The sequence below is a fragment of the Paenibacillus sp. fava2 genome (genome assembly GCF_058313675.1).
This window is the reverse complement of sequence record NZ_CM177755.1, coordinates 6,360,001-6,417,135: the sequence shown is the minus strand read 5'-3', so window position 1 is coordinate 6,417,135 and position 57,135 is coordinate 6,360,001. Positions and strand designations below refer to the sequence as shown.

The following is a 57,135-nucleotide window of genomic DNA, read 5'->3' as shown; positions in this document are numbered from 1 at the left end:
CGGCTGAGGAGCGGTTCCAGCTGAATGAGGATACGTTATGGTCGGGATTCCCGCGGGATACGAGCAATTATGAGGCACTCCGCTACCTGAAGCAGGCGCGCGGGCTGATCGCGGAAGGAAGCTATGCGGAAGCAGAGAAGCTCATTAACAGCCGGATGCTCGGCGTGAACTGCCAGGCTTATATGCCGCTTGGCGATCTGATCCTGAAACAGCCGGGTACGGAGAACTGCACGGAATACAGCCGGGAGCTGGATCTGGATAGCGGAATTGCTGCAGTATCCTTCCGGACAGCTGTTGGCCTGTTCACCCGTGAGGCATGGATCAGTGCGCCTGATGGTGTGATGGTTATTCAGGCTTCGAGTGAAGCGCGCGGAGGATTGAACCTGGAGCTGAGCCTTTCGAGTCCGCTCCGTCATACGGTGAAGCAGACGGGAGCAGCAACGCTTATTCTGGAAGGCCGCTGTCCGACGCATATTGCCGACAATTATCACCGGGATCATCCGTACGCCATCCAATATGAGGACGGGCTGGGCATCGCCTTCGAGCTGCATCTGCAGGTCATTGCCACAGGCGGCCGGATTGAAGCGGCAGACGGGCGTGTGCTTGTCTCCGGTGCGGATCAGGTGCAGCTTGTGCTTGCTGCCGCAACGGATTATGAGCAGGTGAAGAGCAGGGCGGCACATTTGAGCGGCAGCCGTGCGGCTGCCGGCTGGCTGCCGGCAGAAGGAGCGCAGGCTCAGAGCATTGCTGCACAGATGAAGGGCAGCAGCGGTGCAGGATCCGCTGAGCTGCTTAACCCGGGGGAGAGCTGCGAACGGCGGCTGGCGGCTGCGTGCGGTACGGCGTACGAGGTGCTCAAGCAGCGGCATACCGCCGATCATCAGGCGCTGTTCCGCCGGATGGAGCTTAATCTTGGCTGGAGTGAGGCGGCTGAGCTGCCGACGGATGAGCGGCTGGCTGCGTACAAGAACGGCGGGGAAGACCCGGCGCTGGAGGCGCTGCTCTTCCAGTACGGGCGTTATCTGCTGATCGGCAGCTCACGCCCCGGTTCACAGGCCGCCAATCTGCAGGGGATCTGGAACGAGCATGTTACCCCGCCGTGGAACAGCAACTACACCACGAATATCAATACGCAGATGAATTACTGGCTGGCTGAGGCAGGCAATCTGAGCGAGCTTCACGGGCCGCTGCTTGACCTGATCGGCGAACTGAGCGAGACCGGGGCCAGAACGGCCGCAATTCATTATGGAGCGCGCGGCTGGACGGCCCACCACAATGTGGACCTGTGGCGGAGCTCTGTACCGTCCGGCGGCGATGCCAGCTGGGCGTTCTGGCCGATGGGCGGCGTGTGGCTGAGCCGCCATCTCTGGGAGCATTACGCGTACAACCCTGATCCTGCCTTCTTGCAGGAGACGGCCTATCCGCTAATGAAGGGGGCGGCGCTCTTCGCGCTGGACTGGCTGGTCGAAGGGCCGGATGGCCTGCTCGTGACCAGTCCGTCTACCTCGCCGGAGAACCGTTTTGTTACCGCTGACGGGGAACCGTGCAGCGTATCCATGGGTTCGGCAATGGATATGAGTCTGATCCGGGAGCTGTTCGGGCACTGCCTGGAAGCGGCGCGGATTATGGACACGGATGCGGCATTCCGGCAGCAGCTGGAGCAGACGCTGCCGCGGCTGGCTCCACTTGTTATAGGCGCGGAGGGACGCGTGCAGGAGTGGTTTGAAGATTTCGCCGAAGCAGAGCCGGGGCACCGCCATGTCTCCCATCTGTACGGGCTGTACCCGGGAGAGCTGATTAATGAGCGTGATACCCCGGAGCTGGTTGAAGCAAGCCGGCGGACCCTTGAGAAGCGGATTGCCTCGGGCGGCGGAAATACCGGCTGGAGCTGCGCGTGGCTGATTAACCTGTACGCCCGGCTGCAGGACGGGGAGGCGGCTCACAGCTTTGTGCGGACCCTGCTGTCTCGCTCGGCTTACCCTAATCTGTTCGACGCCCATCCGCCGTTCCAGATTGACGGGAACTTTGGTGCGGCTGCAGGCATTGCCGAGATGCTGCTGCAGAGCCATCTTGGCGAGCTCCGCCTGCTGCCTGCCCTGCCGGAGGCCTGGAAGAGCGGCCGGGTGAAGGGAATCAGGGCCCGTGGCGGCTATGAGCTGGAGCTGGAATGGAGGGACCAGGTGCTGGTATCGGCACGCATCTCCGCTACCCGGGACGGGGAATGCCGGATCGTATATACGCGCGGGCTGAAAATTCAGCTGCCTGACGGCGGCATGGCCAGCGCGGATGAGCCGCTTCAGGTTAAAGCCGGTGAGAGTTACCTTGTGACTGCCGGCGATATTTAACGGGAGTTACCTCTGAAAATAGCTTGTGCGAAAAAAACTGCTTCCTACGCAGCATGATGCTGTACGGGAGCAGTTTTTTTGCCGGAAAGGACAAAGCCGACGGCAAGAGTGGTGGAGCGGCATCCGCGAATAAAATGAATCTGCACCGGTGATTACTCAACATATTCAGCAAGATTCTCCAGACTGGACCGCAAACCCTCATCGTGGTCCTCCTTGCGTATTCCTTCCGGTACGTTCTCACAAACGATACTGACTAAAGTGCCTTCCTGCGCAGCGGCTAAACTCCAGGTCATAATCATTTCTCCGGCAAAAGCCGGATCGTCAGATTGGAACTCGGCCAATTGTACCAGTCGCTCGTCCGGAATACATTCAAGGAACCTGCCCTGGACAACATCGGTATCCTCCGAGCTTTTACCGTGTGCCGCAGAGTCCGGTTCGAGATAGGTTAAGGACATCCGGTAAGCTCCGCCGGCCCGGGCATCGAACTCCAAGATATGGCCCTTCATCCCCTTGGGCGGCAGCCACTCAACCAGAGCTTCCGGGTCTATAAGTGCCTTGTAAATAGGGTGCGGTAAGGCCTTGATGACTCTCGAGGCCGAGTCGGTTCTCTTATTGCCGGGTGTATGTGTCACAGTGTTAAACCTCCTTGTTTCCATTTTTTTATATTTATTATAACAGTGCCAAATTCATCCTGCAGCAGGGCACTATTCCATCGTAGAACCTTATTTCACTGACATTCCAGGCCGATAATAATAGTATATATTTTTAATTTGAGATAATATGGAAATGATGCTGCAGGGTATAGCTTAGCAGGCCAAAGAAATTGAGATCACTGAGATTCCAGTCGTACGATAGATATTTCCGGCATCTACTATATAGAAGAAGTACAAACTATACTCTATAGTTAAGATACAGCGAATTGAAGGTTGCAGGAGGCAAGGGGGAAAACATGCGAAAGAAACAGATGTCGCTGATGAAGGCGTTACTCGGGGGGATGCTGCTGTCTGCGGCTTTGCCGCCGGCGGCTTACTACGGCTGGGGACAGGTCCATGCGGCTGCTGCATCCGCTTCGCTTCAATCAGTAAGCGAGATGACACAGAGGCTGACCGGGGCAATGGGCAACCGCCGGGAGACGATCACCTTTAAGTATACGGGGAAGACAAACAAGCTGAAGGCACAGGTGCAGAGTGCAATTGACCAGGCGATGGCCAGTGATATTTATTTGTATTACATCGTTGACAGCTATGCCTTTTCATATAAACAAAACGGCCAGTCTGCTAATGTGACAGTGCAGGTGAAATACCGGGAGACGCTGCAGCAGACCGCCTATGTAAACAAGCAGGTAAAAGCGGTTCTTCAGAAGATTATCACGCCGGGCATGAACAACCATCAGAAGATCAAGGCCATTCATGACTGGGTGGTGCTGAACCTGAAATATGACAACACCTACACTAAATACACCGCTTATGAAGGGCTGACGACCGGCAGCGCCGTATGCCAGGGCTATTCCCTGCTCACCTATAAGCTGCTGCTCGGCGCAGGAATTCCGAATAAAATTGTCGAGGGTACTGCCAAACCGGCGGGAGGTGCAAGACAATCCCATGCCTGGAATCTGGTTCAGCTGAACGGGCTCTGGTACCATCTGGATACTACATGGGATGATCCGGAGCCGAACATCGAGGGGGAGGTCAGCACGGCCTATTACATGAGAACGGACTCGCAGATGCGCCGTGACCACTCCTGGACCAAATCTTATCCGGCTGCATCAGTCAGCTATGCCCAGACATTGTCTGGCCTGGTCAGCCGCGGCGGAACAGGTGTATCCGTGTATGAGAAGCTGCAGGAGCAGCTGGATTACAGGCTGTATGAGGAAAAAGAGGTTGTGAGTTCTGCTGCAGAGCTGAAGGAGCTGGCGAAATCCGCCATCGCTTCCGGGAAGCAGTCGCTGCTGTTTCGTTACCGGGGAAGCGAGAAGCTGCTTAAAAATGATCTGCAGACATTGTACACGCTTGGGCTGGACCAGCTTGCGTACACCAGCTCTGCTTTTGAGAATACCGGTGATCTCAAGGTCTATGTTACCTGGAAATAACAGCGGATGGGCACCTCCCGTGCGGTTGCTGTCCTGATGCGAAAACAAATTCCCGTACCGTTTATACCCGGTACGGGAATACAAGTGCAGTTGATTTTCCGCAACTGCACGCAGAGGATTGCCCTTTACTTCTTCAGATTCCAGCTGTCGGCACCATACTTCTCCTCAGCAAGCCGGCTGGCCAGTTCAATTTCGAAGTCAGTCAATGTCCCGGGGATAAGCTCCGTACCCAAATTTTCTGCGAAACCTTGATGAAAGGCTTCCTCCAAATCACGAATGGTCACCGGAGGGTCCCCTTTCCGCCGCAGGCACGAATTAATGTCAACCGCTTTGCGCTCGAAAATCTTCTTCATCCGCTGTTTGTCCTCAGGATCAGGAAAGTTCAAAACATTGAACAGAAGATCCGAGTCCAGTTCGAGAAGAATGGAGCCGTGCTGCAGAATGACTCCTTTGGAACGCATTTGAGCGCTTCCCGCGATTTTTCTGCCTTCGACTACAAGCTCGTACTTGGATGGCGCATCGAAGCAAGCTGCCGACATTGGCTTGTTTCCACGCCGGGAATCCTCTACTTGCCAATCTGCCAAGGTTTGTGTCTTGGAAGATTCCAAGCCCGTCATATGTGCATCCAGACCCAGCTTCCGGAAACCGAGCAGCAACCCCATGCTTAGCACACGGTATGCTTCCACTACACTTGCCGGAATACCGGGATAATTCTCCGATACGATGATGCTGTAGGTGAGCTCTTGATCATGAAGCACAGCCCGGCCGCCGGTCGACCGCCGCACAAACCCTAGGCCGTACTCTCGAAGCGCGGTGAAGTCCACTTCCTTGGCCGCATGCTGGAAGCAGCCGATGGACAATGTCGCTGGATTCCATCCATAGAATCGCACCGTTGGGGGCACAAGACCCCGCTCGTGAGCGGTGAGCATCGCTTCGTCGATCGCCATGTTTTCCGCAGGCGTCCGGTTTCCCGTATGTACAAACCTCCACATCGTCATCATATCCCCGCTTCCAGCTTGCCGGTACCGATTTTCGCATCATAATAAAGTGAAGTACCGCCGAGTTTAACTTTGGCTATATCCGTCTTATGCTTGTCTAACCGCATCGCCGATACCCCCTTCGTCGAACTTAAATAACGCCAGCTATCTCTATGACCGGAACCCCTGCTCAGTTCTCAAGCACAGCGGATTCCGTACCCGCAGCAGCCGATTTCGCGCTCTCTGTTTGCTCCCGGGCATGATAGGAGCTGCGGACAAGCGGACCCGCCTCGACATGTGCAAAGCCCAGCGCCAGTCCCTCCCGCTTCAGCTCAGCGAATTCTGACGGTTCATAATAGCGGTCAACCCCGATATGCTTGAATGTAGGCTGCAAGTACTGACCGATCGTCAGAATGTCACAGCCTGCAGCTCTCAAATCCTTCATCGCTTCGATGATCTCTTCCTTCGTCTCACCCAGCCCGACCATCATGCCGGATTTCGTCGTCTGCTCCGGACGCAGCTCTTTCGCAAGGCGCAGCACAGAAAGAGACCGCTGGTATTTCGCCTTCGCCCGCACTTTGTCCGACAGCCGGCTTACGGTTTCCAGATTATGGTTCAAAACATCCGGTTTCGCCGCCAGAACGAGGGCAAGCCGATTCGCTTCCCCGCCTAAATCCGGGATCAGTACCTCGATGTCCGTCAGTGGATTGCTCTCACGCACCGCTGTAATCGTCGCAGCGAACATCGAGGCTCCGTGATCGTTCAGATCATCCCGGGCAACGGATGTAATGACGACATGCTTAAGCCCCATCTCCTTGACCGACTGTGCCACATGCCGCGGCTCCTCGAGATCAAGTTCCGTCGGTAAACCCGAGGTAACGGCGCAGAACCGGCAGGCGCGTGTACAAATATTCCCCAGAATCATGAAAGTCGCTGTCCGCTGACTCCAGCATTCATAAATGTTCGGACATTTTGCCTCTTCACAGACCGTGTGAAGCTTGCGGCCGCGCATCATCGAGTTAATCTCTTTATAACCGTCCCCCGTATTCAGCGATATTTTAAGCCAATCGGGTTTGCGTTCTCTTGCCTTCTGCATTGTCAGCCTCCCATATTCAAATGTAATGAATAATTTCTGCTTGCCATGCTGTGAAATCGGACATAGTACTGATGGAAGCCTATGCTTATTTTTACCATAGTCTACTGCCTGGCACATGAGCAACGCAAGAACTATTCGTAAAAATTTTATGGAAAATATACTGAACGATAAACAAAAAAGGATGCTCCGCGCCACTGAGGCAACGGGGGCATCCTTTTAATGTAGTAAATAGTTCAGCTGCTGAACGAGGACTTAATCCGCATGGGTACTTAGATCGCAGTCCTGGAGCGGAACAAGGCGGCTAGGTCTGAACCAGCGGTAGCCGGCCCAGATCAGCAGGAACAGCGGCAGGCTGACGTAGGAGACCAGCACGCCGTACCAGTCGATGCTTCCGCCGGTGAAGGCGCCCATATTCTGGCCCAGTACCGCGATCATGCAGAGTGCGAAGGCAAAGAGCGGGCCGAACGGGAACCATTTGGCCCGGTACGGCAGCTCATCCAGCGAATGGCCCTGCTTCACGAAAGCACGGCGGAACCGGTAGTGGCAGACGGCAATGCCGAGCCAGTTGATGAAGCCGCACATCCCGGAGGCGTTGAGCAGCCAGTTGTAGACAGCGCCGTCGCCGAAGAAGGAGGCGAGGAAGGCTAGCATGCCGACCGCTGTAGTCACCAAGAGGGCGCCGACAGGCACGCCGCGGCGGTTCAGCTTGCCGAGCGCACGCGGTGCCATCCCGTCCTTGGCCATCGCGTACAGGACGCGGGTGGAGGCGTACATGCCGGAGTTCCCGGCCGACAGGACGGAGCTCAGAATGACGGCATTCATTACAGAGGCGGCGATAGCCAGTCCGGCTTTGTTGAAGACAATGGTGAACGGGCTGACGCCGATGTCATCGATGCCGCCGCGCAGCAGGTCAGGGTTCGTATAAGGAATCACCATGCCGATAACGAGAATGGCAAAGATGTAGAAGATCATAATCCGCCAGAATACCTGGCGGATTGCGATCGGCACGTTACGGCGCGGATTCTCGCTCTCGCCTGCGGCAACACCGACCAGCTCGGTTCCCTGGAAGGAGAAGCCGGCGGCCATAAAGACACCGACGAAGGCGAAGAAGCCGCCGTGGAACGAGCTGCCGCCCAGCTGGAAGTTGCTGAAGCCGATGCGCTCACCACCCATAATACCGAAGATCATGAGCACGCCGACAATCAGGAAGACGATAACGGTAATGATCTTGATAATCGCGAACCAGTATTCCGATTCCCCGTACCCGCGGGAGGAGAGGAAGTTAAGGCCGAACATCACCAGCAGGAACACCAGGCTCCAGAGGGCCGAGGAGCTCTCAGGGAACCAATACTTGATAATGACCGTTGCGGCTGCGAGCTCGGCTGCGATGGTCACCGCCCAGTTGTACCAGAAATTCCAGCCGATGGCGAAGCCGAAGGCCGGGCTGACGAACCGGGTGCCGTAAGTGCTGAAGGAACCGGAGTCAGGCAGGTAGGTGGCCAGCTCACCGAGGCTGGTCATCAGGAAGTACACCATGAGCCCTACCGCAGCATAGGCGAGGAGGGCTCCGCCCGGACCGGAGGAGGCAATGGCGCCGCCGCTGGCCAGGAACAGCCCGGTTCCGATCGATCCGCCGAGGGCGATCATCGTCAGATGCCTGGCTTTGAAGGTTTTGCGCAGTGCCGGCTGCTGGTTGTCTTGTGTTGCTTGCATAAAATGGACACTCCTTCTGAAAGTTCGTGTTTCTGTTCATGAAGGGGAGTGGTATACGAAGCCGCCCTCATCATGAGGGCGGCAAATCCTGTAGGCGCAAAAAAACCGCAGACGGATCTGCGGTTTCCTGAAAATACGGCTCCGCATCATACTCCCTGTTAAGATAGCGCAACACAGTGCAGGATCCTGCAGGCAATAGCGGCATGCAGTACACAGTGACAGTTCCGTGCCTGTTCGGCAACGGCCCCAGTCTGCGCGGCATTAGGAGCGGCGGCGCAGACTTCGGCGGATATTCCTTTCGGCGGCTTCATTGACGGCTCTTAACGTCTCAACGCGCGTACTGATAATATTCGCGACCTCTACCTCATCTTAGGTATGATGAGGCTATCTTTATACAATATGAACACAACAGGAATTAGTATAATGCAATTCATGAGGGTCATGCAATAACAAAATACGGCAGATGCATGTCAGGTACGGCGGCGCTCCGACATTTGCTGCCAGACGGTACCTGCCGCTTCCTCGCCGGAAGCAATCCGCTCCAGCGCCATGCGGGCCTGCAGGCCGACCTCGAATTCCGGGTCGTCGGCCGCAGCTGCCAGGGCATCCTGCGCTTCGGCGGTGCCGACCTCATACAGGAAGCGCGCCGCCCGCCAGCGGACGAGCTTGCTGGCATCCGTGAGCGCCGCCGTCATCACCGGCGTCGCAGCCGGATCGCCGATGTCGGACAGCGTGTCCCCGGCCGTGCGCCGCACGGCCGGAGCACTGTCTGCCATCGCCTCATAGAGCAGCTCCATCGCCTCAGGCGTGCGGATGTCGCCCAGGTACACGACCGCAAGCCTGCGCAGCTGCAGCTTGGGGTCGTGCAGCGCCTTGCGCAGCTCCGGCAGGAGCTCTGCACTCGGCGCCAGGTCCTCCAGCGCGGCGTAGCGCACGCGCCAGTCATCGTCCTGCAGGTCTCGCAGCAGCTCGGCCTGCCCCTTCTTCTGCCGCTGCTCGACGAACTCGCCGGCAGCCCCGTGCGCGATGGCCTGCTGCACGAGGGAGTCGAGGCGTTCCTGCGGATACGCCGCCTCCAGCTCCTGCTCGACCTCGCGGGCAATTTCCGGCGGCTCGCCGTAGCGGACGCCGTAATCGGTGAGCTTGCGCTCCTTGATCAGCACAGCGCTGGCCACATCGGTCACCGCCTGCGTGAAGCGGCTGGAGAGGGCGATGCGCTCCTCATTCGCGCCGGTCTTCACGCGGATCTGGATCGGGATGCCGCGGAACATCTGGACGAACACCTGCGACTCCCCGAAATGGGCGCCGGCGTTCTCATCCTCCAGATTGATCTCTGCGCTGAGGCCGTCTGCGCCGAACCGGCGCTGCACCTCACGGAGAATCGCCGCCCAGTCGGCGCTGCCTTTGCGCTCCAGGGCAGCGAAGTCAGCGGCGTGGTAAATGCTGGTCACGCCGGGAATGGTCAGCATATCGCGCGCCCAGGCAGGGGCGCTGCGCTCGCTCTCGGGTGAATAAGTCCGGCGGATGCCGGGTTCCAGGCTCTCGTCCAGATGAAGCTTCATCGTATTTGGACTTGGAGTTGGTTCAATAAAAGTGATCTTCATACGTTTAGCTCCCCTTTGACCGGTACATACACCGTAGTCTTTACCCGCATTTTACATCATAATACGTCCGGAATACAAAATGCGGGCCAATGGAGACAGCTTAATCTTGCCCTGAAATGGGTAAAATTTGTACTGAATCCTGTTAAGGAGAGATGCCGTTATGGCTAAAATAAGATATCGCAATATTGATAATGTCGGTGTTGACAAAACGCTCAAAGAGCTGCGCCAATGGCGGGAGGAACGCCGGACCAAGCAGAAGGATTATTCCTATAAGGTGCCGAACCACCCGCCGGAGCTGACTTACCTTACCGGGAACCGGCTGGATACGACGATCACCTGGATCGGGCATTCCACCTTTTTCATGCAATATGAGGGGCTTAACATCATTACCGATCCGATCTGGGCCCGCCGCCTAGGCTTTGAGAAACGGATCGGCCAGCCGGGGATTCCGCTGAATGAGGTACCGCCCGTGGATCTGATCCTGATTTCGCATTCCCATTATGATCATCTGCATTTTCCCTCGGTCCGCAAGCTGTATAAGGCGGCCACGAAGATTGTCGTTCCGGCCGGCCTGAAGCGGAAAATGCTCCGCAAGGGCTTTCCGAACTGCTATGAGATGCAGTGGTGGGAGGAGCTTACGCTGGGGCCGGTCAAGCTCACCTTTGTGCCAACCCAACACTGGACCCGGCGCACGCCTTTCGATACCAACAGCTCCCACTGGGGCGGGTATGTACTTCAGCCCGCCGAGCCCGGCAAGCATCCGGAAGGGAAGCAGGACGCGCAGAAGCGCAAGCTTCCGCCTAACCTTTATTTTGCCGGAGACAGCGGCTTCTTCCCGGGCTTCAAGGAGATCGGCAGCCGCTTCAAGCTGCATATCGCCCTGATGCCGATCGGGGCCTATGAGCCGGAGTGGTTTATGAGCTCGCAGCATGTGAATCCGGAGGAGGCGGTGCAGGCTTTTCTGGATGTGGGTGCAGAGCTGATGATTCCGATGCATTTCGGCACCTTCCGGCTGGCCGACGATACGGCGCGCGAGGCACTGGACCGGATGGAGCTGGCCCGCAAGGCCCAGGGAATCAATCCGGAGCGGATACGCACATTGGGATACGGCGAGACGCTGATTGTGCACCCTGAGGAGCGCTATTCGGGGCAATAAGCTGTCCGCTTAGGGATTTAGTGCCAAAACCGCAGGAACAACATGATCTTACGGGCTATTTGCCCTGAATTTATGCTATAATGAGCCGAAACCCAAAGTGAAAAGGATGGTAATGCTTAATGATTAGCACAAGCGGCGTAACACTCCGCTACGGAAAACGCGCACTTTTTGAAGACGTAAACATAAAATTCACACCAGGAAACTGCTACGGCCTGATCGGGGCGAACGGTGCCGGTAAATCTACTTTTCTAAAAATCCTGTCCGGCGAGATTGAAGCCAATATCGGGGATGTACACATTACTCCGGGCGAACGCCTGGCAATCCTGAAGCAGAACCATTTTGAGTACGATGAATACCCGGTTCTGGAGACAGTCATCATGGGTCATACCCGCCTCTATGAGATTATGAAGGAAAAGGATGCACTCTATGCCAAGAGCGACTTCACCGAAGCCGACGGCCTGCGTGCAGGTGAGCTTGAAGGTGAATTTGCCGAGCTGAACGGCTGGGACGCCGAGCCGGATGCAGCAGCTATGCTGATCGGTCTGGGCATTATGCGTGAAATGCACGACAAAAAGATGGCCGAACTCAGCGGCAATGAGAAGGTCCGGGTACTCTTGGCCCAGGCTCTGTTCGGCCGTCCGAACAACCTGCTGCTGGATGAGCCTACCAACCACTTGGATCTTGAATCCATCGGCTGGCTGGAGAACTTCCTCATGGATTATGAAGGTACTGTTATCGTGGTATCCCATGACCGTCACTTCCTGAACAAGGTCTGCACGCATATTGCGGATATCGATTTCGGCAAAATTCAGATGTACGTTGGCAACTATGACTTCTGGTATGAGTCCAGCCAGCTGGCCCAGACCCTGCAGCGTGATGCCAACAAGAAGAAGGAAGACAAGATCAAGGAGCTGCAGGCGTTCATTCAGCGCTTCTCGGCCAATGCTTCCAAATCCAAGCAGGCGACTTCCCGTAAGAAGCAGCTCGAGAAGATTACACTGGATGACATCCGTCCTTCCAACCGTAAATATCCGTTCCTCAACTTTAAGCCGGAGCGTGAAGCCGGTAAGCAGCTGCTTACCGTCACAGGTCTGAGCAAGACTGTTGAAGGCGAGAAGATGCTGGATGAATTCAGTATTGTAGTGAACAAAGGCGACAAGATTGCTTTTGTAGGTCCGCATTCCCAGCCGAAATCATTGCTGTTTGATATCCTGATGGGCGAGAAGGAAGCCGACAGCGGTGAGTTCTCATGGGGTGTAACCACAACCCAGGCTTATTTCCCGAAAGACAACTCCAGCTATTTCGACGGTGTCAATCTGAACCTTGTGGAATGGCTGCGCCAGTACTCCAAGGATCAGGACGAAACCTTCCTGCGCGGGTTCCTGGGCCGGATGCTGTTTGCCGGTGAGGAAGCGCTGAAGAAGGCGAGCGTGCTATCCGGGGGTGAGAAGGTCCGCTGTATGCTGGCCAAAATGATGCTGAACGGCGCGAACGTGCTCGTATTCGATGAGCCTACGAACCACTTGGATCTGGAATCGATCACTGCACTGAATAACGGACTGATTGATTTTGACGGCACGATTCTCTTTACTTCCCATGACCATCAGTTCATCCAGACCATTGCCAACCGGATTATTGAGATTACACCGACGGGCGTTATTGACCGCTCCATGAGCTATGATGAATACCTGGAGAACCCGGAAATTAAGGAACTGCGCCAGCGCATGTATCCTGTTGAAGCATAATAGAATAAATATAATGAACGGTTCATGTTCATAACACAACGGCTGCGTCATCCCTTGAGGATGACGCAGCCGTTTATGTTACCTTATTAAGTTATACCCCAAGGACCTAAAGTCCTAGGAACCGCCGGTGCGGCGGCGCTGATTGTTAGGCTTTTTGTTGTTCTGGCTTTTCAGCGGCTTGGCTGAGCCGGCCTGAAACGACGACCCCGGTTTGTTGCTGTTCTGCTGTTTCTTCTGCTCCAGCTTCTGGCGGATGGCATCGGCCAGATTAATCTTCGGCTTTTCGGTATTTTCGCTCATTATGTTACCCCCTTATGAAGCAAGTCCTATTCCTCATTTTAATTGTTTTTAAATGCCGCCACAAGGGCAAGAATAATTCAAGAAATCAATTGCCGGAGCGGGTCCGGGACAAAAAATGAAACAATAGGGAGTGTCAGCCGGTGGCCGATATTTATGAGGATATACGTAAAGGAGAACGTGGGGCGATGGTCAGTATTGCCGCCTATCTGGTTCTGTCCGCTTTTAAGCTGGTCAGCGGCTATTTATTCGGCTCCAGCGCCCTGCTGGCAGACGGTTTCAACAACCTGACGGATATAGTAGCTTCTGCTGCAGTGCTGATCGGGCTGCGGATTTCCCGTAAGCCGCCCGACTCCGATCATCCGTACGGGCATTTCCGGGCCGAGACTGTTGCCGCCCTGCTGGCATCTTTTATTATGGCGATGGTAGGCATACAGGTTATCGTTGAAGCTGTGCGTTCGCTGTTTGAAGGAGCCCGGGAGGTTCCCGATCTATGGTCGGCAGGTGTGGCTGTGGTGTGTTCAGCGGCGATGATGGGGGTATATATTTATAACAAGAGATTAGCCATGCGGATTAATAACAGCGCCCTGATGGCCGCGGCCAAAGATAATTTCTCGGATGCCATGGTCAGTATCGGGGCGGCGGCAGGGATTATCGGCGCGCAGTTCGGCCTGCCGTGGATTGATTCTGCTGCCGCAGTGGCTGTGGGCCTGCTTATCTTAAAGACAGCCTGGGATATTTTCCGCGATGCCACGTACCGGCTGACTGACGGTTTTGAAGAGGCCAGACTGCTGGATCTGCGCAGTACCATTGCCCGGACTCCGGGAGTGGAAGGGATTAAAGATATCAAAGCCCGCGTCCATGGAAATCATGTGCTGGTCGATGTAGTCGTAGAGGTTGACGCCGCCATCAGCGTGACAGAAGGCCACCTGATCAGCGATTCGATCGAGGAGCGCATGAGCAGCAGACATAACACTATGAATGTGCAGGTTCATGTTGAGCCTAAAAAGGACTCCCGGACTCCTAATTAGCTGTAATTTCCACCAAATCCAAGGAGAAATCAAGACTATAGACCCGGTGCTTACCATAACTTGGCAAGTGTTTTTGTGAAAATAGAAGCATGTTCCAATTCCCGCCTGCCCCTATAATGAGGGCAGAAAGCAACAATCGTAGCGCGCGCCGTTGTTGAATTCTCATCATGCATAAGCGGGGGAACGCTATGATCAGATCACATAAACAGCTAACAGCGTCGTTATTGGTCTCGGCATCAATTGCATTATCGTGGGGAGTGTTCAGCCCTCAGCAGGCATTCGCCGCACAGGCGGCTTCATCTGTTACAGCTTCTGCTTCGCTGACAGGCGTTATTCAATCTTCGGTTCGTCTGCGCACCAGCCCTTCTACAAGCGGCAGTGTGATTAAATATTTGAGCAAAGGCGATCAGGTAGTTATTCTTGAAGAAACCAACAGCTACTGGTACAAAGTCAGAACCGCCTCAGGCGAGGTAGGATACACAAGCTCGGGCGACCAGTACATCAGTGTTGCTTCCGCTCCTGCGGTAACACCTGCAGTACAGACGGCCATTATTCAGGCCACTGTCCGGCTCCGTGAAACCCCTTCGACCAGCGGGGAAGTGCTCGGCTATCTGTATGAAGGCGATCCGGTAGTTATCCTGGAGAAGACCAACAGCTACTGGTACAGAGTACAGACTGTAAGCGGCACTGTCGGCTATACCAGCTCAGCCGATCAGTATATTAAACTGGACGGGGCAGCGCCGGCACCAGCACCAACGTCAACGCCAGCACCAACGCCAGCACCAACGCCAACACCGGCTCCTCCGGCACAGTCAGCTGTCATTGATAGTGTCATTGAGGTAGGCATGAAGTATCTGGGGACCCCATATGAATTCGGCTCCAGCAGAAGCAATACAAGTACCTTTGACTGCTCGGATTTTATCCGGCAGATGTTCAAGGATGCCCTTAATTTAACTTTGCCTGCCGATTCCCGGCAGCAGGGCACCTGGGTGCGGGAGAACAGCACAGCGGTTACCGATATTTCCAGCCTCAAACGGGGCGATCTGATGTTCTTTATGGATTATAAGGGAAGCTCGGCTTCAGCTTATGCCGGAAAGGACAGATTTGGGGAACGGATAACTCATGTAGCTATGTATTTGGGAGACGGAAAAATTCTGCATACGTATTCCGTATCTTCCGGCGGTGTGAGAGTGGACAATCTAAGCGCTTCATGGACGAACCGCTTCCTTTACGGAGGCTCGGTAATCCGCTAATTATAAATAAAGAAATGTATGAGGAAGCGGCAGCAGTACAGTGTTTGTGACGGGTGAACTAGGGCAGTTACGGTGGGCTATCTCTTTGGAGGAAATTCTTCTGAAGAGGTAGCCCTTTTTTTGTGTTATCTTAAAAAAGCAAGACAGCAGCCGTAAGACTTGGAAGTCTCAGGCTGCTGTCTATGCCCGGGTAGGGGCATAAGCCGGATCCCGGCTGTATTATGGAGTAATTACATAGGCTGAAGCAGGAACCTTGATCCATGCTTTGCCGAGCCAGGTGTAAACCTCTCTCCATTCATTGCCCCAGGCATCGGTCGTCACAGCACCGGTTGTATCAATAGTCTGTGCGCTGAGCCAGCCGGCCGGAGTCACGCTGGAAGTGGAGAAATGGAAAGGAGTTGCTTTTGTCAAAATAATCATTGGAGTCGCCGGTTTAATATCTGCCGGAGTAATTACAGTTTCGAATTGTTCACTGTAAGTGCTTGCAGTAACTGTAGTGGACGGATCTGCAGTGCCGGTAACTTCTGCCGCTGAAGCCGATGCTGCCATGGTTGCCATGAGACCTGCTGCTACTGCGAAACTGGCTAATTTTTTCATCTGTGATTCCTCCTAGTGTGGTTTTGGGTTAGCGGTTTTTTCCAAGTTTGTACTGTGCTAATATGCATGTAAACAAAAAGGGGAGGCAGTGAACCAGCCGCCAAAAAAAACTTTAAATTTACATAAAGGAGGGGGAAGGCCTATACTTTCTGCTGTCTGAATAGGATATAGGAACAGCCGAGATAATCCGTACATAAAAGAACCCGGAGCTCCTCGCTTGGAGACTCCGGGCCTGCAGCATTACTATATTTGCAAGTTCATGGCTGAACATTCCGTTTGAATAGGATTACATTGACCTTCCGCGCTGTCCGGTAAAGAGGGAGACAATGAACAGAATCAGGAAGATGAAGAATAAGACTTTGGCTATGCCGACTGCAGCTCCTACAATATTAAAGAATCCGAATACACCGGCGATGAGTGCAATTACCAGCAGAATTACCGACCATTTCAACATGTGAAGTCATCCTTTCTGTCAGGTGGTGTAGTCAATGTTTAAACGGGTTCCCCCGCGCTGAAACATCACGGTCCCTTCTGGTCTTTAAGATTCTTGACAGGTTGTTTCGGGCTAATAACGTCAGGGTAACTATGCAGTAATAAGGCAGTGCAAGCCGACACTTATGACTTGGAAGGGGTTTTGAGAATGATCATTGAACTTAGCGTAGCATTAGTTGCTGTCGCCTTCGCCGTACTCGTTTTCTTTTTAATTAAAACGCTGAAGTCAGCAAAGGAATCCCTCGACAAAGTCAGCCAGACTCTGCAGGAAGTGCAGAAGACTGTAGATGAGCTTACCTATGAGATTAAGACAACCGTCCGGCATGCCAATGACATTACCGCAGATGTGCAGGGCAAGATTCAGAAGATTGATCCGATTGTGGACTCCGTTAAAAATCTTGGTGATGTTATGAATGAACTGACCCTGACCGTTAAGCAGGTGTCCGTTACCGTGATAGAGAAATACCGCAAATCCCGTGAGCTGAAGCAGAAGGCGGGAGCTGTCTCTATAGACGAAAAACCCCTGACGCCGGCAGAAGAGCGCACGGTGAAGTCCTATGACGCCGCATACGACAAAAAAGCTCCGGGTAAAATAGCAATGGCGCTGAAAGGTGTAGATACTGCAGCTGCGATCTGGCAAAAATTCCGGCACTAAACCCAAGGAAACAAAGTCCCATTACACAGCACCGGCGCACATTATGAAAGGCGGGACGTCTTATGAACGTCATCATTCTTTTGTTTAGTCTGCTTTCCTCTTATGTCACTCCCTCTGAGCAGAGGGAGCAGGCGCCAGCCAGCTTTTTCGCAGTGCAGCCCCAGGCCGTCCTTGCATTTGAACACAGTCTGGGAATGAACACTTATATCAGCAGCTTCGAATCATTGGCTGGTGCAGCCTTGTATGCGCCGGAGGAAGAGCTGCTGCTTAGCAAGGGTACGCCGTTGAATATTACGTCTGACCCGTGGCAGGAATGTCTGGAGTACCAGTATGCCGATATGTCAGCCGGTATATGCGGCGGCATCGTTACCTATATTCATGTCTCCCCGGCCCAGGCCGGATTACACGGACTGAAGCTGAATGAGGTAACACTGGACCCGGCGGATAACAATGTGCGTGAGCTGCTGGGAAAACCGGATTTTATCGCTGATGACGGCGACGTGTATATAAGAGGAAATGAGGCGCTCAAGATTTACCGCAATCCGGTGACCGGTGAATGGGAAGGAATTGATTTATTTGATGCCAGTGCTTCATGAGGTGTTTCATAGGCTTCAGATGAGGTTAATAGAAGTACAGTTGTCTTTTCGGGGACAAATTTAACCTTACAATCTAAGCTTAAGGAGCGTGATCTCATGGGTTCAATCGGTGCACAGTCGTATGCCAAGCTTTTGGAGAACGGTATTCAGGCGATAGAAGAAGTGAACCGTCTGCGGGGCAGCGGGTACTCCAGGGATAACATTTATGTTATCAGTCATGATCAGGACCGTGAGAACCGCATAGCTGATGCGGCGAACACAAATGAGGTCGGCTTAGGCGAAGAAGGATTGTTTGGCGCTATTGCCAATCTTTTCCGTTCGCGCGGGGATGCTCTGCGTTCCAAAATTACGTCCCTTGGCTTCAGCCCTGCTGAAGCGGGCTTCTATGAGAAAGAACTGGATGCGGGTAAAGTTCTGGTCATTGCCAAGAAATATCCGCAATAAACTGCTTCTTCCGGCGTGCCGGAACTATAGCACAATAGCGTAACCTCCATTTCCACTATTGATAGTGGAAATGGAGGTTACTTTGTTGAATACGGAAACAATCTCATCCTTATCTGCCAAATTATTGTATTGTGGAAAGAGACTGTTTAATTATCGTATGATAAAAGGATGGAATACAAGGGATGATTACGGAGCTAACATTATTCATGCGAGGTGAAGATGCTTGAAAATATTAATTGTTGACGACAATCCGACCAACGTAATTATAATCCGTGAAATCCTGAAAAAGGAGGATTACCGGAATTTTATAACCGCATCATCTGCAAAAGAAATGCTGAAGATTCTGGGGATCGGCTCCGGAAATGATACCCAGAGGCCGCGCCCGTCGGATGTGGATCTTATTCTGCTTGATATGATGATGCCGGAGATGGACGGAATTGAGGCCTGCCGTGTAGTTCAGCAATATGAACATCTGCGTGATATTCCAATTATCATGGTCACTGCCGTGGGAGATTCGAAGAAGCTGGCCGAAGCCCTCGATGCAGGGGCGGGTGATTATGTTACGAAACCGATAAACAAAGTCGAACTGATGGCCCGCATCCGTCTGGCGCTGCGTCTGAAGCGGGAGAAGGACTGGCATAAGGAGCGGGATCAGCGCATACAGGACGAGCTGAAGCTGGCCGCCTTGGTTCAGAATGCCGTGCTTAGCCTGCCAATCAAGGAAGAGGACTTTGAAGTGCATGCCATTTATCAGCCCTCCTTTGAGCTGGCCGGCGACCTGTATGCCTGGTTTCCGCTGGGAGACGGCAGATATGCCGTGATTTTGCTTGATATGATGGGCCACGGAATCTCCTCGTCGCTGTTCTGTATGTTCCTGGCTTCCGTGCTGAAGGATACGGTGACTACCTATGTGGAACCGGAAAAGGTAATCCAGGAGCTGAACCGCCGTTTCAATCAGCTGTATATTGAGAAGCAGCTGGTCCAGTATTATTTTACGGCCATCTATCTGGTTATTGATAGCCGGATGAAGCGGATCGACTACGTGAACGCCGGGCATCCGCCGGGACTCTTCTTTGAAGGAGGGGCCAAGGAGCCGGTTCTTCTCGAAAGCAACTGCCACCCGGTAGGCTTGTTCGACCGGATTGACATTCAGCCGCAGAGCCTCAGCTTTGAAGAAGAGGGGCATCTGGTGCTGTATACGGACGGGCTGCTCGAAATGGCCGAGGGTGATCAGGAGGATCAGCTGAAATTTATGACCGGACATTTGAACGGAGGACATGAATGGCGTGAGGAAGCGATGCGCGAAGCATTTTTTATAGACGAATCCGATCTGGAGCGCGATGACGATAAATGCCTGGTATGGATTACGCTGGGGAAAGGAACTGAACAGTAATGAAAATTAAAGCCAAGCTGCTGATCGGCTTCAGTGCGATGCTGGCCATAATGCTGGCGTTAACAATGATTGGCTATGATCGGCTTAATTATATGAGCAGCCAGCTGGACAGCTTTCAGGAGAGATATGACAAGGGGCGCGCTTCCTCCGGGCTGCGCGGCGAAGTCAATGATATGGCCCGCATCCTGACTACGGCGATGCTGAATGCGGATGTAGAGACCATAGAGCTCCAGAAGACGGAGCTTGAGAATAAGATGGTCAAAGCGGAGGGGCATCTAAAAACCATTGAAGCCTCCCTTATCACTGCTGATGAAATGGAGATGCTGAGCCGGATAGAGAGTGCATATACCGCCTATCTGAATTATCAGAATAAAGCTGTCGGGATGCTCGAAGCCGGTTATTTCCAGAATGCTAATGCATATCGGAACTCGGAGGGGCAGGATATACAGAATGAAGTGCTTAACAGCCTGAATTCACTTTCAGACTATAATGCCACCCGGATGACGCAAGAGAATGCTTCAGCCCAGGCTGCTTATGAGCGATCCATTCAGATGGTATCCTTGATTATGGCTGTCGGGCTCCTGCTCGGGGTGGGTGTTATTCTGTGGGTGATTCCGAGCATCTCGCGCGGCCTTAACGTTGTCTCCATGATGATTACCAGCTTTGGCAGCGGTAAGATGCGGGCGATCCGCAGGATAAAGGTTAAATCAAAGGATGAGATTGGCGATGTAGCCCGGGTCTTCCAGCAGATGGCTGAGGACATCGAGCAGAAGCAGCAGCTTGAAAAGGCATATACCCAGGCGCAGAGCGATCAGGCCTGGCTGAGCGGCAATATCGCCCGTGTGACGGAGCTGCTGCGCGGTGTCAGTTCACTGGACCAGGTATCACAGACCTTCGTCAGCGAGTTCACTCCCGTGCTTGGTGCACAATACGGGGCTCTTTATCTGAAAGATCTTCATAACCCTAACCGGCTTCTGGCAAGCGCCTTTTATGCCGGTGATGCCGAGGATGGCCTCAAGGAGTATTTTGACCTCGGCCAAGGCCTTGTCGGGCAGTGTGCAATAGATAAGAAGCCTATCAGACTTGAGAGGGCGCCTGATGATTATATTACTGTGTCCTCCGGATTCGGGGATGCGCATCCGGACCATATCTATATTTATCCTGTAATGTTTGAAGATGAGGTGCTCGGTGTACTTGAGTTTGCTTCCTTTACACCATCTACTGTATTGCAGAATGAGCTGCTTCACCAGCTGGCTAATAATCTCGGCATTATTCTTAATAATATTAACCGCAGAATGACGGTTGAAGAGCTGCTGCGGGAGTCCCAGGCATTGACAGAGGAATTGCAATGCCAGTCGGAGGAGCTGCAGACCCAGCAGGAGGAGCTTCGCCGTTCCAATGAGAACCTGGAGGAGCAGACGGATGCGCTCAAACGCTCCGAGGAACTGCTGCAGCGGCAGCAGGGCGAGCTTGAGCATTTCAATACGGAGCTGGTTGCCAAAACCCGCGCTCTTGAGGAGCAGGTCCAGGAGGTCGAGGAGAAAAAGGACGAAATCGAGCATGCCCGCCTCCAGCTGGAGAAGCAGGCTATGCAGCTTGCCGTTACCGGCAAATACAAATCGGAGTTCCTGGCCAATATGTCGCATGAGCTCCGGACTCCGCTGAACAGCTTACTTATCCTCTCCCAGCTGCTTACAGAGAATAAAGAGGGCAATCTTACGGAGAAGCAGGTAGAATTCGCCCAAACGATTTATATGTCCGGTGCCGATCTGCTGAAGATGATTGATGAAATACTCGATCTGTCCAAGGTGGATGCCGGAAAGATGGAGCTGAGCTATGAGGATATTCCGCTTACTGAGCTCAAGACATTCGTAAAACAGAACTTTGCGCCGCAGGCGACCAAGAAGGGTCTGGCGCTGCGCTTGTCCTTTGAAGAGCCGCTGCCGGACAGTCTGTATACAGACAGCCACCGGCTCAAGCAGATTCTGCGCAATCTGCTGTCAAATGCCTTCAAGTTCACAAGCGAAGGCTTTGTGGAATTCGCGGTAAGCCGTGCCGTTCCAGGCACTCTGCCTGCGTTCCTGCCGGAGGAGTTCGAATATGTGGCCATTGCAGTCAAGGACAGCGGCATCGGGATTCCGTCAGACAAGACGGAAATTGTATTCGAGGCGTTCCAGCAGGTGGACGGCACGACCAGCCGGAAATACGGCGGGACAGGCCTGGGGCTGTCGATCAGCCGTGAGCTGGCCCGTCTGATGGGCGGAGCCATCGGGCTGGAATCACGGGAAGGACAAGGCAGCGTATTTACCCTCTATCTGCCTGTAAAAGGCCATTACAGCCTGCTTCCGGGAGCCGTGGAAGCGGCGGCGGCCCACGAAGCAGCCACCCTGGCTGAATATGTGGATGAGCTGCTTCCGGCCGGACCAAGTGAGGCGGTCCCTGCACCGCTCAACCCGGTTGTTGTAGAAGATGACCGTGAGGGGCTTAAGGCGGAAGATAAAGTCATTCTGATTGTTGAGGATGACGAGAGCTTCGCCAAGATTCTGCTCGGCATGGCCCGCGGCCGCGGCTTCAAAGGCCTGGTTGCCCTGCAGGGTGACACCGGCCTGCAGATGGCCAAGTCCTATCTGCCGGACGCTGTTATTCTCGACATCCAGCTGCCTGTTATTGACGGGTGGTCTATCCTGAGAGAGCTTAAGAGTGCCTCGCAGACACGCCACATTCCGGTGCATGTCATATCTGTCAATGATGAGGTGAAGCAGGGGCTGATGATGGGGGCAATGGCCTATTTAAGAAAGCCTTCCTCCAGACAGGCGCTGGAGAGAGCCTTCTCGCAGATTGAGAATTATACATCAAGCACTCTGAAGCATCTCCTGATCGTTGAGGATGATGAAATCCAGCGGCGTTCCATCATGGAGCTGATTGGCCATGACGATGTAGCCATTACAGCAGTGTCAACCGGACAGGAAGCACTCAGCGAGCTGCGCAAGCAGCGGTATGACTGTATGGTGCTTGACCTTATGCTGGGTGATATGACCGGCTTTGAGCTGCTGGATCAGATCCGTGATGATGAGGAGCTTAATGATCTGCCAATCATTATCTATACGGGCAAGGATCTGGACAGCAAGGAAGAGACCCGGCTGCGTAAATATGCCGAATCCATTATCATCAAGGATGTCCGCTCGCCGGAGCGGCTGCTTGACGAAACAACTCTGTTTCTGCACCGTGTGGAGGCCAATCTGCCGGAGGATAAGCGTAAAATTCTGCAGAAGCTGCACAATAAGGAGGAGCTCTTTGACGGCAAGAAGATACTGCTCGTAGATGACGACATCCGTAACGTCTTTGCCCTCTCCAGTGTCCTGGAAGGATATCATATGGAAGTGAAATTTGCCGAAAATGGCCGGGAGGCACTGGATATGCTTGTCGAGCATAATGATTTCGATCTGGTGCTGATGGATATGATGATGCCGGAAATGGACGGGTATGAGGCAATGCGGCGGATCCGCGAGATGCCGCAATATCAGAAGCTGCCGATTATTGCGCTCACCGCCAAAGCAATGAAAGAGGACCGGGCCAAGTGTATTGAAGCCGGAGCCTCTGATTATATGAAGAAGCCGATCAGCACAGATCAGCTTCTCTCCCTAATGCGTGTATGGCTGTATTCGTAAGCCGGAAATTGGGGTAATAGCATTACAGCACGAATAAATTAACAGTCCGGAAATACGGAAGTATGCAAGGGAGCAGAGATAACGATGACAGCCATGGAACGGGGATATGATGAGCAGGCCGATAATGCGGGAAGCAGACAGGAGCTGGAGCAGATCGAAATTGAGCTGCTGCTCAGCGGAGTACACCGCTTATACGGTTATGATTTCAGAAACTATGCGCTGCCTTCCCTGAAGCGGCGCATCTGGCATCATGTCCATGCCGAGAATGTACCTACCATATCTGCGCTGCAGGAGAAGGTCCTGCATGACCGTGCCTGCTTTGAACGTTTTGTATACAGCCTTTCTATCCCTGTGACGGAAATGTTCCGTGATCCGGGCCTCTTCTTAACCTTCCGCCAAAAGGTCATCCCGCTGCTGCGGACTTACCCGTACATCAGAATCTGGCATGCCGGGTGCTCAACAGGTGAAGAAGTGTATTCAATGGCGATCCTGCTGCATGAGGAGGGACTGTATGATAAGGCGCGTATCTATGCAACGGATATGAACGCCCGTTCTCTGCAGCAGGCCAAAGAAGGGGTATATGAAATTGGCAGAATGAAGCAGTACACCAAGAATTACATGGAGGCGGGCGGTACACGCGCGTTTTCCGAATACTATACTGCGAAATATAACTCAGTGATCCTGCAGCCGTTTTTGCGCAAAAACATCATTTTTGCCGAGCATAATCTGGCAACTGACACTTCCTTTAACGAGTTTAATGTCATTTTTTGCCGCAATGTGATGATCTATTTCAACGATGAGCTTCGTGATCACGTGCATGGTTTATTTTATGAGAGCCTCAGCCGTTTCGGTGTGCTGGTGCTCGGATCCAAGGAATCTATTCATTTCACCAGGTTTAGCGATGGCTACGAGCCCCTGGATAGAGTGGAAAAAATATACCGTAAGAATCAATAGCGGGATAGGAGGGGCCTATGGGGGTTCAAGAACCGGTTCATATACTGCTTGTTGACGACCGTCCTGAGAATCTGCTGGCGCTGGAAGCAGTGCTTGAAAGCCAGCATTATAAGCTTGTCAAAGCAAATTCCGGAGAAGAAGCGCTGCGGAGTTTATTAAGATATGAGTTCGCTGTTATTGTTCTGGACGTTCAGATGCCGGGCATGGATGGTATTGAAACCGCCAAATTAATCAAGGCCAGGGAAAAGACCAAGGACATCCCAATTATCTTTATTTCGGCAAACAGCAAAGAGGCCGAGCATCTGTTTGCCGGATATTCCGCCGGTGCCATTGATTATATGGTCAAACCCTTCATCCCGCAGATTCTCAAGTCCAAAATTGAAGGCTTCGTTCACATGCATCTGGCGAACAAAAAACACCAGATGCAGTCCATGCTTCTGCAGCAGAAAACGCAGGAGCTGGAGAAAATTAACGGTGAGCTGGTCAAGGCCAAGGAAGCGGCGGAAATTGCGGCTAATGCCAAAACAGAATTCCTGGCGATGATGAGTCACGAAATCCGTACGCCGATGAACGGTGTTGTAGGCATGATTGACCTGCTGATGGAGACAGACCTGGCTCCTGAACAGAAGGAATATACAGAAATTATCCGCAAGAGTGCCGATACACTTATCACAGTAATCAATGATATTCTGGACTTTACCAAGATGGAGTCAGGAAAAATGGAGATGGAAGAGCAGCTGTTCGAGCTCCAGGGAACGATCCAGGAGGTATTCAGCCTGTTCTCTGCCGAGGCGGGCAAGAAGAATCTGGAGCTGGCTTATTTTATCGACCAGAACCTGCCTAAGCTCATTTACGGGGATATGGCCCGGCTGCGTCAGGTGCTGATTAATCTGGTGGCCAATGCGGTGAAATTCACCAATCAGGGCGGTGTATATCTGGTTGCCTCCAGAACCGCTGATGCTGAGGGCAAGCTGATGGTGGAGTTCACTGTCAAGGATACCGGCATCGGCATCTCCCCGGATAAATGCGACCGGCTGTTCCAGCCGTTCTCCCAGCTTGATTCTTCCATGACCCGGAAGTATGGAGGCACAGGCCTGGGTCTTGCGATCTGCAAATCCCTTGTAGAGATGATGGGCGGAGAGATCCGCGTAGAATCCATGGAGGAGAAGGGAGCAACCTTTGTCTTCACCATTCAGGCTGCCATGCCTGAGGATGAGCTGGCCAGAGGCTGCGAAATTGAGGAGCCGGACGGTGTGGTTAGCCAGGCACGGATGCACCATAAGGCGCTTGTAGTAGATGATCACCCGATCAATCAGCGTCTGATGGTCAGCATGCTTGAGAAGCTGGGCTATAGTGCCGATGTTGCCGAGGATGGAAGCCAGGCGGTCGAGCTCGCTGCCAAAAACGGTTATGAATTTATTTTTATGGATCTGCAGATGCCGGTGATGGACGGTCTTACAGCAACTTCTACAATCCGCTCCGGCAGCAGCCGCTCTTCAGAAAAAGCTGTTATCATTGCCATGACGGCGAATGTCATGGAGGGCATCCAGACCCGCTGTAAGGCTGCAGGCATGGACGGATACGTAAGCAAGCCGCTCAAGCTGAGCAGCATCAAACAAATCATCAGCCGCTATGAGCCTCATGAGAGCCCGAGAATTGAACGCAATGCCTCCCTCTCTTAATGGACATCCAGGAATTACCTCATGCAGATTGTCCGTTTTTTGTTTCAACACTATGCCTTTAGGGTTATTGGTAAAGAAAACATTTAATCAGGAGAGATTGTCTATGAATACACATAAAAGCGAAAAGTTCCATGCAAAAACCGAAACTGAAGGCAATGTATGTACGGTTTATCTGATTGGAGAACTCGATTTGTCAGTGGCTCCTGATTTCCGTCTGGTGATGGAGCCGCTTGTGGGAGATACGGGACTGGACCTTGTCATTAATTTGAAGGATCTGAAATACATCGACAGCACAGGCATCGGTATTTTGCTCTCGATTCTCAAGGCAAGACACGGAATGGATGTTAAATTTACGGTTGAGGAAGTTCCGCCGCAGATTCAGAAGCTGTTTGATATGACTGGTATTTCCAAGTTTTTTGCCCCCCAAGAGAACTCCCACTAGGAAAGGATCGAAATAAGGATGAGTGATGACGTGCAAAAAGTAGTTCTTCAGTTACCCGCCAGCGCAGAATATGTCGATATTGTGAGACTGAATTTATATGGAATAGCCTCGAAAATGGGCTTCACTTATGAAGATATTGAAGATATGAAGGTAGCCGTTTCGGAAGCCTGTAATAACTCCGTTTTGTATGCTTACGGACAGGAAGACGGGCTTGTGGATGTCATTTTTGAAGTAGGAGCAAGCACCTTATCCATCACGGTCAAAGATGAGGGGGAGAGCTTTGACGGAATGGATAGTCCTGAACCGCGCATGACGCTGCATGACAAAGAGCTGAATGACGTTGAGGTAGGAGGACTTGGATTTTATCTGATGCAGGCACTCATGGATGATGTTAGCGTAGTGAGTGAAGCAGGAAGAGGGACTGTCGTTACCCTGACCAAACGGCTTAATTTTAGCGAGGAGAAAGTATGAACGACAAAGTGACTCCCCCAGAGTCCATGAATGATGCGGTAAGTCTGATCTGGGAATACCAGCAGACCAAAGACAACGAAATTGCCACCCTTCTGATCCGTAAATATGAACCCATGGTCAAGATGGCTGCCGGCAAAATTGCCCGGAACCGTCCTGACTTATACGAAGATCTGTATCAGGTAGGACAGATGGCGCTCATTAGGCTGCTTCAGCAATATGACATCAGTCTGGGAATTCCCTTTGAGCCGTATGCGATGAAAAGCATGATTGGCCATATGAAGAATTTCCTGCGGGATAAGTCCTGGTACATACAGGTTCCTAGACGGATCAAAGAGAAGGGGGCTCTCGTCCAGCAGGCCATTGATGAGCTAACCATCAGGCTTGAGCGTTCACCGGCTGTAGAGGAAATTGCCCAATATCTTGATCTTACTGTAGAAGAAACAGTGGAAGTGCTGGCCGGAAGGGAATGTTACCACTACGTGTCGCTTGATTCGCCGCTCTCGCAGGAGGAGACCGGAGCTACGCTCGGCGAGCTGATCAGCTCTGATGCCAACGATTATGAAACTGTCGAAAAGCGTATGGATCTCCAGCAGGCGCTCGGCCAGCTCAAGGAACAGGAGCAGCAGGTATTGCTGCTGGCTTTCCAGGACGGCCAATCCCAGCGGGCCATTGCCCAGAAGCTGGGCGTCTCGCAGATGAGTGTCTCGCGGATTCAAAAGCGGGCCACAGAGAAGCTGAAACAAATCATGGCGAATTCTTCGTATTGACCCCGCCGGTATTCATTATAATCAAAAACAGGACATGCCTGTTCTCCGGAACAAGGAATGTCCTGTTTTTTTGTTTTAATCCTGTCATCTATACGCTTACCCCGCCTGCTGCCCGTGTTATACACAGGCGGCAGGCGGAGTAAGCGGAGTTGGACATCAGCTGTTTGCATCAATATAGGTTTTGATCTCGCCGAGATATTCACCAATAACCGGAACATCAAGGAACAGGCTGAGAATGTAGCCGAGCAGACCTAGAATAACGAAGGTACCCAGTGAAAGTCCGAGCCCGCGGGATATGCCAGCCATCAGGTTGGTAATAATCCGTTTTTTGGGGTCTGTATAGTTTTCAAGGATATCCTTGAATTCCGATTTCTCCAGTGAATCCGCAATTTTGTCTAATCTGGCATTAAGGCGCTTGACTTCATGCCGCAGTTCAAAGGGGTGTTCGTCAACCTCGTACGTTTTGGTCTTGCTGCCCGCATCTCCCATAAGGTCTCCCCGCTTTCTTTAGCCATATTAGGCTTTAATTCAGTGCAGCTTCTGTCTTGTTAGAAGAAGCTGCACTCAGCATAGCAACAGCCAGCTGCAGTGAGCTGGCTGTTCTCCATTTTAGAATGAGCCGCAGGTCACAGCGTGTTAGTAAGAAGACTTGTAAGAGGATTTAACCTCTTCCTTGGCATCCTTAGCTTCAGCGGCGACCTCATTGGTTGCGTCCTTGGCCTTATCGGCAACCTCTTTGGAAGAAGCGGCAGCCTCATCAGTAACGTCTTCGGACGCCTTTTTGACATCGGAAGCTACATCGCTGGATGCTTCGGCGACAGTATCACCGATTTTTTTGCCGGTCTCCTGCAGGGTAGCGGCGATCTGCTGCTTGCTGTCGCTCACTGTGGTGAAGATGTCAGAGGCTTTGGCGGATACCGTGCTGGCCAGGTCTGTTGCCTTCTCTCCGACAGTAGTGGCAATACTTTTGGTCTTGTCTGTTACGACACCAGCAACTTCCTTCGTCTTGTCTGTGGCCAGTGTAAGCTTGTCGGACAGGTCACTGCGCATTTCACGGCCTGGCTTAGGTGCAAACAGCAGTGCAGCCGCCGCGCCCAGCAATCCTCCGATAAAAATACCTTTGAAAAATGTGTTTCCGCTCTCTACCGGATGTTCTGTTTCTGCTCTGTTCATCTTCAATCACTCCTTATAGATTATGGTATTCCAAAATCGGACAGCCTCTGGCCCGTCGCAGCAGGACTGCTATGGCCGCTGCCGTCAGTTGGAGTTCAGGAAAGCCTGAAGGTTCTTACTTCGTATATAAACGTGGGGATATGGGCTGAAACAGCAGGAAGGTTCAGGAAAGAATAGCCAATATTATAGCTCCGTCCGGGAATATACCAGGTTTAAGCTGGCAGAACGGTACTATGGGGCTGAATTTGAAAGGTCTGAGAAAGAAGCGGCAGGGGGAAGTACAGGGGCGGCGGAGAGAGGGACATCATAAAGAATTTGTCTGGAATAATATAGTAAATTAAGCTGATTGACAAGGACAGGTACAGGGTAAGAAATACATAATTAAGGCGCCTATTCATCCATATGAGCGGGGGCAAAACACCCCGTTTTTAAAGATTAAAAAGATTCTTAACATCTTTGGAGGTGCATAGATTATGATCAAAATTGTTACGTCTGCCGAGCGCCATACTTCGAATAGAGAATGGATCCACAGTGAATTCAGCTTTTCCTTTGCCGATTATGATGATCCCAGCAACGCGCACTTTGGTGTACTGCTCGCACACAACGACAATGAGCTGAAACCGGGACAGGGCATGGGGGAGCATCCGCATCATGACCTGGAGATTATTACTTATGTAATCTCAGGAGTGCTGAAGCACCAGGATGATCTCGGAAATCAGGCGGAGCTGCAGGCAGGAAGCGTGCAGGTGATGAGCGCAGGCACAGGAATTAACCATTCGGAGACTAATCCGTCGCCTGAAGACCATGTCCGCTTCCTGCAGATGTGGCTGCTGCCGGACCGTCCGGGGGTTACGCCGGCCTGGGATGCGAAGTTTTTCCCGCGCGAGCTGAAGATGAATACCCTGCTCCAGGTGGCCTCAGGGACAGATGCGGAAGGGGTACTGAAGCTGGGTGAGGATGCTTCGATTTATCTGTCGGTGCTCGAAACGAACAGGGAAGTGCAGCATTCCCAGCAGGAGGGCAGGCGCACACATCTTTATCTGATTGCCGGCAATCTGGAGGTAAGCTGCAGCGAAGGGACTTTTCAACTGCAGCCCGGTGATGCCGCGCGTATACGCAAAAGCTGTGATCTGACGCTGAAAGGAACAAGCAGCGAAGGGGATGCGGAGTTCATCCTGATTGACCTTCCATAATGCAGAAATGCGGAATGAAAATCCTGAACACTGAACGCTGCACAGATACAAGAACAGGAGCTCTCAGCCTTGTTGTCATCCGGAGAGGACGGCATCAGGCAGAGAGCTCCTGTTTCGTTTCAGGCCTGTTATTTATTCCGCAGGCGGCCAAGCTCGGAGACCAGGGCTTCTACCTGGGAGATGCTGAGCCGGTCACTGCCCATGGCTACCTCGTAAATATCAAGAATATCCTCATAGTGGTCTACCGAGAAAGCGGATGCCTGCATGGCTGCCGCGCTGGCCATTTTGAGCTTGCTCTTGATGCCCTCGATCATATATTCCACATTTTCCTGGCTGGGCTTTGATAAATCCATGGAGTGCAAACAGTCCTTTCTTAGTGAAATACCCTTGGTTTACCGGCCCGGTATACTAACTGCGCCGGTCGTTCCTTCTGATGTATTTTATCATGAGAGGGTAAAGAAACACCATTTTTTTGTCCAATTCCCCGGAAACATGTTAAATTAAAAGGAATAATCGGAGACATTCAGACTATAAGGAGGAGAGGACAGTGGCAATCAGGGAGCAGGAGAGCAGAAACCGGATCAAAATGGACGCCGGCCGGTTGGGCATTTTCTTCCGGGAGATTGCTGATCAGCATCCGCCTGAGCGCATCACCTTTTTGTGCATCGGGACAGACCGCTCTACAGGCGATTGCCTCGGCCCTCTGACCGGCAGCGGACTGCTGAAATACGGTTTTCCGCATGTGACCGGTACTTTACCGTCGCCCTGTGATGCGGATAATTTGGTCGCGCGGATTGCCGCGATTCCGGAGGGGCAGCTGGTCATAGCCATTGATGCCTGCCTGGGGCCGCCGGCTGCCTTAGGGTATTATTTCGCAGCCAGCGAACCGTTGCGCCCGGCCCAGTCGGTAGGCCTGTGCCTGCCTGAGGTGGGAAATTACAGTCTGGCCGCCATCGTCGGGGTGAACGGACCTTTTCCTTACCGGACACTGCAGACGACACCGCTATATCGGGTAATGCAGATGGCCGACCAAATTGCACTGGCTGCAGCAAAAGGTTTCAGGCTTGTTCCTTAAGGCGTTTCAAGATGAACCGTTCTGCTTAATAATGTAGAATAAGCCTTGCTATTACATAGAAAGAAGGAAGCTGTCATGGAAAATATCCGTTGTGAGGGAAGCAATATTTGTTACAGTGATCAAGGACAGGGCGAGGTTATTGTGCTGCTTCACGGCTTCTGCGGAAGCTCTGCGTATTTTGAGCAGGTCATTCCTTTTCTAAGCGGCAGCTACCGGGTAATTGCTCCGGATCTGCGCGGCCATGGCGCATCGGATGCTCCGCTCGGTGCATACAGCATCGATCGGATGGCTGATGATGTGCTGTCCCTGCTGAATCACCTGGAGATACCGGAAGTGTATCTGCTGGGCCATTCCATGGGCGGTTATGTCACATTATCCTTTGCCCAGCGTCATGCTTCCCGGCTGAAGGGATTCGGGCTGATTCACTCCACCGGTTATCCGGATGGCGAGGAGGCCCGTGAGAAGCGTCTGAAGAGCGTCAGCACGATCCAGAATGAAGGGATTACCGCATTTGTCGATGCCCTGGTGCCCGGATTATTCGCTCCGGGTGCAGCTTCCCAGCTGCTTGAACGGGCTAAGGAGATCGGTTACAAGACTCCGCCGCAGGGAGCAGCGGGTGCCCTGCTTGCGATGCGGGAACGTCCGGACCGCCGGGATGTCCTTTCGGCATCTGCCTTGCCGGTGCTGCTTGTAGCGGGGACGGAAGATGGTCTGGTACCGCCTGAACGGATTTTTACAACAGACAAGGCGAACGTAACCAAGGCGACCATTCCCGGTGCAGGACATATGAGTATGTATGAAGCGCCGGAGCGTCTGGCGGAGATTATTAAGGATTTTGTACAGATACCGGCAGCCGGGAAATAAGGGGCCGGTGAAATGATAGACCGGCAGCCCAAAGAGGCAGCCTCTGCTGACAAGCGGAGTGCTGCCTCTTTGGGCTGCGCATTACTGGAACCTGCGGATGGCAGGGAGACAGAGCACCGAGGCGGCACACAGGATGCCGAGACCGGAAAAGATAGTGATGGTAGGAAGGCCGCCGATCTGATCGGCCAGCCAGCCGACCAGAATGTAACCTACCGGCAGCAGGGCGAAGGAGCCGAGCAGATCCAGACTGGCCACACGTCCGAAAGCCTCCTGGGGAACAAGCTCCTGCAGGCTGATTTCCCATATCAGGCCAAAGATCATCAGCCCGAATCCTTCCACGGTGAACAGGGCAACTGCTGCAGCAGCATTCGGGATAAACGGCATCAGGAACAGGGCGAGGCAGCTCAGGATAACTCCACCGTAAGCCATGATGCCGCGGCGGGTCCAGTGCTGGCGCAGGCTGTACACCAGTCCGGCAACTATGGCTCCGGCACCGGAGCAGGTAACAGCAAGCCCGTATATATAAGGCGGCCATCCGTGGTATACCTTGAACAGCCAGGGAATCAGAATACTGGTCACTCCGGCAAAACAGATATTGAAGAACGAGAAGGTGATAATCGTGATCCAGAGCCACGGGTGACTGCGCAGCACGGCGATCCCTTCTTTGAAATCATCCTTCCAGTTCGGGGAGGCATGAGGTGCTCCCGCTTTAGATACCTCCTGAACTCCGTCAGAGTCCGCCAAAGACTTGCTCCGCAGGCCGGTCGTCAGTGCTCTGCGCAGGTAAACCAGGCAGAACAGGGAGAGGATGTAGGTAAAAGCATCGAGCCCGAACCCAATGCCAGCCGACAGATGAGTAATGAGCAGACCGCCGAGCGCAGGACCGATCAGGCGGACCGCCTGGGTGCTCATCTGTGTCAACGAATTGGCGGCAATCCGGATATCCGGTGTAAATACCGTCGCCTGGGTTGCAGAATAAGCAGGGCGGAACAAACCGTCAAGCATGCCATAGAGGCCCATAAACAGATAGAGCAGCGGAATGCTTAATGCACCGGTAAGCGAGAGCACTGCTATGGCGACCATAATGGCAAACCGGGCGATATCAGCCGATATCATAATTTTAACTCTGTCGTACCGGTCCACTATATGGCCTGATACAGGGAGCATAATCACATTTGGCAGCATATAAATGGCCATCACGAAGCCCATTGTCTTGGTCGAACCGGTCATGGAGTAGACGAGGACAGGCAGGATTACCATAGTTACCGAGCTGCCAAGAAAGGAAATAAGATTTCCGAGCCAGAGATAAGGGAACGTCTGCGATGCTGTAAACAACGAGGCGAATTTACGCAAAGGATTACGGCTTGCTGATTCTGTTGCTGCAGCCGGGTTCATTCAGAATCTCCTCCCGGTTCTGGCTCATAGTCTGAATGGGGCAGGCGCCCGATGACAAATTCTACGCCGTATTCATCCCCTTGGGTGAACCTTGACTCCCATGAGATGATCAGCTGGGTCAGTTCCTGCTGAAAATCACTGAGTTCAGCGGGGGATAAGGTCAGCCGGGTGATAAAATGCTCAATCCTGTCTTCTTGACGGAACTGGAAGCCGCTGAGATGTCCGGAGTGAAAAAAGGTTCCTTTAGACCGGTAAAATTTTTGGATAATTCCCCCGGCTGCTTCTGTGCGGACAATCTCGAGCAGTCCGCCTTCGAACAGCTTGACGATATGGTAATGAATATTCCCTGGTGTTTTCTGCAGCTTTTCGGCAACCTGCTTGGAGGTCAATGGTTCATCCGCCAATGCGTGCATAATTTTAATCCGCAGCGCACTTTCCAGCAGCTTATTCTGTTCTTCTGTCAGGGTTAGCCGGGAGGCTGTATTCGGTTCATTCATTTCTGTATGCACCCTCTTTAGTATTGGAATATAATCTGCATAACAGTATGATCTGGAATCCAGATCAATTAGCTGGACTTATTATATGAGATTCCTTGTGCCTCTGTCAATGATTTCCGGACAGCAGGTTCCGCTTCCGCTGTGCTGTTCAGTGGCGTACGGGGATAGAATGGTTTAAGATGATTTTTAAGGATGATTACCTGTACACTGCGGCTAATAATAACAGGGCGGATAGCCCGGGAGGAGTGTTGCCGGATGTTTCGGAGAGACTATATCGTACGGATGATTGAAGATATGACGGCCATGGTGGCCAAGGTGCTTACACTCAAGCAGGAAAAGAAGACAACGGAAGCTTTATGGGAAGTGGATGAGCTGCTTAACCGGCATTTCCGGCTGAATTCCCGTCTGCTGAATTCCTTATCTGCTGAAGATATTGTTGAAATGTTCCGGCTCGGCGGCATCATTGAGTCCGACAAGCTGCAGGGCGTGGCACGGCTGCTTAAGGAAGAAGGAGGCATCTACGCGGCTGCAGGCGATAAGGAGGCAGCCCTGTTCCGGTACATGCGCTCCCTGCATTTATTTCTGCGTGCGGATCTGCATGGCGCCGACCGGGAGCTGCTGAGTATGAACAGGGAGATGGAGGAGCTGCTGCAGGAAATCGAAGGTTACCAGCTACCCGTCAAAACTGAACGCCTGCTGCTCTCCTATCTGGAGTCGGCCGGCAGCTATGCCAAGGCGGAAGACAGCCTGTACCGGCTGTGGGAGCAGGGGGTGGATGTCGCTGCGGAAGGACACGGACTCTATGGGCGGCTGTTGCAGGAGTCTCCTGAAGCACTCGGGCTTGGCGGCCTGCCGCTGGAGGAAGCGCAGCAGGGGCTGGCCGAGTGGGAGAGAATTACTGCTGCAGCGAAGCAGGAGCAGCGCTAATATCCAAATTTACTGAATAGCACAGATGCCCCGGGAAGTGTCAAGACAGGCGTCTGTGCTGTCTTTTTTTAATGCTTCTAACGGGTTGCAGTGGTTTTGTTTACTGATAGAAGACTATTAGAAGACTGTACATGAGCTTGTTATAATATCCGGGTGCAGGACATGCTATAATATAACGGCTACTTAAGACGAACCCGTTCTTTATTTTAATATGTGAAAGTGAGATGTACCCTGTGGAATCTTTAAATACATTAATCGTACAACTGATTAACAACCGCACCTTAATAACGGCAACATTAAGCCAGCTGCGCAGTAAAGGTGAGGTATCTTACACCAAAGTACAGATCAAGCCCGTCGAGCTTAAAGGCAAGCTGCACTATCAGTTTGCCTACTATACCGGACCTAAGGTCGAGCACCGGAATATCTCCGCTGAAGAAGCAGGGGCTGAAATAATGGCACTGCTGCGGGCAACCTTCCGCCAGGCGCTGCTGTGCACAATTGAGGCGGACTATCAGGTGCTGATCAGCAAGAAGTATAAAGTATCCATCCTGACGAAGTCTGCCAGCAAGCAGGAAGCGCCTGATCTGGCCCATAACCGCAAGAAGCGCTATGTGCTGGATGAGGGAGAGCCGGTGCCATTCCTGGTAGAGCTGGGGATTATGAACAGCGAAGGCAAGGTTTTGGCCAAAAAATACGATAAGTTCCGCCAGATCAACCGCTTTCTGGAGATGGTTGAGGATGTGCTGGGTGACCTGCCGGCCGGCCGGCCGCTGACCATTGTCGATTTTGGCTGCGGCAAATCCTATCTGACGTTCGCGCTGTATCATTATCTGGCCGTCCGTGAACGCCGTGAGCTGAATGTCGTCGGACTTGACCTCAAGGCGGATGTCATTGCCCACTGCAGCCAATTGGCAGCCAAGCTTGGCTACAGCCAGCTCAAGTTCCTTGTAGGCGACATTGCTGATTATAATGAACTGGATCAGGTGGACATGGTAGTCACTCTGCATGCCTGTGATACAGCTACGGATGCTGCACTTGAAAAGGCAGTCCGCTGGGGCGCATCGGTTATTCTCTCAGTCCCCTGCTGCCAGCATGAGCTGTTCAGCCAGATTGAGAGCGAGGTGCTTAATCCGCTGCTGTCGCACGGCATTCTGAAGGAGCGTTTCTCGGCGCTTGCCACCGATGCCATCCGGGCCAAGCTGCTGGATCTGATGGGTTACCGCAGCCAGCTGCTGGAGTTCATCGACATGGAGCATACCCCGAAGAATATTCTTATTCGTGCCGTCAAAGCCGGAGGCGGGGACAACGCCGCCAAATGGCGTGAATACAGCGCCTTCCGTGATTTTCTGGGGGCGAAGCCGTATCTTGAGCGTGTCTGCGCAGACCTGCTCCCAGCGGAGTTAACGGCGCAGGACTGATAGCCGCCGGGGCTGCAGATGATGGAAGTCTTGCCGTACAGATAGTAGCTATAATGCTTCAATGAACAGGACAGCGTTCTCCTCCGGGAGAAGCGCTGTCCTGTTTGCTTTGGGATTCCGGCATATAAATTTTCCAATTTGCGGGAAAACTGACGGATAACAAGGTACATGGAGGTAACGATGGAAATCAACAGAATCTGGCCCCGGCTGCGGCGGTTTACGAGCCGTGGGAGTGCAGGCATGCTGCTTTTGGCTGCAGCAGCAGCATGCCTGCTGCGCGGGCTTTTTTTTGCCCGGGAACTGTACGGTCTTCTGGCTGTATGGTTCGGCCTGTGTGCTGCTTTTGCCGTCTTTGCGGGCATCGGTGTAAGAGCTGCCGGAGGCAGGGATGAGACAGCGGAGGGTGGGAATACCGGGGGTTCCCATCAGGCGGGGAATTGGATGATTATTATTCTGTTGGGCTCTCCCATGCTCATTCTTGTTTTATATGCGCTTCAGCTGCTGCGTGGGCCGCTGTCGGTGCAGGGAACGCTTAATGAGCTGTTGCGCTGGGGGCTGTACGGAAGCTTTGCTTATTTCGCAGCTGTTTGTGCAGGCAGCCGCCGGGGTGCGGGATTTCTTGCAGCACTCTGGCATACGCTTGGCATGGTCCTCTGTCTGAGCGGCCTGCTGGCAGCCTGCGGATTGCCGCTCCGTTACGCGATTGCCTATACGGACTCCCCGGCAGTCAGTGCTACCGGAGCAAGGTTGGGCGGGCTGCTCCAGTATCCGAATGCCTTCGGTGCTGTGATGGCCGTGTTCCTGCTGGAGCGGGCCATGGCGGCCGCGGAGGCGGCTGCGCGTGACAGCCATCGCGCGCAAAGTACCGCGAGGCAGCTGCTGTGCATGCTGCCTCTGTTCCCGTACGCCGCCGCGCTGCTGCTCAGCGAGTCGCGCGGCGCGCTGCTGGCTGCGGCCTGCGCCGCCGCCGCAGCCCTGCTCTGGAAGCGGCGGCTGGCCGCGCCGCTTCTGGTCTGCGCCGCCGCGCCCGCGGCTGCTGCGGCGCTGCTCTGCCGCCAGCTGGCCCGCACCGGGCTGGCGGCAGAGCCTTTGCCCGGCCTGCTGCTGCTGGCCGGGTGCTGGGCCGGCGCGCTGCTGGCCGGCCTGTGGCTGTGCCGCCGCTGCCGGGGCGCGGCGGGCGGGCAGTTCGCCGCCATGCTGCTGGCGGCGGGGCTGTGGACGGCGGCGGGGAGCGCCGTCCTGGCACTGCTGCGCGGGCGGATCAGCGGGCCGTCTCCGACGGCCGCCGCCCGCGGGCTGTTCTACCGCGACGCGTGGCGCCTCGCGGGGGAAGCCCCCTGGCTGGGGCAGGGGGGCGAGACCTGGCGCAGCGCGTACCTCGCTGTCCAGTCCCGCCCCTATGTGGGCAGCCAGGTCCATAGCGGATACCTCGATATTCTGCTGAATCTCGGTATCGCCGGAAGTGCCGCTGTGCTGCTCATGCTGCTGGCAGCAGGAATACTAGCGGGCAGGAATGCCCCCGGGCTGCTGCCCCCGCTGCTTGTAATCCTCCTGCACGGCGCAGTGGATTTCAGCTGGAGCTACGGGCTCTTCTGGCTGCTGCTGTTCTTGCTGACAGCAAGAACGCTTGCCGAATCGCCCCGGCACCGGTTTACCAGCCCCCGAAGGGGCACCGAAATGAATCGCCGTGCTTCGGCACAGCAGGCAGGAGTACGTGTATTGCTGATAGCAGTGGTCTGTTTCTGTCTGATACTGAGCGGACTTTCCTTCAAGCTGTGGAAGGCGGAAGGCTTATTCAGGCAGGCTGTCCGTTCTGCAGAACCAGCAGTACAGAATAAGCTGCTCCAGGAAGCGCTGCATCACAATCCTTACGATCCCCGTATAGCTGTAAGTTTTGCGGGACTGCTTCCGCAGGAAGAGAAGGAGGAGCTGCTGCTCCGCAGTCTTGAGTACTCCCCGGGAGGTGCCGGTCTGCACTGGATGCTGGCAGAAGCCTGCCTGAAAGGCAATGAGCCGGGGACAGCGTTGTACTGGGTGAGAAGAAGCATTGATTTGGACAGGTTTAACGCCTTCAAGTGGAGGAGGGCAGCAGAAGGCATGCTGCAGATGGGCCGCCGTTCTTTGGCAAAAGGGGATCTGCAGCGTGCCGCAGCCAGTGCGGTTGCCGGACAGGAGCTGGTGAGGGGATACCGGCTGCTTGCATTTCAGGAGCACAATAAAGGCCCGGAGCATAATGACCGCAGCTTTGAATTCTCTGGGGGAATTGAAGAGGTGGGCGCAGAGCTGAATCGGCTGATTGCAGCAGCTTACAATGTGCAGCCAGTGCAGACTACTGCTAATTCCCAATAAACCTCAATGCCTTCCCTACCTATTAGGCCTGCACGTATCGTTGGGACTCTATTTTGGTTAGACAGCTTGAGAGAATCGCTCTAACTAAGTGGATTTTTGCTACTTAAAATCGCTTTTTAACTTGTAATCCAGTTATTAGTTGGAAAAACGTCACTTAAAAACGCCTGAATTCCCGAACTGGAGGTAGCGTCAAGAAGTTTGTGTAAGAGAGTAGAAAGTAACTTCTCGGGTGTCCGTTAGTGAGTGCAAGTGTTCTTTGGGGCGGGGGAACCCCGCCCCAAAGAACAAGGGGAATTGGACTACTTCTCTTGCCCTTCCCGCACCGGGTATCGCACTTCAAACATCTCGTTCAGTTTCTTCTTTACCTCCAGATCACCGAAGCCGCGAATGACCCGTTCGGCAAAACGTTCATTGTAGTCTATTACATCCAGGTAGACAATTTTCTCTGCCGCATCCATATTGGTGAGACTGTTCATCGGCTTCAGGCGTTTTCGGATTTCCTTGTTCATTCGTTCAATTGGATTGGACGTGTAGATGGCTTCTTTTATGAGCGCGGGATACTTATAAAAGGTCAACAGCGTGGGCAACTGTTCTTCCCAAGACCGCATTTCTTTCGGGTAGAGCTTGCCCCATTTGGCCTTCACCGTGTCAAACGCAGCCCGGGCCAGATCGTGGTCTGCAGCCGTGTAGATCGTCTTCAGATCTTCAATGACTTCCGTTTTGTGCTGAACCCGAATTTTCGGAAAGGTCGAACGCACTTTGTGGACGATACAATGCTGCACATCCGCCTTCGGATAGGTTTCACGGAACGCTGCACCCAGTCCCGGCAGTCCATCAAACACACCCAGCAAGACTTCCTGGACACCACGGTCGTAGAGGTCTTTGAGCACCTCGCGCCAGCCGTTTGCGCTCTCTTGGCCGCCTACGTAAAAGCCAAGGATCTGGCGGTGACCGTCTTCGTCGATCCCCATGGCGAAATAAACGACTTCTCCGCTCACGGTGCTGCGCTTGAGCTTCACATATAAGCCGTCCAGGTAGATGACGGAGTAGCGTTTGTTTAACGGGCGTTTCTGCCACTGATGAATGTCGTCAAGTACCGTAGCTGTAATGTTGCTAACGGTCGTGGGAGAGTAGTGGCTGCCGAACATACTTTCAATGAACCGGGCCACATCTCGCGTTCCCATGCCACTTTTGTACATCTGGATGACAGCTTCCTCAAGCCATCCATCCCGTCTTTGGTAGGGCTCAAATAATTGCGTTTGGAACAGACCCTGACGGTCGCGGGGGACCTCTAACTCCTCCACATTGCCGTACTTGGTGTGCAGGTTTCGTGTGTAGTATCCGTTGCGACTGTTGTGGTTCCCGGCTTCCTCACTGGTCATGAATTGCTGGATTTCCGCCTTCATAATGGACTCCAGATTGTCTTTTACAAATTGGGTGACAAGATTTTCAAATAGATTATTTAACATGTTTTCGGGTAGAATAGTCATCGAGTAGGGTCCCTTCTTGGTGGTGTCGTAATCCCGAGAATACCCTACTTTTTTGTTGCCTGACTAGGCTCCAAATCCTGGTACACAACTTACTTTACGCCATCGAACTGGAGGCAAATGACCTGAAATAAATAGCAAAAATCTGCTTAAATCTTATAAACACTTAGAAATAGTAGAATTAAGTGCCGATTTTCCAACTAAATTGGTTAATACCGTAGTTTAATCGGCAGTATGGCCGCCGAATACTGCCTTTACTGAAATCAGTCGTAAACTATGCCTTCATCCGCTGCGAAATGAGCCACGAATAAACATAGGGAACAAGGACAGCAATCAGCAGGGAGGTGATAATCAGGCTGATGGACGCAGTCTTGGGCAGAAAAGCAGCGAGCATCAGCAACAACCCGCCGGCTACCCACATGTATCCCGAGAAGCGGTGAGTTTTCCGCCAGACCTCGGGGCTTGCAAGCGTCCAAGGTGTTTTGATACCGGTGAAATAGTTGTCTTTAATCTGCGGCATGTAGTTGCCCAGCGCGATGAATAGTACTCCCACAGCAGCAATTGCAAGCTTGCCCGCAGCAAAATCCGGATTGAGGCCTTTGGCTACAGAAAGCACCAGCATGGCATCCATCAGAACGGCGATGGCCAGACGGATCATTTTGTAAGCTCCGGTAAATTTGCTGTAGTTATCCTTCTTGGGGTCAATCCGGCGGATGAACTGCATAGCTAGCGGAAGCACGAGGCCAAGGACGGCGCCTTGGATGATAATCGAGCTTTTCGGCCAATATCTGTTCACTTCCCCGGTAATGCTGAACTGGGCGGGCAGCTGCTCCGGCAGCTTGCTGTAATTGACCAGTGCGTATCCGAGCGTCAGCACACCCAGTATAACAATCAGCGTGTCCTGCCATTTCCACTTAAAATCCCTCATCACAATTCCTCCTTGTCAGATTGGAGCTTCCGGCGCGGGAGATCCCCGGCTGCAGGCGGCTCAGCTTCACTGTTTTTCCCGGCTCCCGTCAGTTCCAGGAACCATCCCAGGACCTCCTCAAGCACAGTCGTATCGAGTGAATATACGATAAACTGCCCCTTGCGCTCATCCTGTACCAGTCCGGCATGCTTCAGGGCGCTCAGGTGATGCGAGATACTCGGTTTGGTCATCTGAAAATAATCTGCAATCTCACCGGCAGTCCGGTCCTTCTCACGCAGCAGCCGGATGATCTGTCTCCGGGTTGGATCGGCCAGCGCCTTAAAAGATTCATTCATGTTCTGTCCGACCTTTCGATATTTAAATAATTGTCTAAATATATAATTGCGCATATTCCTGTAATTGTCAATGGCCGATCCCTAGTTACGGGCTGCAACTAGAAGTTGTAAGTCTGCATATGCTAGAATAAGCTAGGAGAAGGCTGGTACATAGCAGAGAAATGCCGGGATTTCCGGATGTTTACATTCTGTATCCAAAAGGGAGGAGGGCTGCAGTTGCATTATATATCTGAAATGATCTCACATCTGTTTGAATGGATTCAGAGTCTTGGCTACTTCGGGATTATGATCGGACTGATGATTGAGGTCATTCCGAGTGAAATCGTACTCGCGTTCGGCGGCTATCTGGTTTCACAGGGTGACATTAATTTCTTCGGGGCCATTATATTTGGAACAGTCGGAGGGGTTATAGCCCAGATCTTTGTCTACTGGATCGGCCGTTATGGCGGAAGACCGGTGCTGGAGAAATACGGAAAATACATTTTTATTAACAAAAAGCACATCGACCATTCAGAGGAATGGTTCAAAAAGTACGGTACAGGGGTTATTTTTACCGCGAGATTCATTCCGGTTGTCCGTCATGCGATCTCAGTGCCTGCCGGCATCTCACGTATGCCGCTGGGTAAATTTACACTGCTGACCACACTGGCAGTAATTCCTTGGAGTGCCCTGTTTGTCTATCTGGGATACACTCTGGGCGATAAATGGGAGACGATTGACGAGGTTGCCGGCAAATATACCCATGAGCTTATCCTGGTCGCTATCGCTATTATCGTTATATACTTCCTGTTTAAATGGTATAAATCCAAAAAGAAAGGTAGTGCAGCATGAAGCAGAATGTAGCCCATAAATTCGGACAAGGCCTGACCCCGCGCCAGTTCGTGGAGAGCATGACCAAAAATCAGCAGGCCTTTGAATCCTGGTATGAGAAGTTTGCCTGGGAGAATGCGGATGACTGTGAATTTTTTGAAAGCCTGAACCACCGCGATGATCTGCGTGTGCTGATTCTGGCTGCCGACTGGTGCGGCGATGTTGTACGCAATGTGCCGGTTGTCTTCCGGATTCTGGAGACCGCAGGCATCAAGACCGAAGTGCTGATTCTGGAAGAAAACCAGGATCTGATGGATGACTTCCTGACGATGGGCGGAAGATCGGTGCCTGTGGTTATTTTTGCCGACACCGGCGGTTACGTGCTGGGACATTGGGGGCCGCGTCCGGAGCATGTGCAGTCGCTGATGCGGGCTTTCAAACAGGAGAATCCGGACCGGGATGCTGCCGATTATGACAGCAAAATTGCTGAAGTACGCAAGGCAATGGGGCAAGCCTACGGGGAAGGTACAGAATCGCACGCAGTCATCGCCAAAGAACTGCGCAGCCTGATTTCCGGTTTCTGATCCTATGCTGAATATACGTTCCTATAATCTGGGTCCGCTCCAGACCAATGCCTATCTTCTGACCGGAGCTGACCCGCAGCGTGGAGTGATTATCGACCCCGGCATGAATCCTGCTGCCCTTGTACGCGCCATAGAGAATATGGAGATTAAAGCCATCCTGCTGACACATGCCCATTTTGACCATATCGGCGGTGTGGATGAAATCCGCAAAGCCAAAAAATGTCCGGTATATGTTCATGCCCTGGAAAGCGAGTGGCTGGTCAGTCCCAAGCTGAACGGTTCACTGATGTGGCCGGAGGCTTCACCTCCGATCAGTACAGAGCCGGCGGAATATGATCTGGCCGAGGGCCAGATTCTGAAGCTGCTAGGGCTTACCTTCAAGGTTTTTCATACCCCGGGGCATTCTCCGGGCAGCGTCAGCTTCCTCTGCGGGAATGATCTTTTTTCCGGAGATGTCCTGTTTAAGCTTGGTGTGGGACGCACGGATCTGCCGGGAGGCCGGGAGCGTGATCTGGTTGATTCGCTGCGCGGCAAGCTGTACCGTCTGGACGAAGAAGTAAAGGTATACCCCGGACACGGCCCGCGGACGACCATCGGCTTCGAGCGCCGGAACAATCCTTACGTACCGATGCAGTGACGTTATTCCTTCATAAGCGACAAAAAGCGAGAAAATAGAGATGGACAGAAGGATACAAAGTTGCTACAATAACGTTAATTAAATGTAACATTTACCTCGCGAAGCACGCAGACTGCGGAATTAATCCCGGTTTGCGTTCTTTTTTTGTCTGTGTATACGGGTTTTATTTGTATGGGAGGAAGTTAATTGAAGAACGATATCATTGATCTATATGATTGCTCGAACTTAAGCGAGGCCGATTTGAAGGCTGAAAGCATAGAGGGAAAGGCGTTGTACCATCTACAGGCGAAGAAGACTGAGGTGCTCAGAGAGACACCGAGCCATTTATGTTTTTGGCGGTTTCCTGACGGCCGGGGGCGCTATCAGTCCTGGCGGCGCAGATTGTGGGAGCTGCAAAATAACCGTGACCGTGAATGAACGATCCGGCAATCCTGTACGTATTACAGACGGCCATAAATGAAGGAGGAGCGAAAGAAGCTGATGAGCGAAGGGACGCTGGAGTTAATCAGGCAGGCGCAGCAGGGTGATCTTTCGGCGCTGGCCGGGCTTCTGCGGGATCACTACAACTTCCTGTTCAAATATTTGATCAAAGCTACCATGAACCCTTCCCTGGCGGAGGAGCTGGCACAGGACACCGTCGTGCGCGCTATGGAGAAGATCGGCAGCTATAACGGCACATCCGCATTCTCCTCATGGCTGATCACGATTGCAACCCGGCTATATATTGACCGCAAACGGCGCTGGAAGAGGGAAGCAGATTGGCTGCGCCGGGAACGGGGGACAGCGGCCATCCGCTGGCGGTTCGAGAGCCGCAATATGGAGTGGAGCGAAGTGCTTGATGCACTGTCGCGGCTGCCGCTGCCCCAGCGTATTGCCGTATTGCTGAAGCATTATTACGGCTACAGCTATGAAGAAATCGGCAGCATTATGGAAGTTCCGCCGGGAACCGTTAAATCGCGTGTGTCTGCAGGGTTGCAGCAGCTGAGAAAGGAGCTGAAAGAGGATGAATAATGATACAGGGAACAAGAAGCTGTTAAACAAGCTGTCTGCTGAGCTGGACCGGCTGGATGCGCAGTATGATGACATCCCGGCACCGTCCTTGCCGGCAATGCAGCAGTTTTTGGCTGCAGAAGCTATCCGCAGACGCCGCCAGAGCCGCCGGGAGCTGCTGCTGTTTTGGCTGGCCGCACTATTCCTCCTTAGCATTGTTCTGGCCGTTCTGGGATTTGCGCCTGCAGTTTACTGGGTTCTTCAAGCGGTAATTCCGCTTGCTGCACTTGGCGGTCTGGCGGCGGTTAGGATCAGGCGGCGACTGGAGGAAAGAGATCAATGAAGGAGCTGCATGATGTACCATATTGGCTGTGGGCTGTCATTGCAGCCATACTGCTGGTTCAGGGAACCTGGATGTTCCGAGATGCCCGCAGGCGTGATAAAGGCAGGGCTGCCTGGTTCTGGGGATTATGGGGGATGACCGGATCTCCAACTCCGCTGGTCGTTTACCTGCTGTTCATTGTGCTGCCGCAGCGGCGCAAGCAGGGACGCTAACGCTGAACCTGTGCTATATAATGCTGTTTTTCAGAAAATTTATGTGAACTTTCATTTAACACTCCTGCAGCTGCTGGACAGCTCTAGCTTTTTCTAGTAGACTGTTGAAACAAGTAGAACCATGATAGATTTTGGAGCAGGAGGTAAGGCGATGCTGCGGTTGGGAGAGAAAATTGTCATTGTTGCTGACGCGTTTGAACAGAGTCTTCCTATCGGAGACTACGGCTACCTGATTGCTTATGACCGCAATCCGGACAATGCGTTCGATTATGTCATCCGTGTCCCTCAGGCTAACAGGAATTTTTATGTGACTGCGGAGGATATTGAGGCAGAAGAGCAGCTGCTGGAGGCGGAAGCCGAAAGAGCGACCCATGAAGCGCTCATCGACTACGCTTTGTCAACACATAACGAGAAGCTGTTTCATCATCTGATGAACGGCGATGATGCGGAAGTCCCGGAGGCGGAAGCAGCACCTAAAGAGAGCATGTCCCAGGCGGAATTCATCAAACAGGTGAATCTCCGGGCCTGGATTTAAGGAAGGCCGGCGCAAGCCGGTCTTTTTGTTATGCAGATAAGGCCGGAAGGACAAGTACATTGAATTGTCCAGGCTTCTACAATATAATTAAAAACGTTATCCGGGCGCTTTAGCCCTTTAAACAGGAGGGATATTCGGTATGAGCATTACTGTCAAAGATGTGCAGCATGTGGCCAAGCTGGCCAGACTGCAATTAAGCCCGGAAGAAGAGGCTGTTTTTACTGAACAAATGAATGCTATCTTACAATATGCTGAGAAATTGAATGAGCTGGATACAGAAAATGTTAAGCCTACTACACATGTGCTGCAGGTCAGCAATGTGATGCGTGATGATGTGGTGAAGGAGAGCCTGTCCCAGGAAGAAGCTCTGCTTAATGCGCCTGAGGATGAAGAAGGTCACTTCAAGGTTCCGGCTGTACTGGAATAACTATACCGAAAGGAGGAAGAATGTTGAGCCTGTTTCAATATCGATTGCCTGAATTACATAACATGCTGCACAGCAAGGATATTTCCGTCAGCGAACTGACGGAACAATCGCTGGCTGCAATCGCTGAGCGTGACAGCAAGGTGCATGCATTTTTAACACTGAATGAAGAGGGGGCCCGCCAGTCGGCGCGGATGCTGGACGACAAGCTGGCCTCCGGAGCGACCCGCGGCCTGCTGTTCGGCCTTCCTGCAGGAGTTAAGGATAATATTGTAACCAAGGGGCTTCGCACTACCTGTGCCAGTAAGTTCCTGGACAATTTCCAGCCGATTTATGATGCAACCGTTGTCTCCAAGCTGCGTCAGGCCGATGCAGTAACCATCGGCAAATTGAACATGGACGAGTTCGCCATGGGCGGCTCCAATGAGAATTCTGCTTACGGCGCCGTGCGCAATCCGTGGAATCTCGAGCATGTTCCCGGGGGTTCGAGCGGCGGTTCGGCAGCGGCTGTAGCTGCCGGAGAAGTATTATTCGCCCTGGGTTCCGATACAGGCGGCTCCATCCGCCAGCCGGCATCCTATTGCGGAGTAGTCGGCCTGAAGCCAACCTATGGCCTGGTGTCCCGCTACGGCCTGGTAGCTTTCGCTTCCTCGCTGGATCAGATTGGCCCGGTTACCCGTAATGTTGAGGATTCCGCTTATGTCCTGCAGGCCATTGCAGGCTATGATGCCCAGGATTCGACCTCGGCCAAGGTGGATATTCCCGATTATCTCAGCGCTTTGACCGGCGACATCTCCGGTCTGCGCATTGCCGTGCCGAAGGAATATATCGGCGAAGGCGTGGATGCATCCGTACGTGAGCAGGTCATGTCAGCCCTCAAAGTGCTTGAAGGTCTTGGCGCTGTATGGGAAGAGGTCTCCCTGCCGCATACCGAATATGCGGTGGCAGCTTATTATCTGCTTGCTTCATCAGAGGCTTCCTCCAACCTGGCCCGTTTTGACGGTGTCCGTTATGGTGTCCGTGTCGATGACGGCGGCGGCCTGCTGGATCTGTATCTTAACTCCCGCAGCCGCGGCTTCGGCCCTGAGGTGAAGCGCCGGATTATGCTCGGCACCTATGCCTTGAGCTCCGGTTATTACGATGCTTATTATTTGAAGGCGCAGAAGGTGCGCACCCTGATTAAGCAGGACTTCGATGAAGTCTTCAAGAAATACGATGTAGTCATCGGCCCTACAGCGCCGACGACAGCATTTAAGCTGGGCTCGCAGACGGAAGACCCGCTGACGATGTATTTGAACGATATACTGACCATTCCGGTCAATCTTGCCGGCATACCTGCGGTCAGCATTCCTTGCGGCTTTGCCGAAGGCCTGCCGGTCGGACTGCAGATTATCGGGAAGGAATTTGACGAGAGCACCGTGCTGCGCGTAGCGCATGCCTTTGAACAGAATACAGATTACCACAAAGCGCGGCCACAGCTGTAAGTCCCGCCGGATAAGACTGTGTACGAGTACAGGCTCACAAAACTTTTAAGGGATGAGATCATTTATGTCTAAATACGAAACGGTCATCGGGCTGGAAGTTCATGTGGAGCTTCATACCAAGTCCAAAATTTTCTGCGGCTGCTCGACGGAATTCGGAGCTCCGCCCAACACCCATACCTGTCCGGTCTGCCTCGGGCATCCCGGCGTGCTGCCGGTCTTGAACCGCCAGGCGGTAGAATATGCAATGAAAGCGGCGATGGCGCTGAACTGCACGATCGGTGATGTCAGCAAGTTCGACCGCAAGAACTACTTTTACCCCGATTCGCCAAAAGCCTACCAGATCTCGCAATTCGATCAGCCAATCGGCCTGAACGGCTGGATCGACATCGAGGTGAACGGAGAAACGAAGCGCATCGGCATCACCCGTCTTCATCTGGAGGAAGATGCAGGCAAGCTGACTCACGTTGACGGCGGCTTTGCCTCACTGGTTGACTTCAACCGTGTAGGTACACCGCTGATCGAGATTGTCTCCGAGCCCGATCTGCGCTCGCCTGAAGAGGCTCGGGCTTATCTCGAGAAGATCCGCGCGATTATGCAGTACTGCGATGTCTCCGATGTTAAGATGGAGGAAGGCTCGATGCGCTGTGATGCCAACATCAGCCTGCGCCCTGTGGGGCAGGAGGAATTCGGTATCCGCGCCGAGCTGAAGAACATGAACTCCTTCCGCGGCGTACTGCGCGGTCTGGAATATGAACAATTCCGCCAAGGCGAAATCCTGGATGACGGCGGAGTGGTAGTGCAGGAAACCCGCCGCTGGGATGAGGCCCAGGGTAAAACCCTGTCCATGCGCGGCAAAGAGGAAGCTCACGATTACCGTTATTTCCCGGATCCGGATCTGATCGTCCTGCATATCGACGATGCCTGGAAGGAATCCATCCGTTCGACTATTCCGGAACTGCCGGATGCCCGGCAGGCCCGCTACAGTGAAGAGTTTGGACTGCCTGCTTACGATGCCGGCGTGCTGACTTCCTCCAAACCGCTGGCTGATTTCTTTGAAGGCAGCCTGGCCTATACGAAGGATGCCAAAGCCGTTGCCAACTGGATGATGGGTGATTTGCTCGGGTATCTGAACAGCAACAGCCTTGAACTGTCCCAGGTCAAGATTACTCCGCAGGGACTGGGCGAAATGATCGGTCTGATCGCTGGCGGGACTATCAGCAGCAAGATTGCCAAAACCGTATTCAAGGAAATGCTGGAAAGCGGCAAGCTGCCTGCAGTGATTGTAGAAGAAAAAGGACTTGTGCAGATCAGTGACGAAGGTGCGATCAAGCAAATTGTCGAAGCAGTCGTAGCGGCTAACCCGCAGTCGGTAGAGGACTACAAGGCCGGCAAGCAGAAGGCAATCGGCTTCCTCGTAGGGCAAGTCATGAAAGAAAGTAAAGGCAAAGCCAATCCGGGTCTTGTAAACACACTTCTGGCTGAAGTGTTGAACGGCTAGAACCGGTTTTGGGTAATTTATTATAGGATCTTCAGCTCAGGGCTTGTCGGCAAACGGCAGGCCCTGTGCGGCATATAAGGGGAATGTGCGGATGAATACAATAACCAGGCTGGATCTGCAGGATGATTACACCCTAAGCGAGCTCTGGAGTCTTCAGCATAAAGCCTACCGGCTGGAGGCCGAGATGATTGGTTTTCATGAAATCCCTCCGCTGATGGAGACGAGAGAGATGCTGGCGGCGGTTAAAGAGGCGTTCTACGGCTGCTTTGATGAGAGCGGAGATCTGCTGGGTGCGGTTGCTGTTCTCGAAGAAACACCGGGCAAGCTGACGGTTACCCGGATGATGGTGAATCCGGAGCATTTCCGCCAAGGCATAGCGGGAAGTTTGCTGGAATTTATTTTTGGGCTTTATTCCGGGATAGAGCAGTTTATAGTATCTACAGGGAAGCTGAATCACCCTGCCGTTACACTGTATACGAAGCATGGATTCATTCCTGCGAGTGTAGAGGAAGTGGCTCCGGGAGTGGAACTGATTGAGTTTTACCGGGGTGGGCGGCTTTGAGCAGGAAGAACTATACCTTTCGAGAAAGGAAGAGTCCCGATATGAGTTCCGAACAACAGCAGGATGAATCTGTTATGCTGCCCAAGCCGCCTGTAATACCGCCACGCCAGAAAAAACGCCCCCGGAAGCGTAAATTTATAGCAGGGCTGCTCGCAGCTGTTATTCCGGGTGCCGGACATCTTTATTTGGGGCTTCTCCGCAAGGGGATTTCTTTCCTGTTCATTATTTTGCTGGATATCGCGGCGATGCTTTATTTCTCTTCTATCGGCATGCAGATCAACGTTCCGCTGCTTATTTTACTGGCACTGCTGATTCCGGTCGTTTATTTCTACAATGTGTTTGATGTTCTGCAGTCTGCAGACCGTATACTGCGGCTGCCGGAGGAATCCGAGCCTGAATTGCCGATAACAGCGGCAAAGACAGCCAGATCCTGGATCAGCGAGCCGGGGATCTCCTTTGGACTGATGCTGCTTATCGGCGGGGCGCTTATGTTCCTTTTCCGGCAAAAGCCTCCCTGGCTGCAGCAATTCCTTGAGACCTATGCCGGAGTTGCGGTTGCGGGAGTGCTGATTCTCTGTGCGCTGTGGCTGGGAGTACGCGAAATTGCTAAAAGCATCCTGATCCGAAGAAGCGATGAACGCCGCCCCCGCCGGGTAGGCCGGTATACAGCGGCAGTGGTTCTGGCAGGTGTGGGTATTTTTCTGCTGCTGGACTGGCTTAACGGTACCGAGACTATGATGCTGCTGCTCAAGTGGTGGCCGCTGATTCCCGTGCTGTGGGGCGTGGAGTATTTGCTGATTACCTTGTTTACACGCCGTAGGGGCGTAACGGTGAAAGCTCCAAGGCCCCGTATGGATTTGCGCGGGCTGCTGTCAGCATTGATACTGGGTGCCAGCGTATTTATCGTGGCTGAACAGGAGCATTATCTGCACCTGTGGAACAAGGTCAGTATGAACCTGACTGTGGCCGCAGTGGATTACGGGGAAGCCGCAGGCAGCCGGTATGAGAAGGCGCCGCTGGTTGTACCGGTTGAGCTTAACACCTCCAAGATTACAGTTGACGGCATTAACGGGGATATCCTGATCCACCGCGCCGCTGTAGAGGATATTGAGATTACAGCCACTGTGTGGGTTGATGAACTGGAAGGTGCGCAGGCTGAGGCGGTCTCCGAGCAATCTTTTGTACAAGTTGAGGAAGGGCCGACGATCAAAATTACTCCCCAATATCAGACTTACGGCGATTCCGGCAAACGCCAGCCGCGTATAGATCTGGATATCTCGCTTCCGGAAGACCGGCGGTTCAATCTGGATGTCCGGACGATGAACGGCGGCATAACGTTACAGAACGTAGAGGCCATCGAGGATATTGCTCTGGAGACGGGGAACGGTGAGCTGATTCTGCACCGCATTTTCGGGAACATAAAAGGGAAAACACTGAACGGCGCGGTCCGCGCACGTACCGTTCAAGGAAGCGTTGAGCTTTCAACAGGAGGCGGAAGTATGGATGCCTGGGATATTACCGGTCCGCTGAAGCTCTCCACAGTTGTCGGCAATATTTCCGCCACAGGCAGCGGAGATGAAGTGAATCTGTCGAGCAAAAACGGTAATCTCGAAGTTGACGGTGCAAGGGCGAAGCTGCATGCGGAATCATTGAACGGCACAATTAATATTCGCTCAGAGGTGCTTGGCGGTGACTGGGAGGTTTACAGCGCAGTTGGAGACATCGATCTTTATCTGCCTGCTGATGCCAATTATACATTGAATGGATCGAGCGGTTACGGGAATATCAGCACGGACATTGCCGGACTGGCCATTGACAAAAAAACTGTCATTGGTGAAGTGGGCACCGGCGAATTCAAGCTGAATGTGGAAGGGAACAGCAGTTTAAATGTGAAGGAATATTGAAAAAAGTAATTTTTATTATATAATAATGAATATAATGTACTTGGCACGTTGACAACATTCAAAGCAGGGTTTTACAATTACAGTATAGTTTTGGATTCTTATTATTGTTTTAATTTAAAGGCGGTGGAATTGATGGGTAGTGGCGTACAGCATGCATTGGAACAATTGAAGACTACCGGTGTCCGTATTACACCCCAGCGTCATGCAATTTTGACGTATCTGATGGAAGCGTTGAATCATCCTACGGCAGACGATATTTATCGTGCGCTGGAGCCGCAGTTTCCAAGCATGAGCGTGGCGACAGTATACAACAATCTGAAGATGTTTATGGAAGCCGGAATGGTGCGTGAATTGACCTACGGTGATAATTCGAGCCGCTTTGATGCCAATGTATCCGATCATTATCATGTCATCTGCCAGGAATGCGGTAAAATTGAGGATTTCAGCTATCCCTCGCTTCATGAAGTTGAGCACGCGGCCGAACTGGCAACAGGCTTTAAGGTTCACGGATTGCGGATGGAGATGTATGGAGTCTGCCAATGCTGCAGTGAGAAGAAGCATTAAACGTAGAGTTGCTTATAGTCAGGAAACGATCTTATAACGTGTGGTATCCGTTAACGGCTGCCACGCGTTTTTTTGTTTAACTGGAACATTGAGGCCATATAATGCCGGTTCTTCCAGCAGATTCGCGAAACCAAAGTGTCAAATATAGCGTATACTTAAAATTGGTTACTGCACTTAAATCTATTGATAGTTTTGGAGGATATATTTTGAAGAGCAGACAGAGACAAGGACGCACTAAAAAGCGTGGAAGCCGTCTTCGCCGTTTTATTGGACTTGTTATAATTGCCGCAGCCGCTTATTGGGTCGCTTTTTATGTACTGCCTAACCGCGAGCATACCGATCCTGATTGGAAAGGACTGCAGCAGCCTATTTTTGTTAAAGGGCAGCTAACCGGCTACTCCGCCAGCGGCACAGGCGACGGCCTGCTTTTACCGCTTCCGTTATTGCAGGAGTATGTTGACCCGGCCATCCGTTATGAAGAAGCTACCAAATCAGTTATCCTGTCTACAGATAATGATTTGCTATATATGCAGGAGGATTCAACTTCAGCAAGCCTCAATAACGAGCCTGTTCAGCTCAGGCTTGCTCCCGAGGAACAGGACGGGGTAACCTATCTTCCGGCAGACTCCCTTGAGGAGCTGTATGGTCTGGAGGTAGAGGAGGACAGCAGTACAGGTGCTGTTCTGCTAATGACTGCCGGAGAGAGTGTGCCAATCGGCACTGTCAAAGGGAAAGCGGATGACCGCACCAAGGCGCTGCGGAGTGAAGCAACCATTCATGCGCCTATCGTAGCGGACATGCCTCCAGGGACTGTTGTGCGGATCTGGAATACTGATGATGAAGATGAAGACTGGCTGTATGTGCAGATGAGCAGCGGTTATACAGGTTATATAAAAGCTGAAGACATTACCGCCGACGGTGAAAAGACCGTTGAGCAACAGGAGTACGAGCCTACGCGTGCAGAACGCAGCTGGAAAGGAAAGGCTGTGAATCTGTTCTGGGAAGCCGTATATGAGCGTAAGCCTAACCCGGCAAATTTCGGTGAGCTCCCGGGGATTAATGTGGTCAGTCCGACCTGGTTCAGCATTATAGATGTTAACGGAAATGTCCGGAGCAAAGCGGACAAGGCCTATGTAGAGTGGGCCCACAAGCAGGATATGGAGGTTTGGGCTCTTCTTAGCAACAGCTTTGATGCCGACCTCACTACTGAGGCGCTATCAAGCTATGAGAGACGGATGACGACGATTGTGCAGATGCTTGAGTATGCTGATTTATATGATCTCGATGGTATTAATATTGACTTTGAAAATGTGTATACCAAGGACGGAGGCAATGTTACCCAGTTTATGCGGGAGCTGAAGCCGATGGCCCAGGCCAAGAATCTGATTGTTTCGATTGATGTTACCCCCAAGTCCAATAGTGAAATGTGGTCCTTATTCCTGGACCGGAAGGCTCTTGGCACAGCAGCGGACTTTTTGATTGTGATGGCTTATGACGAGCATTGGGCGTCCAGTCCCAAAGCGGGCTCCGTCGCATCCTTGCCATGGGTCGAGAATTCCATCAGCCGGATTATAGAGGAAGATGATGTACCGGCCGAGAAGCTGATTCTCGGGGTGCCTTTATACACACGGATCTGGACCGAGACAAAGGAGAATGGGGAGACAAAAGTCAGCTCCAAGGCTGTCGGAATGAAAACAGTCCAGGAGCTGTTGGCAGAAAAGAAGCTGACGCCTTCCTTCGATAACAAGACGGGACAACATTATGTTGAGTACAACGAAGATGGCAACCTTCATAAAATCTGGATCGAAGACAAGGTTTCCCTGAAAGCAAGAGTAGGGCTCGCGAAGTCGTTCGGGCTTGGCGGGGTTGCTTCCTGGACGCGAAGCTTCGGAACGCTTGAGGCTTGGGAAGCATTGCAGGAAATAAGCAAGTAGATGATTTGTAATGTATAAAAAATAAGGTACTCCCGTCAGGGAATACCTTATTTTTGTATTTCAAATGATCTTTCAGTGATTTTTCAGTAGAAGAGAAGATAATAAAAAGATGGCTATGCATAAGGCTTGTTAAGGATGGCTGGACTGTTGACTCTCAAGCTGCTCAGCTGTAATGGTTGCCTGGGCGGGATCGCGGGTGAGCAGGGTATGACAGAACATGCAGCGGTCAGTTTTGCCGAGCATTTTGGTCAGTTTGTGGCATTCGGGACATTCCAGCTGAACAGCGCTCGTAGACAGCATGCCGGCCCAGAAGTAGATGGCCAGACTGGCCATCATCGAGATCAGGCCGATAACAAGGCCGATTGCCGCTGCTATCTTGCCGGCTGAACCCCAGAACACGATTCCTGCTGTTCCTGCAATCATCAGGCCCATTCCGAGCATTGTGAGCAGAAGTCCCCAGGTGCGAAAAGCGTTGATTTTAGCCGATTTCATCTTCATGAGTATTTGCTCCTAACTAAAATATAGTTGGGACATCCAGAAGGAACTGACATGAATATGTAGAATATTAATATGTATGAGAATTATAACTGACGTGACGCGAAATCGCCAAATTTGATGGAGGGAAGCATGGAACTATCCAATTTGACCCTATTGAGTGGAGAAACGTTTGATGAAAGTGTCCTTGGTGCTGTAGTACTGAGGCAAAAAGGGAACGCCCCGTTTCAGAGCGCGCTGCTCCACGATTTTGATATGGTGGTGCTGATGCTGCACGCAGAGCAGGAGAAGGAGCGGGTATTGACCCACACCATTGCAGGTGACAGACGGACACAGACAGTTCATGTCGGTATGCCTGCACTTGAAAGAGCGGTACTGGCCGGTGACAACAATGAATTATTAACGAGTCTTATGGCCGGTGAGGTGATTTGGGATCCCGAGGGAATCCTAGGAGAGATGCGGCGTGACATTCTCCGGTTTCAGGGGCCGCTCAAGGAACGGGTATTGTTTATGGAATTTGCCCGCTTTCTGCATATGTATGTAAAGTCCAAACGTTATATAGAAGCCCGGTGTACAATGGATGCATATAATTGTGTGCTTATGGCCTTGTATCATTGGGCCCGAATTGAAGTAAGTGAAGCAGGGTGCTTCCCGAATCCGGCGGTATGGGAGCAAGTGAAGAGTCTGAACACTCCGGTTCATAAGCTTTATGAAGAACTAACAGTAAGCACGGAAACACTAGAGCAAAGAATCGAGCTTATTCTGCTTGCCTGTGAATTTGCCCTGATGTCCAAGATGTCAGACTGTTGCAGTCTGCTGCTGGACATACTCGGGAGCCGCAAAGAATCCTGGAGTATCAAGGAATTGTTACAGCATTCCGGTCTAAGTCCGCTTGGGGCAGAACTGCCGCTGGTGCTTCGCAAGCTGGTGTCACGTTCACAGATAAGAGAAATTACAGCTTGGGCTGATGATGCTTCCGAAGGGCATGCAGTCCGCTATACACTATAAATACAGCTGAATAGGTTAAGCTAAGGAGAGGAAGTGTACTCTCTTTTTTTGTTTGTTTTTAATTATAAAATGGTCCGGATCAGCCAAAAAACAAACCGAAATATTAAGGGTTGACTCGAGTGTTGAATCTGTGATAAATTATAACTCGTCCCTCCGACACACCAAGATGCTGAAAGGCAGATGGTGATCAACTGAAAAAAGAAATTAAAAAAAGATGTTGACAAAAACGAGGGCAACATGATATATTATAAAGGTCGCTGCTGACGAGAACATCGACGGTAACGACGAGCTTGATCTTTGAAAACTGAACAACGAGTGAGTATCGGAAATCACTTCGGTGATTCCAAAACTGATGATTTTCGCAGCGTCTTGTACGCTTTAGAAATTCATCTTGAGAATGTAAATTCTCGTCAGATGTTTCAAAATGAGCGAATCGCTCTTTTCAATACTTTATTGGAGAGTTTGATCCTGGCTCAGGACGAACGCTGGCGGCGTGCCTAATACATGCAAGTCGAGCGGAGTTTATCCTTCGGGGTAAGCTTAGCGGCGGACGGGTGAGTAACACGTAGGCAACCTGCCCCTTAGCCTGGGATAACTACCGGAAACGGTAGCTAATACCGGATAATCCCTTTCCTCGCCTGAGGGAAGGATAAAAGGCGGAGCAATCTGTCGATAAGGGATGGGCCTGCGGCGCATTAGCTAGTTGGTGAGGTAACGGCTCACCAAGGCGACGATGCGTAGCCGACCTGAGAGGGTGAACGGCCACACTGGGACTGAGACACGGCCCAGACTCCTACGGGAGGCAGCAGTAGGGAATCTTCCGCAATGGGCGAAAGCCTGACGGAGCAACGCCGCGTGAGTGATGAAGGTTTTCGGATCGTAAAGCTCTGTTGCCAGGGAAGAACGTCCGGTAGAGTAACTGCTACCGGAGTGACGGTACCTGAGAAGAAAGCCCCGGCTAACTACGTGCCAGCAGCCGCGGTAATACGTAGGGGGCGAGCGTTGTCCGGAATTATTGGGCGTAAAGCGCGCGCAGGCGGCTATTTAAGTCTGGTGTTTAAACCTTGGGCTCAACCTGAGGTCGCACTGGAAACTGGGTGGCTTGAGTACAGAAGAGGAAAGTGGAATTCCACGTGTAGCGGTGAAATGCGTAGAGATGTGGAGGAACACCAGTGGCGAAGGCGACTTTCTGGGCTGTAACTGACGCTGAGGCGCGAAAGCGTGGGGAGCAAACAGGATTAGATACCCTGGTAGTCCACGCCGTAAACGATGAGTGCTAGGTGTTAGGGGTTTCGATACCCTTGGTGCCGAAGTTAACACAGTAAGCACTCCGCCTGGGGAGTACGGTCGCAAGACTGAAACTCAAAGGAATTGACGGGGACCCGCACAAGCAGTGGAGTATGTGGTTTAATTCGAAGCAACGCGAAGAACCTTACCAGGTCTTGACATCCCTCTGAATCCTCTAGAGATAGAGGCGGCCTTCGGGACAGAGGAGACAGGTGGTGCATGGTTGTCGTCAGCTCGTGTCGTGAGATGTTGGGTTAAGTCCCGCAACGAGCGCAACCCTTGACTTTAGTTGCCAGCAGGTAAGGCTGGGCACTCTAGAGTGACTGCCGGTGACAAACCGGAGGAAGGTGGGGATGACGTCAAATCATCATGCCCCTTATGACCTGGGCTACACACGTACTACAATGGCCAGTACAACGGGAAGCGAAGCCGCGAGGTGGAGCCAATCCCAGCAAAGCTGGTCTCAGTTCGGATTGCAGGCTGCAACTCGCCTGCATGAAGTCGGAATTGCTAGTAATCGCGGATCAGCATGCCGCGGTGAATACGTTCCCGGGTCTTGTACACACCGCCCGTCACACCACGAGAGTTTACAACACCCGAAGTCGGTGGGGTAACCCGCAAGGGAGCCAGCCGCCGAAGGTGGGGTAGATGATTGGGGTGAAGTCGTAACAAGGTAGCCGTATCGGAAGGTGCGGCTGGATCACCTCCTTTCTATGGAGAATCGTCATCTGCAATGATGACATTCAAATCGGAAGC

The 57,135-nt window shown here is 52.6% G+C and carries 55 protein-coding genes, 1 rRNA gene and 1 riboswitch (1 of these 57 only partly in view); of the genes, 39 read left to right on the top strand and 17 right to left on the bottom strand.

Annotated elements, in window-relative coordinates:
- A protein-coding gene (locus AC4G46_RS28270) for a glycoside hydrolase family 95 protein (protein WP_491125601.1) crosses the window boundary here: on the top strand, positions 1–2,345 show its 3' portion. 118 nt of this gene lie to the left of the window's left edge; 2,345 of the gene's 2,463 nt are visible here — the last part of the coding sequence; its start codon lies beyond the left edge, outside the window; the stop codon is at positions 2,343–2,345.
- A gap of 152 nt (positions 2,346–2,497) precedes the next feature.
- Here the strand turns inward: AC4G46_RS28270 and AC4G46_RS28265 are convergent, their stop codons facing one another.
- Positions 2,498–2,977 carry an SRPBCC family protein gene (locus tag AC4G46_RS28265; protein ID WP_491125600.1) on the bottom strand — a complete coding sequence of 160 codons (480 nt, stop codon included), beginning with the start codon at positions 2,975–2,977 and terminating at the stop codon, positions 2,498–2,500.
- A 317-nt stretch (positions 2,978–3,294) separates the two neighbouring features.
- Between AC4G46_RS28265 and AC4G46_RS28260 the strand changes: the two genes are divergently transcribed.
- On the top strand, positions 3,295–4,434 hold the full coding sequence (locus AC4G46_RS28260) for a transglutaminase domain-containing protein (RefSeq protein ID WP_491125599.1): 1,140 nt from the start codon (positions 3,295–3,297) through the stop codon (positions 4,432–4,434).
- Between the two features lie 125 nt (positions 4,435–4,559).
- On the opposite strand, the gene AC4G46_RS28255 is transcribed toward AC4G46_RS28260, so the two are convergent.
- The 4 genes from AC4G46_RS28255 to AC4G46_RS28240 form a co-directional block, all read right to left on the bottom strand.
- Positions 4,560–5,432, bottom strand: coding sequence for a lipoate--protein ligase family protein (locus AC4G46_RS28255; RefSeq protein ID WP_491128999.1), 873 nt, complete (start codon positions 5,430–5,432; stop codon positions 4,560–4,562).
- Positions 5,433–5,601: 169 nt separating this feature from the next.
- Positions 5,602–6,507: a lipoyl synthase gene (lipA, locus tag AC4G46_RS28250; protein WP_491125598.1), complete on the bottom strand. Its 906-nt coding sequence runs from the start codon at positions 6,505–6,507 to the stop codon at positions 5,602–5,604.
- Between the two features lie 252 nt (positions 6,508–6,759).
- The gene (locus tag AC4G46_RS28245) at positions 6,760–8,220 is read right to left on the bottom strand and encodes an amino acid permease (RefSeq protein WP_491125597.1); all 1,461 of its coding nucleotides are present in this window, start codon (positions 8,218–8,220) and stop codon (positions 6,760–6,762) included.
- Positions 8,221–8,376: 156 nt separating this feature from the next.
- A riboswitch (Lysine riboswitch) is annotated at positions 8,377–8,590 on the bottom strand.
- 100 nt (positions 8,591–8,690) lie between these two features.
- A complete protein-coding gene (locus AC4G46_RS28240) occupies positions 8,691–9,824 on the bottom strand; it encodes a virulence factor (RefSeq protein WP_491125596.1) in 1,134 nt (377 codons plus the stop codon).
- Positions 9,825–9,984: 160 nt separating this feature from the next.
- Between AC4G46_RS28240 and AC4G46_RS28235 the strand changes: the two genes are divergently transcribed.
- Complete coding sequence (locus AC4G46_RS28235) at positions 9,985–10,980, top strand: MBL fold metallo-hydrolase (protein ID WP_491125595.1); 996 nt, start codon at positions 9,985–9,987, stop codon at positions 10,978–10,980.
- A 119-nt stretch (positions 10,981–11,099) separates the two neighbouring features.
- Positions 11,100–12,725 (top strand): ABC-F family ATP-binding cassette domain-containing protein, encoded by a 1,626-nt coding sequence (locus AC4G46_RS28230; RefSeq protein ID WP_491125594.1) that lies wholly within the window; start codon positions 11,100–11,102, stop codon positions 12,723–12,725.
- A 114-nt stretch (positions 12,726–12,839) separates the two neighbouring features.
- On the opposite strand, the gene AC4G46_RS28225 is transcribed toward AC4G46_RS28230, so the two are convergent.
- The gene (locus tag AC4G46_RS28225) at positions 12,840–13,025 is read right to left on the bottom strand and encodes a hypothetical protein (protein WP_068729748.1); all 186 of its coding nucleotides are present in this window, start codon (positions 13,023–13,025) and stop codon (positions 12,840–12,842) included.
- A gap of 185 nt (positions 13,026–13,210) precedes the next feature.
- Between AC4G46_RS28225 and AC4G46_RS28220 the strand changes: the two genes are divergently transcribed.
- Together AC4G46_RS28220 and AC4G46_RS28215 are read left to right on the top strand one after the other, a co-directional pair.
- Positions 13,211–14,053: a cation diffusion facilitator family transporter gene (locus AC4G46_RS28220; RefSeq protein ID WP_491128998.1), complete on the top strand. Its 843-nt coding sequence runs from the start codon at positions 13,211–13,213 to the stop codon at positions 14,051–14,053.
- A gap of 188 nt (positions 14,054–14,241) precedes the next feature.
- The gene (locus AC4G46_RS28215; protein ID WP_491125593.1) at positions 14,242–15,306 is read left to right on the top strand and encodes a C40 family peptidase; all 1,065 of its coding nucleotides are present in this window, start codon (positions 14,242–14,244) and stop codon (positions 15,304–15,306) included.
- 219 nt (positions 15,307–15,525) lie between these two features.
- Here the strand turns inward: AC4G46_RS28215 and AC4G46_RS28210 are convergent, their stop codons facing one another.
- Both AC4G46_RS28210 and AC4G46_RS28205 read right to left on the bottom strand, forming a co-directional pair.
- Complete coding sequence (locus tag AC4G46_RS28210) at positions 15,526–15,903, bottom strand: hypothetical protein (protein WP_068729754.1); 378 nt, start codon at positions 15,901–15,903, stop codon at positions 15,526–15,528.
- A 286-nt stretch (positions 15,904–16,189) separates the two neighbouring features.
- Positions 16,190–16,357 (bottom strand): DUF1328 domain-containing protein, encoded by a 168-nt coding sequence (locus AC4G46_RS28205; protein ID WP_042180844.1) that lies wholly within the window; start codon positions 16,355–16,357, stop codon positions 16,190–16,192.
- A gap of 186 nt (positions 16,358–16,543) precedes the next feature.
- Here AC4G46_RS28205 and AC4G46_RS28200 point away from each other — a divergent pair, with 186 nt between their 5' ends.
- The 10 genes from AC4G46_RS28200 (at position 16,544) to AC4G46_RS28155 (ending at position 27,467) form a co-directional block, all read left to right on the top strand.
- The gene (locus tag AC4G46_RS28200) at positions 16,544–17,050 is read left to right on the top strand and encodes a DUF948 domain-containing protein (RefSeq protein ID WP_491125592.1); all 507 of its coding nucleotides are present in this window, start codon (positions 16,544–16,546) and stop codon (positions 17,048–17,050) included.
- A gap of 62 nt (positions 17,051–17,112) precedes the next feature.
- The gene (locus AC4G46_RS28195) at positions 17,113–17,646 is read left to right on the top strand and encodes a hypothetical protein (protein ID WP_491125591.1); all 534 of its coding nucleotides are present in this window, start codon (positions 17,113–17,115) and stop codon (positions 17,644–17,646) included.
- A gap of 96 nt (positions 17,647–17,742) precedes the next feature.
- On the top strand, positions 17,743–18,090 hold the full coding sequence (locus AC4G46_RS28190; RefSeq protein WP_491125590.1) for a YflT domain-containing protein: 348 nt from the start codon (positions 17,743–17,745) through the stop codon (positions 18,088–18,090).
- 223 nt (positions 18,091–18,313) lie between these two features.
- Positions 18,314–19,483, top strand: a complete 1,170-nt coding sequence (locus AC4G46_RS28185) for a SpoIIE family protein phosphatase (protein ID WP_491125589.1) — start codon at positions 18,314–18,316, stop codon at positions 19,481–19,483.
- Entirely contained in the window at positions 19,483–23,151 is a 3,669-nt protein-coding gene (locus tag AC4G46_RS28180) for a response regulator (RefSeq protein ID WP_491125588.1), read from the top strand. The genes AC4G46_RS28185 and AC4G46_RS28180 overlap by 1 nt, the downstream gene beginning before the upstream one ends.
- An 84-nt stretch (positions 23,152–23,235) precedes the next feature.
- Positions 23,236–24,105 (top strand): CheR family methyltransferase, encoded by an 870-nt coding sequence (locus tag AC4G46_RS28175; RefSeq protein ID WP_090719640.1) that lies wholly within the window; start codon positions 23,236–23,238, stop codon positions 24,103–24,105.
- 17 nt (positions 24,106–24,122) lie between these two features.
- Positions 24,123–25,787 (top strand): response regulator, encoded by a 1,665-nt coding sequence (locus AC4G46_RS28170; RefSeq protein WP_491125587.1) that lies wholly within the window; start codon positions 24,123–24,125, stop codon positions 25,785–25,787.
- Between the two features lie 103 nt (positions 25,788–25,890).
- The gene (locus AC4G46_RS28165) at positions 25,891–26,229 is read left to right on the top strand and encodes an STAS domain-containing protein (RefSeq protein WP_042200066.1); all 339 of its coding nucleotides are present in this window, start codon (positions 25,891–25,893) and stop codon (positions 26,227–26,229) included.
- A gap of 18 nt (positions 26,230–26,247) precedes the next feature.
- Positions 26,248–26,700, top strand: a complete 453-nt coding sequence (rsbW, locus tag AC4G46_RS28160; RefSeq protein WP_068729769.1) for an anti-sigma B factor RsbW — start codon at positions 26,248–26,250, stop codon at positions 26,698–26,700.
- On the top strand, positions 26,697–27,467 hold the full coding sequence (locus tag AC4G46_RS28155) for a sigma-70 family RNA polymerase sigma factor (protein WP_068729771.1): 771 nt from the start codon (positions 26,697–26,699) through the stop codon (positions 27,465–27,467). The genes rsbW and AC4G46_RS28155 overlap by 4 nt, the downstream gene beginning before the upstream one ends.
- Before the next feature lie 156 nt (positions 27,468–27,623).
- On the opposite strand, the gene AC4G46_RS28150 is transcribed toward AC4G46_RS28155, so the two are convergent.
- Positions 27,624–27,956 (bottom strand): DUF5665 domain-containing protein, encoded by a 333-nt coding sequence (locus AC4G46_RS28150; RefSeq protein WP_090719634.1) that lies wholly within the window; start codon positions 27,954–27,956, stop codon positions 27,624–27,626.
- Between the two features lie 147 nt (positions 27,957–28,103).
- Positions 28,104–28,640 carry a YtxH domain-containing protein gene (locus AC4G46_RS28145; protein WP_491125586.1) on the bottom strand — a complete coding sequence of 179 codons (537 nt, stop codon included), beginning with the start codon at positions 28,638–28,640 and terminating at the stop codon, positions 28,104–28,106.
- A gap of 473 nt (positions 28,641–29,113) precedes the next feature.
- Here AC4G46_RS28145 and AC4G46_RS28140 point away from each other — a divergent pair, with 473 nt between their 5' ends.
- Positions 29,114–29,833 carry a pirin family protein gene (locus AC4G46_RS28140; protein WP_491125585.1) on the top strand — a complete coding sequence of 240 codons (720 nt, stop codon included), beginning with the start codon at positions 29,114–29,116 and terminating at the stop codon, positions 29,831–29,833.
- A gap of 128 nt (positions 29,834–29,961) precedes the next feature.
- On the opposite strand, the gene AC4G46_RS28135 is transcribed toward AC4G46_RS28140, so the two are convergent.
- Positions 29,962–30,186, bottom strand: a complete 225-nt coding sequence (locus tag AC4G46_RS28135; RefSeq protein ID WP_068729779.1) for a DUF1128 domain-containing protein — start codon at positions 30,184–30,186, stop codon at positions 29,962–29,964.
- Positions 30,187–30,380: 194 nt separating this feature from the next.
- On the opposite strand from AC4G46_RS28135, the gene yyaC reads away from it, so the two are divergent.
- Together yyaC and AC4G46_RS28125 are read left to right on the top strand one after the other, a co-directional pair.
- Positions 30,381–30,908, top strand: a complete 528-nt coding sequence (gene yyaC / locus AC4G46_RS28130; protein ID WP_491125584.1) for a spore protease YyaC — start codon at positions 30,381–30,383, stop codon at positions 30,906–30,908.
- A 75-nt stretch (positions 30,909–30,983) separates the two neighbouring features.
- A complete protein-coding gene (locus tag AC4G46_RS28125; protein ID WP_491125583.1) occupies positions 30,984–31,772 on the top strand; it encodes an alpha/beta fold hydrolase in 789 nt (262 codons plus the stop codon).
- 81 nt (positions 31,773–31,853) lie between these two features.
- Here the strand turns inward: AC4G46_RS28125 and AC4G46_RS28120 are convergent, their stop codons facing one another.
- A complete protein-coding gene (locus AC4G46_RS28120; RefSeq protein ID WP_491125582.1) occupies positions 31,854–33,167 on the bottom strand; it encodes an MFS transporter in 1,314 nt (437 codons plus the stop codon).
- A complete protein-coding gene (locus tag AC4G46_RS28115; RefSeq protein ID WP_491125581.1) occupies positions 33,164–33,664 on the bottom strand; it encodes an ArsR/SmtB family transcription factor in 501 nt (166 codons plus the stop codon). The genes AC4G46_RS28120 and AC4G46_RS28115 overlap by 4 nt, the downstream gene beginning before the upstream one ends.
- A 255-nt stretch (positions 33,665–33,919) precedes the next feature.
- Here AC4G46_RS28115 and AC4G46_RS28110 point away from each other — a divergent pair, with 255 nt between their 5' ends.
- From AC4G46_RS28110 to AC4G46_RS28100, 3 genes are all read left to right on the top strand, one after another.
- On the top strand, positions 33,920–34,591 hold the full coding sequence (locus AC4G46_RS28110) for a DUF6483 family protein (protein ID WP_491125580.1): 672 nt from the start codon (positions 33,920–33,922) through the stop codon (positions 34,589–34,591).
- A gap of 224 nt (positions 34,592–34,815) precedes the next feature.
- Complete coding sequence (locus tag AC4G46_RS28105; RefSeq protein ID WP_491125579.1) at positions 34,816–36,009, top strand: class I SAM-dependent methyltransferase; 1,194 nt, start codon at positions 34,816–34,818, stop codon at positions 36,007–36,009.
- 180 nt (positions 36,010–36,189) lie between these two features.
- Positions 36,190–38,358: an O-antigen ligase family protein gene (locus AC4G46_RS28100; RefSeq protein WP_491125578.1), complete on the top strand. Its 2,169-nt coding sequence runs from the start codon at positions 36,190–36,192 to the stop codon at positions 38,356–38,358.
- A 299-nt stretch (positions 38,359–38,657) separates the two neighbouring features.
- Here the strand turns inward: AC4G46_RS28100 and AC4G46_RS28095 are convergent, their stop codons facing one another.
- The 3 genes from AC4G46_RS28095 to AC4G46_RS28085 all read right to left on the bottom strand — a co-directional run bounded on the left by AC4G46_RS28095 (position 38,658) and on the right by AC4G46_RS28085 (position 41,108).
- Entirely contained in the window at positions 38,658–39,848 is a 1,191-nt protein-coding gene (locus AC4G46_RS28095) for an IS256 family transposase (protein ID WP_491125291.1), read from the bottom strand.
- A 271-nt stretch (positions 39,849–40,119) separates the two neighbouring features.
- Positions 40,120–40,773, bottom strand: coding sequence for an SdpI family protein (locus tag AC4G46_RS28090; protein ID WP_491125577.1), 654 nt, complete (start codon positions 40,771–40,773; stop codon positions 40,120–40,122).
- Positions 40,773–41,108 carry an autorepressor SdpR family transcription factor gene (locus tag AC4G46_RS28085; RefSeq protein ID WP_491125576.1) on the bottom strand — a complete coding sequence of 112 codons (336 nt, stop codon included), beginning with the start codon at positions 41,106–41,108 and terminating at the stop codon, positions 40,773–40,775. Before AC4G46_RS28085 ends, AC4G46_RS28090 begins: the two co-directional genes overlap by 1 nt.
- A 216-nt stretch (positions 41,109–41,324) precedes the next feature.
- On the opposite strand from AC4G46_RS28085, the gene uptA reads away from it, so the two are divergent.
- From uptA to AC4G46_RS28010, 15 genes are all read left to right on the top strand, one after another.
- Positions 41,325–41,939, top strand: a complete 615-nt coding sequence (uptA, locus tag AC4G46_RS28080; RefSeq protein WP_491125575.1) for an undecaprenyl phosphate transporter UptA — start codon at positions 41,325–41,327, stop codon at positions 41,937–41,939.
- Entirely contained in the window at positions 41,936–42,502 is a 567-nt protein-coding gene (locus AC4G46_RS28075) for a thioredoxin family protein (RefSeq protein ID WP_491125574.1), read from the top strand. The genes uptA and AC4G46_RS28075 overlap by 4 nt, the downstream gene beginning before the upstream one ends.
- Positions 42,503–42,506: 4 nt before the next feature.
- The gene (locus tag AC4G46_RS28070; protein ID WP_491125573.1) at positions 42,507–43,139 is read left to right on the top strand and encodes an MBL fold metallo-hydrolase; all 633 of its coding nucleotides are present in this window, start codon (positions 42,507–42,509) and stop codon (positions 43,137–43,139) included.
- A gap of 186 nt (positions 43,140–43,325) precedes the next feature.
- Complete coding sequence (locus tag AC4G46_RS28065) at positions 43,326–43,556, top strand: hypothetical protein (RefSeq protein WP_491125572.1); 231 nt, start codon at positions 43,326–43,328, stop codon at positions 43,554–43,556.
- Between the two features lie 39 nt (positions 43,557–43,595).
- A complete protein-coding gene (sigY, locus tag AC4G46_RS28060; RefSeq protein ID WP_491125571.1) occupies positions 43,596–44,150 on the top strand; it encodes an RNA polymerase sigma factor SigY in 555 nt (184 codons plus the stop codon).
- Positions 44,143–44,472, top strand: coding sequence for a DUF5345 family protein (locus AC4G46_RS28055; RefSeq protein ID WP_491125570.1), 330 nt, complete (start codon positions 44,143–44,145; stop codon positions 44,470–44,472). Before sigY ends, AC4G46_RS28055 begins: the two co-directional genes overlap by 8 nt.
- Complete coding sequence (locus AC4G46_RS28050) at positions 44,469–44,684, top strand: hypothetical protein (protein ID WP_491125569.1); 216 nt, start codon at positions 44,469–44,471, stop codon at positions 44,682–44,684. The genes AC4G46_RS28055 and AC4G46_RS28050 overlap by 4 nt, the downstream gene beginning before the upstream one ends.
- Positions 44,685–44,835: 151 nt before the next feature.
- Complete coding sequence (locus AC4G46_RS28045) at positions 44,836–45,219, top strand: ATPase (RefSeq protein ID WP_068729631.1); 384 nt, start codon at positions 44,836–44,838, stop codon at positions 45,217–45,219.
- A 139-nt stretch (positions 45,220–45,358) separates the two neighbouring features.
- Entirely contained in the window at positions 45,359–45,646 is a 288-nt protein-coding gene (gene gatC, locus AC4G46_RS28040) for an Asp-tRNA(Asn)/Glu-tRNA(Gln) amidotransferase subunit GatC (RefSeq protein WP_068729629.1), read from the top strand.
- Positions 45,647–45,669: 23 nt separating this feature from the next.
- Positions 45,670–47,127, top strand: a complete 1,458-nt coding sequence (gatA, locus tag AC4G46_RS28035) for an Asp-tRNA(Asn)/Glu-tRNA(Gln) amidotransferase subunit GatA (protein WP_491128997.1) — start codon at positions 45,670–45,672, stop codon at positions 47,125–47,127.
- A 52-nt stretch (positions 47,128–47,179) separates the two neighbouring features.
- A complete protein-coding gene (gene gatB / locus AC4G46_RS28030) occupies positions 47,180–48,625 on the top strand; it encodes an Asp-tRNA(Asn)/Glu-tRNA(Gln) amidotransferase subunit GatB (RefSeq protein ID WP_491125568.1) in 1,446 nt (481 codons plus the stop codon).
- Positions 48,626–48,716: 91 nt separating this feature from the next.
- Positions 48,717–49,187, top strand: a complete 471-nt coding sequence (locus tag AC4G46_RS28025) for a GNAT family N-acetyltransferase (protein WP_090720253.1) — start codon at positions 48,717–48,719, stop codon at positions 49,185–49,187.
- A 41-nt stretch (positions 49,188–49,228) separates the two neighbouring features.
- Positions 49,229–51,091, top strand: coding sequence for a DUF4097 family beta strand repeat-containing protein (locus AC4G46_RS28020; protein WP_491125567.1), 1,863 nt, complete (start codon positions 49,229–49,231; stop codon positions 51,089–51,091).
- 132 nt (positions 51,092–51,223) lie between these two features.
- Positions 51,224–51,655, top strand: coding sequence for a peroxide-responsive transcriptional repressor PerR (gene perR, locus AC4G46_RS28015; RefSeq protein ID WP_068729621.1), 432 nt, complete (start codon positions 51,224–51,226; stop codon positions 51,653–51,655).
- Positions 51,656–51,861: 206 nt separating this feature from the next.
- Entirely contained in the window at positions 51,862–53,589 is a 1,728-nt protein-coding gene (locus AC4G46_RS28010; RefSeq protein ID WP_491125566.1) for a glycosyl hydrolase family 18 protein, read from the top strand.
- 129 nt (positions 53,590–53,718) lie between these two features.
- Here the strand turns inward: AC4G46_RS28010 and AC4G46_RS28005 are convergent, their stop codons facing one another.
- On the bottom strand, positions 53,719–54,087 hold the full coding sequence (locus AC4G46_RS28005) for a DUF2614 family zinc ribbon-containing protein (RefSeq protein ID WP_090720336.1): 369 nt from the start codon (positions 54,085–54,087) through the stop codon (positions 53,719–53,721).
- Positions 54,088–54,216: 129 nt separating this feature from the next.
- Between AC4G46_RS28005 and AC4G46_RS28000 the strand changes: the two genes are divergently transcribed.
- Together AC4G46_RS28000 and AC4G46_RS27995 are read left to right on the top strand one after the other, a co-directional pair.
- Positions 54,217–55,092 carry a nucleotidyltransferase-like protein gene (locus AC4G46_RS28000; RefSeq protein WP_491125565.1) on the top strand — a complete coding sequence of 292 codons (876 nt, stop codon included), beginning with the start codon at positions 54,217–54,219 and terminating at the stop codon, positions 55,090–55,092.
- Positions 55,093–55,542: 450 nt separating this feature from the next.
- A 16S ribosomal RNA gene (locus AC4G46_RS27995) occupies positions 55,543–57,090 on the top strand.
- Positions 57,091–57,135 lie beyond the last annotated feature (45 nt).

Excerpts from the sequence above, each read along its gene's own strand:
- AC4G46_RS28085 (WP_491125576.1), bottom strand. The coding sequence starts at position 41,108 with ATGAATGAATCTTTTAAGGCGCTGGCCGATCCAACCCGGAGACAGATC.
- perR (WP_068729621.1), top strand. The coding sequence starts at position 51,224 with ATGGGTAGTGGCGTACAGCATGCATTGGAACAATTGAAGACTACCGGT.
- rsbW (WP_068729769.1), top strand. The coding sequence starts at position 26,248 with ATGAGTGATGACGTGCAAAAAGTAGTTCTTCAGTTACCCGCCAGCGCA.
- AC4G46_RS28005 (WP_090720336.1), bottom strand. The coding sequence starts at position 54,087 with ATGAAGATGAAATCGGCTAAAATCAACGCTTTTCGCACCTGGGGACTT.
- AC4G46_RS28165 (WP_042200066.1), top strand. The coding sequence starts at position 25,891 with ATGAATACACATAAAAGCGAAAAGTTCCATGCAAAAACCGAAACTGAA.
- AC4G46_RS28210 (WP_068729754.1), bottom strand. The coding sequence starts at position 15,903 with ATGAAAAAATTAGCCAGTTTCGCAGTAGCAGCAGGTCTCATGGCAACC.
- AC4G46_RS28050 (WP_491125569.1), top strand. The coding sequence starts at position 44,469 with ATGAAGGAGCTGCATGATGTACCATATTGGCTGTGGGCTGTCATTGCA.
- AC4G46_RS28025 (WP_090720253.1), top strand. The coding sequence starts at position 48,717 with ATGAATACAATAACCAGGCTGGATCTGCAGGATGATTACACCCTAAGC.
- AC4G46_RS28125 (WP_491125583.1), top strand. The coding sequence starts at position 30,984 with ATGGAAAATATCCGTTGTGAGGGAAGCAATATTTGTTACAGTGATCAA.
- AC4G46_RS28110 (WP_491125580.1), top strand. The coding sequence starts at position 33,920 with ATGTTTCGGAGAGACTATATCGTACGGATGATTGAAGATATGACGGCC.
- AC4G46_RS28115 (WP_491125581.1), bottom strand. The coding sequence starts at position 33,664 with ATGAATGAACCGAATACAGCCTCCCGGCTAACCCTGACAGAAGAACAG.
- AC4G46_RS28020 (WP_491125567.1), top strand. The coding sequence starts at position 49,229 with ATGAGTTCCGAACAACAGCAGGATGAATCTGTTATGCTGCCCAAGCCG.
- AC4G46_RS28240 (WP_491125596.1), bottom strand. The coding sequence starts at position 9,824 with ATGAAGATCACTTTTATTGAACCAACTCCAAGTCCAAATACGATGAAG.
- AC4G46_RS28155 (WP_068729771.1), top strand. The coding sequence starts at position 26,697 with ATGAACGACAAAGTGACTCCCCCAGAGTCCATGAATGATGCGGTAAGT.
- AC4G46_RS28100 (WP_491125578.1), top strand. The coding sequence starts at position 36,190 with ATGGAAATCAACAGAATCTGGCCCCGGCTGCGGCGGTTTACGAGCCGT.
- AC4G46_RS28230 (WP_491125594.1), top strand. The coding sequence starts at position 11,100 with ATGATTAGCACAAGCGGCGTAACACTCCGCTACGGAAAACGCGCACTT.
- AC4G46_RS28220 (WP_491128998.1), top strand. The coding sequence starts at position 13,211 with ATGGTCAGTATTGCCGCCTATCTGGTTCTGTCCGCTTTTAAGCTGGTC.
- AC4G46_RS28190 (WP_491125590.1), top strand. The coding sequence starts at position 17,743 with ATGGGTTCAATCGGTGCACAGTCGTATGCCAAGCTTTTGGAGAACGGT.
- AC4G46_RS28255 (WP_491128999.1), bottom strand. The coding sequence starts at position 5,432 with ATGACGATGTGGAGGTTTGTACATACGGGAAACCGGACGCCTGCGGAA.
- AC4G46_RS28145 (WP_491125586.1), bottom strand. The coding sequence starts at position 28,640 with ATGAACAGAGCAGAAACAGAACATCCGGTAGAGAGCGGAAACACATTT.
- AC4G46_RS28150 (WP_090719634.1), bottom strand. The coding sequence starts at position 27,956 with ATGGGAGATGCGGGCAGCAAGACCAAAACGTACGAGGTTGACGAACAC.
- AC4G46_RS28120 (WP_491125582.1), bottom strand. The coding sequence starts at position 33,167 with ATGAACCCGGCTGCAGCAACAGAATCAGCAAGCCGTAATCCTTTGCGT.
- AC4G46_RS28045 (WP_068729631.1), top strand. The coding sequence starts at position 44,836 with ATGCTGCGGTTGGGAGAGAAAATTGTCATTGTTGCTGACGCGTTTGAA.
- AC4G46_RS28135 (WP_068729779.1), bottom strand. The coding sequence starts at position 30,186 with ATGGATTTATCAAAGCCCAGCCAGGAAAATGTGGAATATATGATCGAG.
- AC4G46_RS28180 (WP_491125588.1), top strand. The coding sequence starts at position 19,483 with ATGAAAATTAAAGCCAAGCTGCTGATCGGCTTCAGTGCGATGCTGGCC.
- AC4G46_RS28260 (WP_491125599.1), top strand. The coding sequence starts at position 3,295 with ATGCGAAAGAAACAGATGTCGCTGATGAAGGCGTTACTCGGGGGGATG.
- sigY (WP_491125571.1), top strand. The coding sequence starts at position 43,596 with ATGAAGGAGGAGCGAAAGAAGCTGATGAGCGAAGGGACGCTGGAGTTA.
- AC4G46_RS28175 (WP_090719640.1), top strand. The coding sequence starts at position 23,236 with ATGACAGCCATGGAACGGGGATATGATGAGCAGGCCGATAATGCGGGA.
- lipA (WP_491125598.1), bottom strand. The coding sequence starts at position 6,507 with ATGCAGAAGGCAAGAGAACGCAAACCCGATTGGCTTAAAATATCGCTG.
- AC4G46_RS28225 (WP_068729748.1), bottom strand. The coding sequence starts at position 13,025 with ATGAGCGAAAATACCGAAAAGCCGAAGATTAATCTGGCCGATGCCATC.
- AC4G46_RS28195 (WP_491125591.1), top strand. The coding sequence starts at position 17,113 with ATGAACGTCATCATTCTTTTGTTTAGTCTGCTTTCCTCTTATGTCACT.
- AC4G46_RS28245 (WP_491125597.1), bottom strand. The coding sequence starts at position 8,220 with ATGCAAGCAACACAAGACAACCAGCAGCCGGCACTGCGCAAAACCTTC.
- gatB (WP_491125568.1), top strand. The coding sequence starts at position 47,180 with ATGAGATCATTTATGTCTAAATACGAAACGGTCATCGGGCTGGAAGTT.
- AC4G46_RS28090 (WP_491125577.1), bottom strand. The coding sequence starts at position 40,773 with ATGAGGGATTTTAAGTGGAAATGGCAGGACACGCTGATTGTTATACTG.
- AC4G46_RS28140 (WP_491125585.1), top strand. The coding sequence starts at position 29,114 with ATGATCAAAATTGTTACGTCTGCCGAGCGCCATACTTCGAATAGAGAA.
- AC4G46_RS28055 (WP_491125570.1), top strand. The coding sequence starts at position 44,143 with ATGAATAATGATACAGGGAACAAGAAGCTGTTAAACAAGCTGTCTGCT.
- AC4G46_RS28075 (WP_491125574.1), top strand. The coding sequence starts at position 41,936 with ATGAAGCAGAATGTAGCCCATAAATTCGGACAAGGCCTGACCCCGCGC.
- AC4G46_RS28215 (WP_491125593.1), top strand. The coding sequence starts at position 14,242 with ATGATCAGATCACATAAACAGCTAACAGCGTCGTTATTGGTCTCGGCA.
- AC4G46_RS28105 (WP_491125579.1), top strand. The coding sequence starts at position 34,816 with ATGTACCCTGTGGAATCTTTAAATACATTAATCGTACAACTGATTAAC.
- AC4G46_RS28235 (WP_491125595.1), top strand. The coding sequence starts at position 9,985 with ATGGCTAAAATAAGATATCGCAATATTGATAATGTCGGTGTTGACAAA.
- AC4G46_RS28000 (WP_491125565.1), top strand. The coding sequence starts at position 54,217 with ATGGAACTATCCAATTTGACCCTATTGAGTGGAGAAACGTTTGATGAA.
- AC4G46_RS28095 (WP_491125291.1), bottom strand. The coding sequence starts at position 39,848 with ATGACTATTCTACCCGAAAACATGTTAAATAATCTATTTGAAAATCTT.
- gatC (WP_068729629.1), top strand. The coding sequence starts at position 45,359 with ATGAGCATTACTGTCAAAGATGTGCAGCATGTGGCCAAGCTGGCCAGA.
- AC4G46_RS28170 (WP_491125587.1), top strand. The coding sequence starts at position 24,123 with ATGGGGGTTCAAGAACCGGTTCATATACTGCTTGTTGACGACCGTCCT.
- AC4G46_RS28070 (WP_491125573.1), top strand. The coding sequence starts at position 42,507 with ATGCTGAATATACGTTCCTATAATCTGGGTCCGCTCCAGACCAATGCC.
- AC4G46_RS28205 (WP_042180844.1), bottom strand. The coding sequence starts at position 16,357 with ATGTTGAAATGGTCGGTAATTCTGCTGGTAATTGCACTCATCGCCGGT.
- AC4G46_RS28200 (WP_491125592.1), top strand. The coding sequence starts at position 16,544 with ATGATCATTGAACTTAGCGTAGCATTAGTTGCTGTCGCCTTCGCCGTA.